Genomic DNA, 56,356 nt, shown 5'->3' on the forward strand with positions numbered 1-56,356 from the left:
AACTGCGGGCCATGCGCAATCGCATCGTCGAATTCCACAGCGCGTTGTGCCTGTTCGACAGTGCGCGCGGCATCGCACAAACAGAGGATGTCGTGACGCGCGTGCGCTTCCGCGATCTGCCCGATGCCGAGCTTGACGCCTACCTGCGCGCCGAGACCCCTTACGACGTAGCCGGCAGCGCCAAGTCCGAGGGCCTTGGCATCGCGCTATTGGAGTCGATCGAATCGGACGATCCAACCGCTCTCGTCGGACTGCCGCTGATCGCGCTCACGAAGATGCTGCGCGCGGCCGGCTACCCGCTGTTCGCAGGTGCGCAATGAGCGGCGTTCTCTATTTGATCCCGAACGCGCTGGGCGAAGGCGACGCGGCCGCGCTCGCGACCGTCCTGCCGGCCAGCGTCGTCGCGCGCGCCGCCTCATTGGGTTATTTCGTCGGCGAGAACGCGAAGAGCACGCGTGCTTTTCTCAAGCAGGTCGGCGTCGCCCGGCCGATTCAGGAAATCGAAATTCGCGAACTGAACGTCAACACGCCGGCCAGCGAGATCGATGGACTGCTGGCCCCGATATTGGCCGGGACGGATGGCGGACTCGTCTCGGAAGCGGGCTGCCCGGCTGTAGCCGACCCCGGTGCGCTGCTCGTGCGACGCGCACACCAACGCGGCGTCAAAGTCGTGCCGCTCGTCGGCCCGAGCTCGATCTTGCTCGCGCTCATGGCCTCGGGCCTCGACGGCCAGCGATTCGCATTCCACGGTTACCTTCCGGTCGACCCCGCCGAGCGGACGAAGACGCTACGCGATCTCGAACAGCGCTCGCGCAAAGGCCGTGAAACACAGATTTTCATCGAGACGCCCTATCGCAACCGTGCTTTGCTCGATGCGCTCATCGCGACTTGCGCACCCTCGACGCTCGTTACGGTGGCGGTCGACCTGACGCTCGATTCAGAGCGGATTGCCACGCGCGCGGCGAGCGATTGGAAAAAACATGCCGGGACATTCGACATGCATAAGCGGCCAGCCATCTTCTTGATGTTGGCGAATTGAAGAAGACGACGAAGGCATAGCGATAGCGAGCCAGGGGCGGCGCATGCCCGGGACGCCCCTGGCCCGCAGCGTCCCGGCGTCCCGGGCGCTGCTGCGCGCGGCGCCCGCTTGCAGCTTCAGCGCAGTTTCACGCCACCCAGAGCCAATGCATGGACGGCGCCCGCACCGACCGCCGCACCAAACTTGCGCGCGATGCGGTTGGAAATGCTTTCCTTTTCCGTGTAGTCGACGATGTCAGGCGCCTTGATCACCTCGCGCGCGACGTAGCCCGTATCGCCGTAGCCGTCGGCGAGCCCCAGCTCCACGCTCTTCTGGCCGGTCCAAAACAGACCGGAAAAGAGGTCCGGTGTCTCATGCAGACGCTTGCCACGCCCCTGCCGTACGGCATCGATGAACTGCTGGTGGATCTGGTCGAGCATGGCCTGCGCATGCGCATCCATGGCCGGCGTCTCGGGCGAGAACGGATCGAAAAAACCCTTGTTCGCGCCCGAGGTATGCAACCGCCGCTGCACGCCGAGCTTTTCCATCAACCCGGTAAAGCCGAAACCGTCCATCAGCACGCCGATCGACCCGACGATACTGGCGCGATCGACGTAGATCTTGTCGGCCGCGGCAGCAACGTAGTAACCACCGGACGCGCACATATCGCCAACCACGACGTACAGTGGCTTGGCCGGGTACTTCGCACGCAGCCGGCGAATTTCGGCGTTAATGATGCCGGCCTGGACGGGCGAACCGCCGGGACTATTGATGTAAAGGATGACTCCGGCCGAATCGCTGTCGGAGAATGCGCGCCGAAGCGATCGATCGATATCCTTGGCGTTCGCGTTCGTATCGGCGCCGATTTCGCCTTCGAGCGAGACGAGCGCGGTATGCCGGCCCGTGGCCGCCACGTTCTGATGGGAGGCGTTGAACAGGCTGAACACGAGCAACAACAGCACGGCAAGAAACGCGAACCGGAAGAAGATCTTCCAGCGGCGGGCGGACCTCTGCTCGTTGATCGCCGCGAGCGCGATGCGCTCGAGCGCCGCGCGTTCCCAGTTCGGTTCGCGCTGGCTGGCGCCGGGGCCCGGCGGTAGTTCGGGCGGCAGGGAATATGGCGATTCTGAAGGTTGCTGCGGGTCGGGCGTGTGTTGATCGGCCATGTGCTCTCGGTCGCTCGTTGTGTTCGTTGTTATCGAAAAAATAAAAAAAAGCGGATAAATGCCACTAAATTCCGGCAAATAACCCGCAATCCGGCGAAATTACCCGCCCTCGACCGGCGCCGGCTGCAAATCGCCATCGGGCAGCCAAAACACCGCGCGCCCTTCCGGTGTCTCGCGCTCTTCGACTTCGACCGCCCGCAACCGCGCGCCGCGACAAGGGCCGCCAACGCAACGACCGCTGTCCGGCGCATAAATCGCGCCATGGGTCGCGCACATCAAGTATAAGCCGGACGATTCGAAGAACTGGCCCTCGACCCAGTCGAGCTCCATCGGCACGTGCGCGCACCGATTCAGATAGCCGTAGGGGCGCCCGTCGTAGCGAACGAAGAAGACGACGGCGTCGCCATCGAGATACCGGGCCGCCCGCCGTACGCCCATTCCGCCGTCGACGAGTTCTTCGGCGGCACAGACACGCACGGCCTCGCGCTCGCCGCCGCTCATGCGTGCTCCCGCAGCCAGTCGGCCAGCGCGCCGACGTTCTCGGCGACAAAACGCGGCTCCAGTTTCGTGAGCGCATCGACCGGATGCGCGCCGTAAGTGACGGCAACCCCCGCGGCACCGGCATTGGTCGCCATTTGAAGATCGTGCGTCGTGTCCCCGATCATGACCGTGCGTTCGAGATCCTGCCCAAGCTCGCGCGAGAGCTCTTGGAGCATCGCCGGATGCGGCTTGGAGAATGTCTCGTCGGCGCAGCGTGTGCCGTCGAACACGCTCGTGAGCCGGACTTCGTCGAGCGCGCGATTCAAACCCACGCGGCTCTTGCCCGTCGCCACGGCCAGCAAATAGCCGAGCGAACGCAATTCCGCCAGCAGTTCGCGCACGCCGGCGAACAGTTCCGTGCGCGCATCCTTGACGAGATAGTGGTAGCGATACCGCTCGGCCAAGCGCGGGTATTCGGCCGGATCGAGCGAGGGCGCGGCGATCTGGAGCGCATCGCGCAGCCCGAGACCGATGACATAGCGCGCGGCTTCGTCGGCGGGCACCGGCAGCCCGAGATCGCGGCACGCGGCCTGGATGCTGCGCGCGATGTGCGCCGTCGAATCCATCAGCGTGCCGTCCCAGTCGAAGACGATCAGGTCAAATTGCTGTCGGGGCATCAGGTTGCGCCTCACTGCGCAAGTCGGTCAGTTGGTCGAGGAAACGCCGGCATTCTTCCGGCACCGGCGCGCTCAGTTCGAGCGGCTCGCCCGTGATCGGATGCGTCAGACGCAACCGGTACGCGTGCAGGAACATTCGCTTGAGCGAAGGCCGGGCATTGGCGCGGGCCAGCGCCTTGTTCAAGGCGAAATCGCCGTATTTGGCATCGCCGACGATCGGCAACCCGAGATGCGCCAGGTGGACACGGATCTGATGCGTGCGCCCTGTCTTCAGTTCCGCCTCGATCAGCGCGTAACCGGGCCAACGCTCGACGAGATTGAACACGGTATGCGACGGCTGGCCATCGGGCTGCACGCGCACGCGCCGCTCGCCCTCGGGCGTCAGATATTTGTGAAGCGGCTCCTTAACTGCGCGCCGCCGTCCCCAATCGCTTGCCCACTCGCCGTGTACACACGCGTAATAGCGCTTATCCATCCGATTTTCGCGGATCTGCTCGTGCAGCCCCACGAGCGCCGCGCGCTTTTTGGCGAGCAGCAGGATGCCCGACGTTTCGCGATCGAGCCGATGCACGAGCTCGAGAAATTTGCCGAGCGGCCGCGCCTCGCGCATCTGCTCGATCACGCCGAAAGCGATGCCGCTGCCGCCGTGAACGGCCACGCCGGCCGGCTTGTTGATCGCAAGCATGTGCTCGTCTTCGAAAATCACCGCGAACTGCGCAGGCGGCGCGGGGATGGCCATACCGGCCTCGAACGCGTCCGATTGGGCAACGCGCATGGGCGGCACGCGCACGAGATCGCCTGTCACGAGCCGGTACTTCGCGTCGACGCGGCGCTTGTTGACCCGCACCTCCCCGCTGCGCAGGATCCGGTAGATGTGACTTTTCGGCACGCCCTTGCAGACGCGCAGCAGGAAATTGTCGATGCGCTGGCCGGCGGCCCCGTCGTCCACCTGTATCATCGACACTTGGTCGGCTGCGACCAATTTCTGGGATATTTTGCCTAACTCATTCATTCTGAATATAATTTGCCCAGCCGTTCGGGCGCGCCGTGCTTTTTTTCGCGGCCGATCGTCCGAATTGCCCAGGGTGAAGCAAGAACCTGTTATTTTACTTGTTTGGTGTACCCAAGGGCTGGTTGCTTGCCCTGAATTAAGAAGCAACGAGTTGCACGCACGGCATTCATCGCGGCAGGGACGTCGCCCACAGGCGCGTTCGGTCGGGTCGATGCCGACGGTAACGGAATTTTGGTAAAAAAGAATTCATCAGGTGAGCCTCGGTGGCATCGCGCGTTTGTCGGGCGAGACCGGGCTCCCGATTGCGAAACCTACGGCGAGCGCCCCAAGCGTTCCGTGTGAAGCGGAACTGTCGGCGACGTCAAAAATTGGCGAGACACGCCGCGCGGCGGTCGAGCATGCATCGGGCTTCGCGCCGCCACACGCGGCGCGGCTTTCCCGGCCTCGCACCGGCATCGAACGATGCCACGGATGCGGCGCGGGCCACCCGAGCGCTCGGGTAGCGCGCCCCGTGCAACGCCGTTATTTGAAGCCGTGTTCGCATGCGCCCATGCGGCTCGCGGCTTTGTTCGGCCATCCCGAGTCCTCTCAGGCAATTCTCCCCGCCATCGTTCCCGCTCCAGCGTGCTTGTGAAAACACAATAAGGACGCGGCGCGCTCCGATTGCGTCGCCCGGTCGGGTCATTTTCCGCCGGGCGCGCGGCGACGCCGCTCTGGAGCCGTTCAATGAAACGAATGCTGTTCAACGCGACGCAGCAGGAAGAACTGCGCGTCGCCATCGTCGATGGGCAAAAACTCATCGACATCGACATCGAAACCGCCGGGCGCGAACAACGCAAAGGCAATATCTACAAGGGGATCGTGACGCGCATCGAGCCGTCGCTCGAAGCGTGCTTCGTCAATTACGGCGAAGATCGCCACGGCTTCCTGCCCTTCAAGGAAGTCGCCCGCCAGTACTTCAAGGAAGGCGTCGACATGCGCTCGGCGCGCATTCAGGACGCGCTGCGCGAAGGCCAGGAACTGATCGTTCAGGTCGAAAAGGAAGAGCGCGGCAACAAGGGCGCGGCACTCACGACGTTCATCTCGCTCGCCGGCCGCTATCTCGTTCTGATGCCGAACAACCCGCGCGGCGGCGGCGTCTCGCGGCGCATCGAAGGCGACGATCGCCAGGAACTGCGCGAAACGATGGCGCAGCTGCAATTGCCTGACGGCATGAGCATCATCGCGCGCACGGCCGGCATCGGCCGCAGCGCGGAAGAGCTGCAGTGGGACCTGAACTACCTGATGCAGCTGTGGCGCGCAATCGAAGCCGCCTCGCAAAGCGGCCAGACCGGTCAGCCGATGCTGATCTATCTGGAATCGAGCCTCGTGATTCGCGCCATTCGCGACTACTTCCAGCCCGACATCGGCGAAATTCTCATCGACACCACGGAAATCCACGACCAGGCGCGCGCCTTCATGGATATCGTGATGCCCGACAACGTCGGCAAGGTGAAGCGGTATCACGACGACGTGCCGCTATTCTCGCGCTTCCAGATCGAACACCAGATCGAAACGGCGTATTCGCGTACGGTGCCGCTGCCCTCCGGCGGTGCGATCGTGATCGATCATACGGAAGCGCTCGTGGCGATCGACGTCAACTCGGCACGCGCCACCAAAGGCGCCGATATCGAAGAGACAGCCACGCGCACGAACCTCGAAGCGGCCGACGAAGTGGCGCGCCAGCTGCGTCTGCGCGACCTCGGCGGCCTGATCGTGATCGATTTCATCGACATGGAATCGGCCAAGAGCCAGCGTGAAGTCGAGCAGCGCCTCAAAGATGCGCTCAAGCACGATCGCGCGCGCGTCCAAATGGGCAAGATTTCGCGCTTCGGCCTGATGGAACTGTCGCGTCAGCGCCTGCGCCCCGCCCTGTCCGAAGGCAGCCATGTCACGTGCCCGCGCTGCAACGGCACCGGCCATATCCGCGATACCGAATCGTCCGCGCTGCAAGTGCTGCGGATCATTCAGGAAGAAGCGATGAAGGAAAACACCGCGGCGATCCACTGCCAGGTGCCGGTCGAAGTCACCGCCTTCCTGCTCAACGAAAAGCGCCAGGAAATCAATAAGATCGAATCGCGCTTCAAGGTGGGCGTCGTCCTGATCCCGAACAAGCATCTCGACACGCCGCATTACAAGCTCGAGCGTCTGCGTCACGACGATTCGCGCCTGGACGAGCCGCGCGCGTCGTGGAAGATGGCCGAGGAAGCTGCGCGCGAACTGGAATCGGAGACGGCTTACAGCAAGCGTGCCGAAGACGTGAAGCCGAAGCAGGAAGCGGCCGTGAAGGGCATCACGCCCGAGCGGCCCGCGCCCAGCGCGCCGGTACGTCCGCAAGCCGCGGCCGCACCGGCTGCGGCTGCCGCGGCGCCGCGCACCGGTGGATTCTTCGGCTGGCTCAAGAGCCTGTTCGGCGGCGAGAGCGCAGTACCCGCGCCCGCGCCGGAACCGGTGCAGCCGGCTCGCACGGCTCGCGCCGAGCGTGGCGGCGAGCGCGGCGAACGGACGGAGCGCGGCGGTGAACGCAACCGTAACCGCCGCGGCGGCGGTGGCGGCCGCGATGCGGCTGCCCGTCCCGAAGCGGCAGTCGGTGGTCGTGCCGGTCAGCAGCCGTCGCAGCGCCCCCCGCGCGAACAGCGCGAAGGTCGCGAGGGCCGTGGCGAACGCACACAAGAACGTGCCGAGACGGTGGAGGCCTCGCCGCGCGGCGAGCGCCAGGAACGCCGCGAGCGCGGTGAACGCGCGGAACGCGGCGAGCGGCCGGAGCGCGTCGAACGCGGTGAACGTGCCGAGCGCGGTGAACGCACTGATCGTGGCGAGCGCCAGGAGCGCACGGAACGTCCCGAGCGCGCAGAGCGACGCAAGCCGCAACCCGAGGTGGTAGCCGAAACCGCGGATCGCCCGGACGCGCAGGCTGCGGAACTTGCCGTTGCGGCCGGTGTGAACGCTCCTGAGCAAGACACGCTCGCACGGGACGGCGAAGAGCGTCGCCGTCGCCGCCGCGGCCGCCGCGGTGGACGCCGTGAGCGCGAGGAAGAAGGCGTGAACGCGACGCTGGCTGCCGATGTCGCCGAAGCCGAAGGCACCGCCGCGGCCGTACCGCCGCAGGCCGCCCCTGCTCCGGAAGTAGAGCGCGAGCCGCTTGCACCCGCCGTTCAATCGGCACTAGAGCAGACGCGTGCGGAAGCACGCGCCGAGGACGTCGTCGCGACGCCGGTGCCGATGCATTCGCCCGTGCCGACGCCACTGCCCGGGGCGCCCGTGATCGCGGCCGCTGAGCCGGCCGCGCCGGCGCCTGCCGAAGCCGTCGCCACGCCCGTCGAGCAGCCGTCAGCCGTCGCTGCAGTACAGGCAGTGCCGGCTGCGCCGGCCGCACCGGCTCCGCTTGCCGCGGAACCCGAGTCGGCGCTGACGCATCTCATCGAAACGGCCCCGGTCCCGGTCCCGGCCCCGGCGCTCGCACCCGAAGCGACGCCGGCCGCCGAACCCGCCCCGGCAGCTCGGAGCGAAACGGTATCGGGCGCGGCGGCAGCGCCGATCGAAGCAGCCAGCGCTGCGACCGAAGTCGCCCAGCGCCCGGCCGCGTTCGAGGCTGCGACCACGCCTAAGAGCGTCCGGGCGAATGGATTGTCGATCAGCGACCTGCAACCGATGCTCGAATCGGCTGGGTTGGTGTGGGTCAACACCGATGCGGACAAGCTGCGCGCCGCACGGGAAGCTGCGGCCCAGGCCCCGGCCCCAGCGCACGCACACCGCGAGCGCAAACCGCTGCCGCCTCTCGATCAATCGCCGATGCAGCAGATCGAAACGCGCAAGGACGCCTGAGTCCGGATTCGCATGCGTAATGAGCCCGCCCTTCGTGGCGGGCTTTTTTTCGCCCTTTCTTCGTACCTCTTCGTCCCCCTTCGTACGTACCCTTTCCGCCGCCTCGGGCGGTTGGATTCTCCCGACGTTCTTGACCTGCGTCACGATTTGCGCGTTATCCGCGCCATCAGGCGGGCCTTCCCCGCCGCTGGCGCGGCATTCCGTTAGAATGGGTTTCTGCCTGTTTCTGGCTTCATCATGTCCCGACGCATTATTCCCGTCGCCGAGTTCAGTGCGGCGCCCGACGTCACCGGCGCGCCTTTCGCTCCGCGCGGGACGCTTGTCGACACGCTCACCAGACCGCTGCGCGATCTGCGCATCTCCGTCACCGATCGCTGCAACTTCCGTTGCGTCTATTGCATGCCGCGCGCCGTCTTCGACAAGGACTATCCGTTCTTGCCGCACAGCGCCCTGCTTACGTTCGAGGAAATCGAGCGGCTGGCGCGGTTGTTCGTCGCTCACGGCGTAGACAAGGTTCGGTTGACAGGAGGCGAACCGCTGCTTCGCAAGGACATCGAGCGGCTTATCGAACGGCTCGCCGCTCTGACCACACCTGACGGCAGGCCGCTCGACCTCACCCTGACCACCAACGGCTCACTGCTTGCGCGCAAGGCCCGCAGCCTGAAAGACGCCGGCTTGAGCCGCGTCACGGTGAGCCTCGACGCGCTCGACGACACGCTCTTCAAGCGCATGAACGACGCGCAATACACGGCCGGTGCCGTGCTCGATGGCATCGAAGCGGCCCAGGCGGCAGGACTCGCGCCGATCAAGGTCAACATGGTCGTCAAGCGCGGCACCAACGATGGCGAGATTGTGCCGATGGCCCGGCGCTTCAAAGGGTCGGGCATCGTTCTGCGATTCATCGAATACATGGACGTGGGCACCTCGAACGGCTGGAACATGGCCGAAGTGCTGCCTTCCGCCGAAGTGATCGCGCGCATCGCCGAGCACTTCCCGCTTGTACCGCTCGAAGCGCATACACCCTCGGAAACCGCTCAGCGCTGGGGCTATGCAGATGGCGGCGGAGAAATCGGCGTCATCTCGAGCGTGACGCGCGCGTTCTGCGGCACCTGCACGCGCGCGCGGCTTTCGACGGAAGGCAAGCTGTACTTGTGTCTGTTCGCTTCGGCGGGACATGATTTGCGTGCGCTCGTGCGCGGCGGCGCAACCGATGCCGAAATCGCAACGGCCATCGCGCGCATCTGGCATGCGCGCGACGATCGCTACTCGCAGTTGCGCGGCAGCGCCGATGCCGCGTCGACCGGCAAGGGGCGCATCGAGATGTCGTACATCGGCGGCTAAGGCCGAACGCGCCGCCATGACCCACGACTTACGCTCGCGTCTGACGGGCCTCGTGCTGGCCGGCGGCCGCGGCACCCGCATGGGCGGACTCGACAAGGGACTGCAACTGCTCGCCGGCGAGCCGCTCGCGCTGCGCGCAGCGAAACGCATTGCCGGACAAGTCGGCTGCGTGCTGATCAGCGCCAATCGCCACATCGACGAATACAAGCGGCTGGCGGCGCCGTTCCACGCACGCATCGTCGAAGACGCATCGTGCGACTTTCCGGGCCCGCTGGCAGGAATCCTGGCCGGCTTACGGGCGACATCCAAAGAACTGCTGCTGTGCGTCCCCTGCGACACGCCCGCTCTGCCTGACGATCTCGCCGCGCGACTCGTCGACGCACTCGATGCCGCGCAGGCCGACGTGGCCTTCGCCTCTACCACGAACGCCGAAGGACACAGGTGCCCGCACCCGGTCGTTGCCGTGATGCGCACCTGCCTTGCCGACGACCTGGCCGCCTGGCTCGATGCCGGCGAACGCAAGGTCCGCACGTGGTACGAACGCCACAAGAGCGTCCAAGTGCACTTTCAAGACGAGCGCGCGTTTTACAATGCCAATTCCTTGCACGAGCTCGCGGAGCTCGAACGAGCGTTCGGCGTCGAGCCAAAGCGCAGCTGATCAGCCGGCCCAGAGGCGAAACACCCACGCCACGCTCGCGCTGCTATGCTCACGCGGTTCCCGGCTCGCTGCGCCGCGCCCCATTCTTCGATGACGATTTCCAACGAAATTTCCGGCGCCGCCGCCCCTTCGGCCCCGAACCCGCTTCCCGTCGATACCGCCCGCGCACTGATTCGGCGCGCGGTCACGCCCGTGGCGATGGTCGAGCGAGTGGCGTTGCGGTCGGCGCTCGGCCGTGTGCTCGCACAGGACATCGTCTCGCCGATCGACGTGCCGGCCCATGACAACGCCGCGATGGACGGCTACGCGTTCGACGGCGCCGCACTGGCACGTTGCGTCGATTCCAATTCCACGCCGGCGTCGGCGGTTCATGCGCCGTTGACGCTCGCCGTAGCGGGCGAAGCGCGTGCGGGCCATCCGTTCGAGCGGGTGTGCCGCGCCGGCGAATGCGTCAGGATCATGACGGGCGCGCCGATGCCGTCGGGCTGCGATACGGTCGTCGCCCAGGAATTCGTGACGCGCAACGGATCGAGCATCAGCTTCGACGATCAGCACATCGCGCGCGGCGCGAACTGCCGGCGCACCGGCGAAGACCTGGCGCGCGGCCATCCCGCCCTTGCGGCCGGCCGGGTCCTGCGTCCGGCCGATCTCGGCTTGCTGGCATCGCTCGGAGTCGCCGAAGTACCGGTGCGCCGGCGCTTGCGCGTCGCATTCTTTTCGACAGGCGACGAACTGCGCTCGATCGGTGAGCCGCTCGAGACAGGATGCGTCTACGATAGCAACCGCTACACGTTGTACGCGATGCTGACGCGGATGAACGTCGAAGTACTTGATCTCGGCGTGGTGCGCGACGAGCCCGCAGCGCTCGAGGCTGCATTGCGAGCCGCCTGCGAGAGCGCCGACGTCGTATTGACGTCGGGCGGCGTATCGGTCGGTGATGCCGATTTCACAGCGCGCATGACCGAAACGTTCGGCGATGTGGCCTTCTGGCAACTCGCGATGCGCCCGGGCCGCCCGCTGGCGTTCGGCCGCCTGTGGCCGAACGGACGCGATGAGTCTGCTGGCAGCGCGCTGTTCTTCGGGCTACCTGGCAACCCCGTCGCCGTCATGGTGACGTTCTATCAGCTCGTTCGCGAAGCGCTGGTGACAATGTCAGGCGCAAACGCGGACACACCGCTACAATTTGCCGCCGAAAGCAGCGTGGCGATCAAGAAGCGTCCCGGACGCACTGAATTTCTACGCGGCATCGCCACGCGCGACGCCGCCGGCAAGTGGAGCGTCGCGGCCACGCGTTCGCAAGGATCGGGCGTGTTGAGTTCGATGAGCGAAGCGAACTGTTTCATCATCCTCGCCCACGATCAAGCCGATGTCGCCGCGGGAGCACCCGTCGACATCATGCCCTTCGACGGGCTCGTCTGAGCGGCGTTCGACGCCCGCTACGGTTTCCAAAAAGCACACTGTCTCTCAACGAGGCTCTCAATGAAAAAACAAATCTTGTCGATTGCGCCGGGGCAGACTGCAAAAGCGCTCATCCTCGTATATTTGACCTTCAGTATGCCGATCGTCCTGCTCGGCATCCTCGTCGCGTTTATCCGCCACGGGTCAGTCGAACTGAGCACCATCTTCAGCGCGCTGCTGCTCAATGCGATCCTCGGGTTTGTATTGCTGTGGATCGCTTGCCACCTCTACAACTGGGTAGCCGGGCGCTTCGGTGGCATCGAAATCGTTCTGTCCGACGTGCCCGAGGAAGCTTGATGAACAACGACACCATTCGCAACACCACGCCGCTCGACGTAGCGCCGATGATCGGCCTGATGCGCGAGTTGGCCGAGTACGAGAAGCTCACACATCTGTTCGTCGCGACCGAAGACTCGCTGCACGAGGCCCTGTTCTCGGCACGGCCGGCGGCTGAAGCGCTTGTGGCCGAGCGCGACGGCCGCGTTGTCGGATATGCGCTTTACTTTCACAATTTTTCGACGTTCTTGAGCCGGCGCGGCCTTTATCTCGAAGACCTCTACGTGCAGCCCACCCTGCGCGGCAGCGGGCTCGGCACTGCGCTCCTGCGCCGCGTCGCGGCAATCGCGGTCGAGCGCCAATGCGGACGCTTCGAATGGTCAGTGCTCGACTGGAACCAAAGCGCGATCGATTTCTATACGAAGATGGGCGCCACGGTGTTGCCCGATTGGCGCATCGTTCGCGTGACCGACGACGCATTGACGCAACTCGCCAACGCAGCCTGACCTGACTGCATGGCTGCCGGCGCAAGGCTCGGGGGCCGTAGCGGGTCCAGCGCCGCACCGCCCTTCTCCGACTCGATAGGAAGGCCTCAAACGTCGGGTTCTTGCAAACCCGCGTAAGCGTCGCCGAGCAAGCCTTCCGTTTGCTCGCCCGGCAGCGCCTCGACTTCCTTCAGCTTCGTGCTCATGACGCGCGTGCGGCGCTCGGCCGCTTCGATCGAGCGCGTGACTGTTTCGAGTTGCGATTTGGTCTTCGCCAGGACATCGCCGAACTTGCCGAACTCGGTCTTGACCGCGCCCAGCACCTGCCAGACCTCGCTCGAACGCTTCTCGATCGCGAGCGTGCGAAAGCCCATCTGCAAGCTGTTGAGCAACGCCGTCAGCGTCGTGGGCCCGGCGATCGTCACGCGATAGTCGCGCTGCAACTGATCGGTCAGCCCGGGACGACGCAGGACTTCCGCATACAACCCTTCGGTCGGCAGGAAGAGCAACGCGAAATCGGTTGTGTGGGGCGGCGCCAGGTACTTTTCCGCGATCGTGCGCGCCTCGCCGCGCACACGCGCCTCGAGCGCTCGCGACGCTTCGTCGACGGCAACCGGGTCTGCGCGCTCCTGCGCATCGATCAGGCGCTCGTAGTCTTCGCGCGGAAACTTGGCATCGATCGGCAGCCAGACGGGAGTGGCCGCGCCCTGGCCGTTTCCGCCCTCCGACCGCCCCGGTAATTTGATGGCGAATTCGACGCGCTCTCCGCTCTTGGGCACGGTCGCGACATTCTTCGCGTATTGATCGGGCGTCAGTATCTGTTCGAGCAGCGCCTCGAGTTGGACTTCGCCCCAGGTGCCGCGCGTCTTCACGTTCGTCAGCACCTTTTTCAGGTCGCCTACGCCGGCCGCGAGCGTCTGCATCTCGCCAAGGCCGCGGTGAACCTGCTCCAGACGATCCGACACGAGCTTGAACGACTCGCCGAGCCGCTGCTCGAGCGTCGCATGCAGCTTTTCGTCGACTGTGCGGCGCATTTCCTCGAGCTTCGTCGCATTGTTCGATTCGATATCCTTGAGCCGCGCTTCGAGTGTCGCCCGCACTTCGGCGAAGCGCCGATCGTTCGCCTCGATGAGCTGGGCGAGTTGTTGCGCGAGCGTATCGCCGAACCGCTTGAGGGCCGAGGACTGCTCGTCGCGCGACACATGCGCGTGCCGCTGCAGGCTCTCGCGCATCGCATCGAGCTGCGCGGCGTTCGTTTCGGTGAGTTGCGCAAGACGCGTCGCAAAGCCGTCGATTTGCTGGTTTTGCACCGTGGCGACGCTCGTCAATTGGGCGGCAAGCGTCTGTTGGAACTGTGCGAAGCCACCGCCCAGTTCGGCGCGCGAGAGGCGCGACGTTTCGGCGATTTCCCCACGGAGCTCGCGCTCGAGCCGTTCGTAGGCACGAGCCTGCGCCTCGCCCGACGTTTGAATGCATTCGCTAAGATCGGCAAGCGCCGCGCGATCGTTCGCGCGTGTCGCACTTCTGACTGCCAGCGCCAGCGCAATCGCCAATACGACAACGGCCAGAGCAAGCGCCGCAATAAGGATCATCGTCATGAACGCATGCGTCCCAGGACTTCAGGGTTGATCGGATTGGCCGGCCGGCCCGCATTGGGGCCCTCGCCAAGCGCGGCAATGAGGTTGTCGGCGGCAAGGTTCGCCATCGCCCGACGCGTGGAATCGGTGGCGCTCGCGATATGCGGCGTCAGGACGACACTGGGCGCCGACAGCAGCCGCGGATGCACGTTCGGTTCGCCCTCGAATACGTCGAGGCCCGCCGCCGCAATACGCCCCTCGTGCAGCGCCTCGGCCAGTGCCCCATCGTCTACGATGCCGCCGCGTGCAATGTTCGTCAGCGTGGCGGTTCGCTTCATCAACGCGAGTTCTGCAGCGCCGATCGTGTGATGGCTCTGCGCGCTGTACGGCACGACAAGCACGACGTGGTCGGCCTGCTGCAGCAAGTCCGCTTTCGACAGGTACTGCGCGCCGAGTTCGGCTTCGATCTCAGGCGCTACGCGCGAGCGATTGTGATAAACGACGCGCATCGAGAAGCCGCTCGCGCGGCGCGCCAGCGCCTGTCCGATGCGGCCCATCCCGATGATGCCCAACGTGGCCCCGTGGACGTCCGCACCAAGAAAACCGTCATAGCGCCAAGCGCCCCACTTGCCCGCGCGCAGCCAGTGCTCGCTCTCGGTCACGCGTCGCGCCGCCGCCATCATCAATGCCCAGCCGAAATCGGCCGTCGCTTCGTTGAGCACGTCGGGGGTGTTCGTGGCAATGACATTGGCGGCGTTGAACGCGTCGATGTCGAAATTGTTGAAGCCGACGGCCATGTTCGCGACCGCGCGCAAGCGCGGGGCCGCCGCGAAGATCGCCGCGCCGATTGGATCGCCAGCCGTCAACGCGCCGTCTTTATCGGCAAGCCTGCGCGCAAGCTCGTCGGGCGGCAGCGCCGGCCCGTCGTTCCAATCGACGTCGAAGTGCCGCTTGAGACGCTCGACGACATCAGGAAAGATCGGACGCGCGACGAGAATCTTCTGCATGAAATGTCTCCGCAATCAAAAAAACAGCCACGTCGTGAGCAGGAACACCGGGATCAACACCGCGCCGGCCCACGCGAGGTAACCGAAAAAGCCTGGCATGCGTACCCCGCGCGATTCCACGATCGCCTTCACCATGAAGTTCGGTGCGTTGCCGATGTAACTGTTCGCGCCCATGAACACGGCACCGGCCGAGATGGCCGCGAGCGTCGTGGCGCCGGTGTCCATCAGCGTGTGCGCATCGCCGCCCGAGAGATTGAAAAACACGAGGTACGTCGGCGCGTTATCGAGAAACGACGACAGGATACCTGTTGCCCAGAAATACATGGCGTCGATGGGGCGTCCCTGCGCGTCGGTCACGAGGTGAAGGACGGGCGCGAACGCGCCGCCTTCGCCCGCGCGCAACATCATCACGACCGGTGCGATGGTGATGAAGATCGCTGCGAACAGCTTCGCGACCTCCTCGATCGGCGCCCAGTTGAACGCGTTGCCCGTGCGTGCGGTGCGCGGGGTAATCGCGAGCGAGACGACCGTCAGCCCGAGCAGCGCTGCGTCGCGCACGAGGTTCTGCAGTTCCAAGTGCGCCCCGAGGACGTCGAATACGATGCCGGGCTTCCATAACCCGCTCATCAAAACGAGTGCGATCACGCACGCGAGCAGGATGAAGTTGCGCTTGCCTTCGATCACGACGCCGATCGAATCCGGCGACGGATCGAAGGCGGCGCGCTCCTCGCCGCCGCGCCGGTAGTAATAGACGTCGAGCAGATAAAACAGCGTCAGCAACAACGCGCAGATGAACAGCATCGGCAAAGCAAGGTGACGCGTCGTCCAAAAGAAACTGACGCCATTCAAGAAGCCGAGGAACAGCGGCGGGTCGCCGAGCGGCGAGAGCGAACCGCCGGCATTGGCCACGAGGAAAATGAAAAAGACGAACACGTGGACGACGTGCCGGCGGTTGTCGTTCGCGCGCAGCAGGGGCCGGATCAGTAGCATCGCAGCACCGGTGGTGCCCATGATGCTCGCCAGCGCCGTGCCGAGCGCGAGCAGCGCCGTGTTGACGCGCGGCGAGCCGTGCAGGTTGCCTCGCACGCAAATGCCGCCGGCAATCGTGTAGAGCGCCGTCAGCAGCACGATGAACGGCACGTATTCGGTGACAATGGCGTGCGAGAACGCGAGCCCCGCGGCGCGTGGCCCGAACGCATAGGCAAACGGCGCGAGGAAGGCGACCGCCCAGGCGCACGCGATCTTGCCGAAATGGCGATGCCAGAACGCAGGCGAGACAAGCGGCAGCACCGCGATCGAGAACAAGATGCCCGCGAACGGTAACGTCCAGCGAAATCCGAGCGCCGCGCCGTCGGGCATCGCCGCCGTCGAGGCCGAAGCGGAGGACGCCCAACTTGCTATCGTCAATGCAAAAGCAATCACCGCCGCCTTGCGCGAGCACGCGGCCCATCGTTGAATCATGAACTTCCTTTTGAATTGGGAACGCGCGCAGCGCAACTGCGCGCGCCTGGGTTCAAGCGCCGCGCACGACAATCGCATGGACCCGGTACGGGCCGTGCGCGCCGAGCACGATCGTCTGCTCGATGTCGCCGGTGCGCGAGGGCCCGGACACGAAGTTGACGGCGCGCGGCAGCTCGCCGCGCTCGCTGCGCATCAGGGCGAATGCCTCTTCGTGGCCCGCCACGATGCGCGAAGCGGGCACGACCGCGATATGGGTCTCGGGCAGCAACGCCATCGACGACTCGGTTTCGGGCCCCGACAGCAGCACGAGCGAGCCCGTCTCGGCTGTCGCGCAAAAGCACCCGGTCAAGCCGACGAGATCGCTGTTTTGAGGCTTGCGAAACTCGACGGCCACGCCCGCCTGCTCCCACGGCAGCGCCGCCAGCGTGGCCCAGGCCACCGCCTTCGCAGGTAGCCCCAACTGCGCCAGATAGCGTGCGGCCGCGGCCGGCACTTCCTCAATCGTTTCGACCTGATCGACCGTGCTCGCCATGAGCCGCGCTTCATCGATGAAACGCGCCGTGAGACTTTCGGGATCGGTAGGCAGCTCAGGACGTGGCCCCACCGGGTGATGCTTCAGGTAATCGGCCACCGCTTCATGCTCGGCGGCCCCGGGCTCGGCCGGCCGCCCGGACGCCGCACGAATGCGCGCCAGGATATTGCGCCGCGCCGCCGATGTGTCCATTGCGTTCCCCTGAAACCGAATGAACTGCCGATTATACGGACGTTCTTTTTTGGGATACATCGGCCGTTCGGCCAAAGAAAGATCGCAAAGCCACGGCCCGATCCGACTTGCTCAATCAGGCGTGTCCTCGAGGGGCGTCTCGATCCCGAAAACCTGCCGCAGATAGGCGAGATAGGCTTTGTCGTCGCACATGTTCTTACCCGGCGAATCGGACAGCTTGGCAACGGGTTGGCCATTGCACCGGACCATCTTGATCACGATCTGCAGCGGGCTGTAGCCGAGATCGTTGGTCAGGTTCGTGCCGACGCCGAATGCGAGCCGACAGCGCCCGCGAAAACGCTCGTAGAGCTGAAGCACTTTTGGGATGTCGAGCGCGTCGGAGAAGACGAGCACCTTCGTGCGCGGGTCGCAGCGGTTCTTTTCGTAATGGCTCAGCAACTGCTCGCCCCATTCGAACGGGTCGCCCGAATCGTGGCGCGCGCCGTCGAACAGTTTGCAGAAGTACATGTCGAAGTCGTTCAGGAACGCCTTCATGCCGTAGACGTCCGACAGGGCGATGCCGAGATCGCCGCGATACTCTTTCGCCCAGACTTCGAAGCCGTATGTTTGCGAATCGCGCAGGCGCGGCCCCAGCGCCTGGCACGCCTGCAGGTACTCGTGCGCCATCGTGCCGAGCGGCGTCAGGTCGTGCTTCTTCGCATAAAACACGTTGCTCGTGCCCGCGAACTGTTCGCCGATGCCCGTCATCAGCGTGAGAATCACTTCTTCATGCCAGCGCTTCGAGAAGCGCCGGCGCGTGCCGTAATCGGCAATCTTGCAATCGGCGAACTCGGGGCGAGCGCCCAGCAGCGCGATCTTTTCGGCGAGCCGCTCGCGCCCGCCCGCGTAGTCGGGCTCACGCTGCGTATTGCGGAAGTAGACCTCGTTGACGATCGCGAGCACGGGGATTTCGAACAGGATCGTGTGCAGCCACGGCCCTTTGATCGAGATCTCGATTTCGCCGTTGCCCTTGGGCGATTCTTCGATCGAGATGTACTTCTCGCTCAAATGAAACAGCGCGAGGAAATCGACGAAATCGCTCTTGATGAAGCGCATTCGCCGCAGGTAATCGAGTTCGTCGTCGGTGAAGCGCAGTTCGCAAAGCTGGCGCACTTCGTTGCGGATCTCCGCGACGTACGGCGCCAACTGAACGTTCGGCGTGCGGCAGCGAAAGCGGTATTCGACAGCCGCCGCGGGAAACTGATGCAGCACGACCTGCATCATCGTGAACTTGTAGAGATCAGTATCGAGCAGCGAAGTGATGATCATGGTTTCGATCGGAGCGCGCGACGAGACGGCGCCCACTGAGCGCCGCCATCTATGACGGATCGCCGCATGTTACCGCAATGGCGGCGGCGGGCGTGTCGCTCAGAGCCGCAACAGGCCGGCCTGCCCATAAACTAATCACGAATCGATCTAAACACGGCCGCAAGGGTCGGCACGTCCTCGCCGAGCCGTTCAGTTACAATAGACGTCTTGCTAATTCGGCATCTTTCCCTGATACCCTGCAGGAGCTTGAATGACTCACGTTGTGACCGAAAGCTGCATCAAATGCCGCTATACCGACTGCGTCGACGTCTGCCCGGTGGACTGCTTTCGCGAAGGTCCCAACTTCCTCGCGATCGACCCCGATGAGTGCATCGATTGCGCCGTGTGCGTTGCCGAATGTCCGGTGAACGCCATCTACGCCGAGGAAGACGTACCGGGCGACCAGCAACAATTCACGGCGTTGAACGCCGAATTGGCGAAGGCGTGGCCCAGCATTACGAAAACGAAGGCGCCGCTGCCCGAAGCCGACGCGTTCAAAGATATCCAGGACAAGTTGCAATACCTCGAGCGGTAAGCCCGTTCGCAACAGCGTGCGGCGGCTCTCCGCCGGCCCGGCCGGCCGCCTTGGCAGCGCCGTAGGCGCCGATCGCCATCGCAAAGGGTATTGACAGGGCGCGAGGCGGTACATAAAATCTCGCTTCTCTGCTGTTGTTGTTCCCCGATAGCTCAGTCGGTAGAGCGCCGGACTGTTAATCCGTAGGTCCCTGGTTCGAGCCCAGGTCGGGGAGCCAAAGAATGAATGGAAAAGCCCGTTCGTCATAACGGGCTTTTTTGCGCGATAGCGGCGCAGTGGTCGCTCAGTAGCCGCGCAGTAGTCGTTTTCACCGTAGCACGTTGTTCCCCGATAGCTCAGTCGGTAGAGCGCCGGACTGTTAATCCGTAGGTCCCTGGTTCGAGCCCAGGTCGGGGAGCCAAGAGCTTCATGCAAAAGGGCCCGTCGAGTTGTCGACGGGCCCTTTTGCTTTTGTCCGCGAGCGATTGTCGCCGATTCGGCGTCGGCAACCATCGGCCGTCCGGCCAGGGCGCCCGCGTTGGAACGTTGTGATACCGTGTCGTTATACGCCTCACCGGGCCAAACGCCGGAATATCGCCATTTCGTCATGAGCCGCTTCGCCCCCTCGCCGCTTCGGGTTACCGCCCTTGCCTGCGCCACATTTGCGTCCGTCACTTGCGCGTTGCCGGTCCACGCGCAAGAAATCGGCAGCGTCAACACGAACTTTCGCATTACGGGCTCCGACCGCGTAGTCGTCGAGGCTTACGACGATCCGGCCGTGTCCGGCGTCACCTGCTATGTCTCTCGCGCTCGCACGGGCGGGATCAAGGGCACGCTGGGTATCGCCGAAGACCCGACCGAAGCATCGATCGCGTGCCGCCAGGTCGGCCCTGTAAAAATCGCCGAGCCGCTCAAACGTCAGGCCGACGTCTTCAGCGAGCGCATGTCGTTCATCTTCAAGACGCTCCATGTCGTGCGGATCGTCGATGAGAAGCGCAACGCGCTGGTCTATCTGACCTATAGCGACCGTGTCGTCTCGGGGAGCGCCAAAAATAGCGTCAGCGCCGTTGCGCTCCCAGCCGGCACGACGATCCCGCTGCGCTGACCAGCCCAAGCGCCGCGACGCACTCACGCCCCGATGACGGCCATGGACCAACCCCGCTTCAGCGATCGCGCCCGTTATTGGCGTTCGGCCCTGCTGCCGGGCATGGACATGGTCACGGCCGAGTATTACGAGCACGAGTTCTCGCCCCATTGGCATGAGGCCTATGCCGTGCCTGTCATCGAAGCCGGCGCCGAAATGTACGCTTACCAGGGCCGGCGGCATGTCGCCGAAGCCGGAACCGTCCCCGTCATCAATCCCGGCGAAGTCCACACAGGCTCGCGCGCGATGGAGGTCGGTTGGCGCTATCGCGTGTTCTATATTCCCGTCGGGTTCATGCACCATCTCGCCGGCGAGATCGCGGCGGCAGCGCAGCCGATGCCGTGGTTTCCGGTCGATGTGATCCGGGACCCCGATCTCGCAAAGCGCGTCGCCCATGCCCATCGTCTGCTCGAAGGGCTCGCCGACTCCTCGACCGACAAGGCATCGGCGGGCGATTTCCCACCACGTGCTCTGTCGAGCAACGATCCGCCGGGCGGCGATCCGCTCGCCGCTGAAATGGCGCTGATCGACGCCGTCTCGACGCTGCTCGTGCGCTACGCACTCCGTCACCCGGACGCCGACCGGCCCAAGGCCGATCCGCCGCGCGTCGCATTGATGAAAGAACGGCTCGCAGCCGATCTGACCGAGCCGCTGTCGTTGACCGATCTCGCCGCGCAGGTCGGGTTGTCGGCTTTTCATGCCGCGCGGCTGTTCACCCAGGCGACGCGCATGCCGCCGCACGCGTGGCGCAATCAGCTACGGCTGCAGCGCGCGCTCGCGTCGCTGCGCCAGGGCGCGCCTGTCGCTGAGGTCGCCGCCGCGTGCGGCTTTACCGATCAAAGCCATTTCACACGTCATTTCCGGCGCATGTTCGGCGTGCCGCCCGGGCGCTGGCAGGCGGGCAACGCGGCCCCCCGCTGAGCCGCATAAGCCAGCCGCGTCTTGGCGTCAGCGCAAGAACGTACAAGCGATCGGCACGGCATCGTCGCTATCCTTCGGGCATTAGGAGGATTTGCCCTTGAAACCGCGCACCCCGCTCAACGAATTCATCGACGGCGCCCGCGATACGATCCCGATGATGGTCGGCGCCGCGCCCTTCGGCGTCATTTTCGGCACGCTCGTCACCGCCGGCCCGCTGCACCCGTGGCACGGCCAACTCATGTCGCTCGTTGTCTTCGCCGGCTCATCGCAATTCATCGCGCTCGGCCTCATCGCCTCGCATGCCGGTTTCGCCGTCATCTGGGCGACGACGCTCATCGTCAACGTGCGGCACGTGCTTTACAGCGCGACGTTGGCGCCCTATGTCGCCCGCCTGCCCGCACGGTGGCGCCTCGCGCTCGGCGGTGTATTGACCGACGAGGTGTTCGCCGTCGCCTATGCCCACTACCGCCATGCGCCGCCGGGAAAAATCGGTCCGCATTACTTTCTCGGCTCGGGGCTGGCGATGTACGTGAACTGGCAGATCTGGACCCTGGCCGGCTTGCTGTTTGGCGCGGCCTTCCCGCGACTGCAGTCGCTCGGGCTCGATTTCGCCATGGTGGCGACGTTCATTGCGATCGTCGTGCCGCAACTCGTCTCGCTGCGCTACATCGCATCTGCCGCGACAGCCGGTGTCGTTGCGCTCGCATGTGCGGGCCTGCCTTACAAACTCGGCTTGCTGGCGGCCGTGGCGGCCGGCGTCGCCGTCGGCGTCATCCTGTCCCGCCCCGGGGCGACGGATATCGGCAGCGGCGGCCGCGCGCCGAAACACGCGGACGACGACGCGCGCATCGACAGCAAAACGCATGCGCAGGCGCCGCACCCCGGCCGCCAGGCGGAGGTCGCATCGTGAACTACGTTTTCCTGATCCTCGGCATGGCCGTCATTACGTTCTTCATCCGCTCGGCCGTCTTCATGCTTGGCGAGCGCGTCGTCTTTCCGCCGCTAGTACGCACGGCGCTCGGTTTCGTCCCGGTCACGGTCCTGACGGCCATCATCGTGCCAATGGCCGTCACGCCCCACGGTGGTGCGCCGGAACTGACCTGGCGCAACCCGCAACTCGTCGGCGCGCTCACGGCCTGCGGCGTCTCAGCCGCGACGCGCCGGCCGCTGCTGACAATCGCAGTCGGGCTGGCGGTCTTCTTTCTTTGGCAAGGCCTCGTGGTCCCCGTGGTCCGTTAGGCCATCACGCGCGAATCTTCAGAGGCTTTCCTCAAATTGGCCTCAAGTTCCAGCCTCGCTCGCCGTTAATCAGACGAAGCGCGTTTTCTGGTCGCGCGCCACTGGCAGACAAACGCCTGTCGACGCGAAGGTCCGGAAAGCGCAAGCGAAAACCGTAACGCGCGCCGAATTCGCGCTGGCCCGCCGCCCGTCCGCCGTGACGTCGGGGGGCCGGGGACTGCCCAGGCGAGGGCCACGGCGACATGCCGCCGGCACAGCGAGCGATAAGGACAAGCCATGGGCCAAATCACCCTTTCACTACGAGAAGAGACCATCTCTTCGCTGCACAAGGACTTCGAGGCCTTCGTGCGGGTATCGCTCAAGCTCGATCCGCAGTTCGCAACGCCTTCGTTCGAAGATTTCCTGCGCGCCAAGTTGCTCGACAACATGGTCCCGCTGACCGAGCACGCCGTGCAGCGAATGCTGCAAGGTGGCCAGTACGCCTGGGCCAAACGTACGTTGGAGAAGGAATTCCCCGACGTCGTTGCGATTCTGATGCGCCAAGCCGAGGAATTCGGTTTCAGCTTCGCCGTGCGCTCGGAGTGGACGCCCGAGGAACTCGCCAAGGCCGCACGCGACTGGGCCTCGGCCATCGTCAAGGAAGCAGGCGGCGACGTGGCACTCGTGGACCCGCTCGCCGCGCAGATCAAATCGGCAGCGCGCGACATCCAGTCGCTCGAAGAAAAGATGCAGACGCCGGCGTGGCGGCTGGCCGAATCGCTGCGTCAACGCGTGTATGAGGCGAAGATCGCTTGCGAGACGAGCGTCGGCAGCACAGCGCGGGAAAAGCTCGGCGAACTGCGTGGCCTACTCAAGCTCGGTCTTGCGCACGGTTCATTCCAAAAGCAGGAAGCGCAGCAGATCATGGAATATCTGCGCTTGCTCAAGCCTGAAATCTTCGTCGAAGAGCCGTACGACATCTTCACGCGCATGGCGACCTGGATGCGAAATTTCTTTATGCCGCCGGCCCCGCGGGCCGTGCAACCGAGCGTCGAACCGCGCCGCCCTCGCTGAGCAGGTAAGCGGCGGCGCCAATCCGCTGCCCCCTGTGGGCTCTCATCATCTGCGTTTGCCGCTTGTCATGCGCCGGCCCTGCCGGCCGGGGATCGACGCCCCCGAATCCAGCGCTTGCGTCGCCTCCTCTTCTCGGCGGGTTCAGCGCAACCGGTCAGTCCCACATCGTCTTGAGCTGCGCGGCGATATCGACGCGCGCCTTCGCCGCGGCGGCGAGGCCCGTCGCCGTTGGCGGCATTGCCGGCTCGATGCGCGGCCATGCCTGGATGTCGAACAGCGGCAGCAACGATGCCGGAATGAACCGGGTGCGCGACGCCCAAACATGACGATCGCCAAGCGCGCTTTGGTTGTGAACATAGAAACGCTGCGGCACGACGATGTGCAAGTCTTCTTTTGCCCGCGTCATCGCGACGTACAAGAGGCGACGCTCCTCGTCGATCTCCTCCTGGCTGCCCGTGCCAAGGTCCGACGGGATACAACCGTCAACGCCGTTCAGCACGAATACGTTGCGCCACTCCTGTCCTTTCGCCGAATGGATCGTCGATAGGATCAGGTAGTCCTCGTCGACCAACGGCACACCGGCCTCGCCGCTCGTCGCATCGGGTGGATCGAGCGTGAGTTCGGTCAGAAAACGCTCGCGCGAAGGGAACGTCGCAGCGAGGCTCTCCATCTGCACGATGTCGGCGTGGCGCGCGGCCGCGTCTTCGTGATTGCGCTCGAGGTGGGGCTCGTACCAACGCCGCACTTGCTCGAACTCGGCGGGCCATGGCGAGCGCAACGCACCCACATCGTCCATCAACGTCGCAAACGCGGGCCAGTCGGCACTCGCACGCGCCGGCGCGGCATACGAGCGCAAGGCCGCAGGCAGTTCGCCGGCGGCGGCGACTGCATCGAGCACCTGCCCGGCCGTCGCAGGCCCGATTCCCGGCATCAACTGCAACACGCGAAACCCGGCCACGCGATCGCGCGGATTTTGCGCCCAACGCAGCACCGCGAGCACATCTTTCACATGCACCGAATCAAGAAAACGCAGGCCGCCGAATTTGACGAACGGGATGTTGCGCCGCGCGAGCTCGACCTCGAGCGCCGCGCTGTGGTGCGCGGCCCGAAACAGCACCGCCTGCGCCTTCAGTTTCATGCCCGATTCGCGCGCCTCGAGCACAGCTTCGACGACATAGCGGGCCTGCTCAAGCTCGCCGGCCACCGACACGAGTCGCGGCCGCTGAGCGCCGGCCTTATCGGTCCAGAGATCCTTGGTGTAGCGCTCGGCCGCCAGACCGATCACGGCGTTCGATGCCGCGAGGATCGGTGCCGTCGAGCGATAGTTCCGTTCCAACGTGACACGCGCTGCAGCCGGCTCGAAATGACCGGGAAAATCGAGAATGTTGCGGACCGTCGCGCCGCGAAACGAGTAAATCGATTGGGCATCGTCGCCGACGACCGTCAGCCCGCGCCCGTCCGGTTTCATGGCGAGCAGGATCGTGGCCTGCAAGCGGTTCGTGTCCTGGTATTCGTCGACGAGCACATGGTCGAAGCGTTTGCCGAGGTCGGACGCGATCGCCGGTTCGGCCGCCATCCTCGACCAGTACAGCAGCAGATCGTCGTAGTCGAGAACGTTTTGCGCCTGCTTCGCCGCCACGTACGCGGCAAACAGGGCCCGCAGGTCACGCTCCCATTCGCGGCACCATGGAAACGCCTCGTCGAGCACGTGCGAAAGCGTGGCGCCCGTGTTCACGACCCGGGAATAGATCGCGAGACACGTGCCCTTTACCGGAAAGCGCCGCTCTTTCGCGGACAGCCCAAGTTCGTGCCGGACGACGTTCATCAGGTCGGCGCAGTCTTCGCGGTCGTTGATCGTGAACATCGGCGAGAGGCCGATCGATTCGGCGTATTCGCGCAGCAGACGAGCGCCGACGCTATGGAACGTGCCGCTCCAGCACAGCGCTTGTGCCAGATCGGCCCGCGTACCCAACGCCTGCGCGGCGATCCGCGTGGCGCGCCGCGTCATGTCCTGCGCCGCGCGGCGCGAAAAGGTCAGCAGCAGCACGCGCCTCGGATCGGCACCCTTCACGAGCAAATGCGCTACGCGGTGCGCCAACGTATTCGTTTTGCCGGAACCCGCGCCCGCAATCACGAGCAGCGGGCCGCCGGGCGAGGCCTGTGCGCCAACGCCGTAGTCGACCGCGGCGCGCTGCGCGTCGTTGAGCTTTTCGAGATAAGGCGCGCCCGCGGGGAGCGAATCGGCAAGGACGGGGGTAGAAATGAGGGACACGGCGCGATCGTCGATCGTTCAATATCAGCGGGCAGAGCGGGCAGGTAGGGCGCGATCCGCGTCATCCTGCTTGCAAGCCGCGGCCACGGCATACTGTATAGGCATACATGCCCGCCTCGCAAGTACGCCGAATAAGGGCCAGCTCACGAAATTGCGGGCTTTGCGCCCCTCGGGGCGCCGGGGTGGCTTATGATGCCTGCCCTAGTCGCTTCAGTGCCGGACTCCGGCTAATCGCCATGGCTAATCTCAACTTCACGCTCACGGGCGATCACGTCGAACTTCACAATCTGCTCAAGCTCATGGGCTTGGCCGACAGCGGCGGCTCGGCGAAGATGCTCGTCGCTGCCGGCGAAGTCACCGTCGACGGCCGCGTCGAATTGCGCAAGACGTGCAAGATCCGCGCGGGACAGATCGTCATGCTCGGCGATACGCGCATTGCCGTTCACGAGCCGCAATGAGCCCTCATTGAGCGCTCATTGAACCGAATCGCGCACGCCCGCGCCGGTATGCGTCCGGCCGCCCGTCGTTGCGCGCCGGTCGTTTGTGCGCGGCCGTGCGCCATCGACAGCCCGACGCGAAAGCAATAAGCTCCTTCTTTCCGACGAAAACAAACCACATGGGCAGGGCGCCGCACGCGCCGATATGCCCTTTGCGCCTCGATCGCTTCGCCATGTCAGAGTCAGCCTTCACAGGGGCCGCCGCCAAGCCGGCCCCGCCCCCACTGTCGCGGCACGCCGCCGACACCGCACGTCTGGCCGCGCCGCTGGCCATCGCGCAGTTGTCGCAGATGGCGATGGGCGTGACCGACACGATCCTGCTCGGCTCGCTGAGCGCCGACGCGCTCGCCGCCGGCGGTCTCGGCGCCGGGATCTTCTTCGTCATCGTCACGCTGCTGCAAGGCGTGCTCAGTTCGGTAAGCGTAACCGTCGCCAATGCGCGCGGGGCGCAGGCCGAGCACCGCGTACCGCACATCTACTGGACGGGGCTCGCACTATCGGCCCTGCTCGCCGTGCCGGCGTTCGTGCTGCTTTCGTACAGTCAGCCGATCCTGCTCGCGTTCGGCGAGCCGCCTTCGCTCGCGCGCAACGTCGGCGCTTATACGGGCGTGCTGCGCTACGCGTCGCTCGCCAGCCTCATCGGCGTCGGCATGATGCGCGCCTTCCTGCCCGCTATCGGCGCAGCCAAGCGCCTGCTCTGGGTCGCGCTGGTCGGCGTGGTTTTCAACGGCGTGCTGAACTACGGTCTGATCCACGGCGCCTACGGTCTGCCCCGGCTCGGCATGCTCGGCTCGGCCGCGGCCACGACGATCACGATCTGGCTCAGCGCCATCGCGCTCATGGCGCTGCTGCACGGGCGGCAGCGGTTCAAGCATTTCGTGGCCGCCAAACGGCCGACGATGCCGCTCATGGGAGAGCTTTTCGCGATCGGTTGGCCCGTGGCGATCACCTACGGGGTCGAGTCGATGCTTTTCCTCTGCACCGGGCTCTTCATCGGTTTGATGGGAGAAAAACCGCTGGCCGCACACCAGATCGCCATGAGCGTGAGTTCCGTCACGTTCATGGTGCCGCTCGCGATCGGCCAGGCGGCCAACGTGCGCGTCGGCTACTGGATGGGGGCAGGCGATCGCGTCGCCGCGCGCCACGCGGGCTTCGTCGCGCTGGCGCTCGGCGTCGCCTATATGTCGATGACAGGCCTGCTGTTTATCGTGGCGCCGCGCGCCATCGTCGGCCTTTATCTGCGTCTCGATGATCCCGCCAATGCGCAGACCGCCGCCATCGCCGCTTCGCTGCTCGGCGTCGCGGCCATTTTTCAGATCGTCGACGGCATGCAGACGATCGGCTCCGGCTGTTTGCGCGGGCTCAAAGACACGCGCGTGCCGATGCTCGCAGCCGCGTTCGGTTACTGGGGCGTCGGCTTCCCGACCGGCTATGTGCTCGCGTTCCATGCCGGCCTCGGCCCGCGCGGGCTCTGGTGGGGGTTGGCCGCGGGCCTCGCAAGCGTCGCCGTGCTGATGACGCTGCGCTTCGAGCGCCGCACGCGGCAACGACCCGGCGTGTAGATAAGCAAGCATCCTTGATTGGTTGGGCGGCCGCTTGAATCGGCCTACGATGGGCACCGACTCTTCCGACAGGGTGTTCGGCCCGTGCATCCGGCGGGCCATTTTTTCTTCCTTTCTCTGTCCTCTCCGCTCCCTGGTTGCGCGAGCGGCTGCACGTCGGCTTGTGCATACGCAGCGGGTAATACACGTCGGCATCCAATAGAATGAAACAATTGGCGCCGGCGCACGCGTGCGCCGCCTCCGGTCCGATCCGTCAGCGAAGGAAGAGTCCGACGTGTTCCACGAGCAATGGTTGCGGCCAGGTGCTGCAAGGCGTCATCGAGCTTGTCTGCCGGCAGGGGCCGTCGGCCGGGGGCCTTTACTGTCGTCCGACGCTCGCACCGTAGCACGCGAGTGTGTGCGCACGCTCGCGTTCGTTTTCGTCGCGTGTTGCGTCGCGGGTCTGGCCGCCTGCTCCACGTTGCCGCCCGCCACTTCGCTCGACCGCCCCGCTACGTATGCGCTCGCGCAGCCGGAGACCACGCCGCTCGGTCGGGCTTTGGCGCCGCTCGTCGCCGCGCACGGGGGCCAGTCGGGCTTCCGGCTGCTCACGGACGGCACCGACGCGCTGCAGATGCGCATCGCATTGGCGCGTTCGGCCACCAAAACGCTCGATCTGCAGTACTACATCGCCGCCGAAGACACGACCGGCCGTTTGCTGCTCGCCGCCGCCCTTTACGCCGCCGATCGCGGCGTGCGCGTGCGGATGCTCGTCGACGATCTGAATTTCAAAGACGCCGACCGCCTGATGGCCGCTTTATCGACGCATCCGGACATCGAGGTTCGCATTTTCAATCCGTTCGGCAGCGCACGCCCCAGCGTGTTCGCCCGTACCGAGAACTTCTTCACGCGCATCGATCGCTTTACGCACCGTATGCACAACAAAGCCATGATCGCCGACGGCGAAGTGGCGATCGTCGGCGGCCGCAACCTCGGCGACGAATACTTCAGCGCGAGCCCCAAACTGCAGTTCCGCGATTTGGACGTGATCGCTGCGGGACCGATCGTCAAGGACGTTTCCAAGAGCTTCGACGCGTTTTGGAATAGTCCCGGGGCGTACCCGCTCAGCGCGGTCGAAAAGCAGCACTTCGCCGAAGCCGACCTCGACACGGCTCGCGAAGCGCTGAGAGCCCATTGGCGTGCGCAAGCCCAAGCCGTCGGGGCCAAGCCGCTGCGTAGCGCGCGGCTGTGGGAGCAGATCGCGCACGAGCAGATGGGCCTCGTCTGGGCAAATGCCATGTTCAGCGTCGATTCGCCGAGCAAGGTCACCGCGCCGAACGATGGCTATCGCAGCCCGCCGATGCATCGGCTCGCCGAGCTGCTGCGCGGCGCGCAAAAGGAGGTGCTGCTGCTTTCCCCGTATTTCGTCCCGCACGATGCAGGCGTCAGGCTGCTGGCCGACCTGACGCATCGCGGCGTCCGTGTGGCCGTTTTGACGAACTCGATGGCATCGACCGATGCCGTCGCCGTCCAGGCCGGTTACAGCCCCTATCGGATCCCGCTATTGAAAAACGGCGTCGAGTTGTATGAATATCAGCCGCTGCAGCGACAGACTTCGCGCTTTTTCGCGGGCTCCCAGTCGCGTGCAAGCTTGCACGCGAAGGCGTACGTCATCGATCGCCGCACGCTGGTGATCGGATCGCTGAATCTCGATCCGCGCTCGGCTCATCTGAACAGCGAAATGGCGCTGTTCATCGACAGCCCCGTACTGGCAGACGCCGTCGCGAAACTGATCAATCAATCGCTGTCGCCGAAGGTCAGTTATCGTGTCACGCTTTCGACGCCCGCCGAGGACGCGCAATTGCGCGCGCTCGGTGCGCCCGTGTCGGGCCTCGTCTGGACCGGCGAGGCAGACGGTGAGCGAGGCCCCTATTTGCGCACGTGGGCGCTCGACCCCGATGCAGGTTTCGTACGCAATTTACTCACAGGTCTATTCTTGCTGTTGCCCGTCGACTCGCAGTTGTAGCTCGCGGCGATCGCCACGAACGAACGCGGCTGCTTCGCAAGCCTGGTTGCCGCGCGCGCGAGTCGAGCCCACCAACCGACGTATTCCAGCATCGGAGCCCAAGCACCATGACTGAAAACCATCGCATGGAGCGTGACACGTTCGGCGAAATTGCCGTCCCGGCCGCGCGCCTGTGGGGCGCTCAAACGCAGCGCTCGCTGCAGAACTTCAAAATTTCCACCGAGAAGCAATCGCCCGAACTCGTGACCGCACTCGCACTGATCAAGCGTGCAGCGGCCGAAGTCAATCTCGAACTGGGCGTATTGCCCATGGACAAGGCGCGCGCGATCATGCAGGCGGCCGACGAAGTCATCGACGGCCGTCACGCGGACGAATTCCCGCTGGCGGTTTGGCAGACGGGCTCGGGCACGCAGACGAACATGAACCTGAACGAAGTCATTGCAAACCGCGCGAGCGAATTGCTCGGCGGAGAGCGCGGCGAAGCGCGCAAGGTTCATCCCAACGATGACGTCAATCGCGGCCAGTCGTCGAACGATGTGTTTCCGACGGCGATGCACGTCGCCGCGGCCAACGGCATCGTCAAGCACCTGCTGCCCGCGCTCGCGACGTTGCGCGCCACGCTGGAGCAGAAGTCGCGCGCATTCGCCGACATCGTCAAGATCGGCCGCACGCACTTGCAGGACGCGACGCCGCTCACGCTCGGGCAGGAGTTTTCGGGCTACGCGGCGCAACTGGCGCATGGCATGGCGCACGTCGAATCGGCGCTGCCCCACCTTTACGAGCTCGCACAGGGCGGCACGGCAGTGGGCACAGGGTTGAACGCCCATCCTCAATTCGCCGACCGCGTTGCGCAAGCGATCGGCCGCCTGACGGGCCTGCCGTTCGTTAGTGCTCCTAACAAATTTGAAGTGATGGCGGCCGCCGATGCGCTCGTGTTCGCCCATGGTGCGCTCAAGACGCTTGCGGCAAGCCTCATGAAGATCGCCAACGACGTGCGCTGGCTCGCAAGCGGTCCGCGCTGCGGTTTGGGCGAGATCACCATTCCCGAAAACGAGCCGGGCAGTTCGATCATGCCTGGCAAGGTCAACCCGACGCAATCGGAAGCCGTCACGATGCTGTGCTGCCAGGTGTTCGGCAATGATGTGGCGATCAACGTGGGCGGTGCGAGCGGCAACTTCGAACTCAACGTGTTCCGGCCGATGATCGCGCACAACGTGCTGCAATCGATTCGGCTGCTGGCGGACGGCGCGCAAAGCTTCAACGACAATTGCGCGGTAGGCATCGAGCCGAACCGCACCCGCATCGATACACTGTTGAACGAATCGTTGATGCTCGTGACGGCGCTCAATCCCCATATCGGCTACGACAAGGCTGCGCAAATCGCGAAGAAGGCGCACAAGGAAGGCACGACGCTGAAAGCGGCCGCGCTGACGCTCGGTTACCTGACCGAAGCGCAGTTCGATGAATGGGTGCGGCCGGAGGATATGACGGGGCGCAGCAGTTGATGCGTTGACATGATCGGCGGCGGGCGAGCGACGGCAGGCGTCCTTTGCGTGCGCTGCGCCCGTCCGGCGCTCGGCCGTCCTCTTATCCGCGCCGGGCGGTTACGTTAGTCCGATGCGGCCGGGTCATCGTCTCACGATGCAGCAGTCTGATTGAAGCCCGACGGCGTCACAACCGGGCACGAACCTCAAACGGTCCCCCGCACCATCTCCTCCGGCTTGAGCTCGACGATCGCATCGAGTGCCGCCTTCACATCCATCGCGTACTTCGCCACACGTTTTTGCTCTTCAGTCTGCGGCTCGAAGGAAGGAACGGGAATGGGCGTGCCGTTCTCGTCGACCGCAACGAACACGACGAGGCAGTCGGTCGTCAATCGCAGTTGACCGCTCTTCGGGTCACCGGCATGAACCGTCACGTGGATGTGCATGCTCGTGCGCCCCGTGGCGACGACGCGCGCCCGCAACTCGACGAGATTGCCGACGAGAATCGGCCGGCGAAAGCGAATGTTGCCGACGCTGACCGTGACGCAGTAGCGGCCCGACCAAACCGCCGCGCAGGCGTAGGCCGTTTCGTCGATCCACTTCATCAGCGCGCCGCCATGCACCTTGCCGCCGAAGTTGACCGAAGTGGGTTCGGCAAGAAGGCGGAAGGTGGTTTCCGAACGGTCCAAGGGGTGCGAGGGCGTGCTCATCGATGCTCCAGTAGCGCGCATGCGCGCGGCGAGGAAGATAAAGGAGCCGATTATACGGGCGTCAAATTGACGCGGCGCGCTCTGGTATCAGCGTTCGCATTACCCCGCACTCAACGACGCAAACCGCTCCCGATAGTTGAACGGCGGCACGCCGAACCGTCTGACGAATGCGCGGCGCAGATTCTGCTCGGTGCCGAACCCGCAATCGAGCGCGATCCGTTTCATCGGCCGACGCGATTGCGCAAGCGAGCGCGCGGCAGCCTCCAGCCGCAACGCCTCGACCGTCTTTGCAGGAGTGCGGCCCACCGCTTCGACATAGCGCCGCGCGAACGTGCGCGGCGACATGCGGGCGCGCTCGGCAAGCCGCTCGACCGTCAGATCGGCGTGCAGATTGGCCGCCATCCACGCATGCAGCGCGTCGAACTCGCCGCCGGCGACGTGCTGCGCATCGAGCGTGGCGCTGAACTGCGACTGCCCCCCGGGGCGCTTCATGAATACCACCAGCCGCCGCGCCGCCTGCATCGCCACCGTATGGCCGAAGTCCTCTTCGATCAACGCAAGGGCGAGGTCGATGCCGGCCGTCACACCGGCGGAAGTCCAGACGGCGCGACCATCGCGCACGTCGCGAATGAAGATCGGATCGGCATCGACCTGCACGGACGGAAAGCACCGTGCGAACTCTTCGGCGCTGCGCCAATGCGTCGTCGCGCGACGGCCTTTGAGCAAACCCGCAGCGCCAAGGTAGAAGGCGCCCACGCAAACAGAACAGACGCGCCGGATGCGGGGCGCCGAACGCGCCAGCCACGCGACGAGCTTTTCGTCGAGCACCATCTGGTCGGCCACGAACGTGCCGGCAACGATGACCGTATCGATCGGCTCGTCGTCCAATGCATCGAGTCGCTCGACGACGACGGGTAGCCCCACGTGCGTCGGGAGCGTGCCGCCTTCGATGGAAGCAACCCGCGTTCGATAGGCAACCGGGTCGTCGCCCGTGCTGCCGCGCGCGCTGCGCAGTTCGAGTTCCGCTCGCCAAAACGCCTCGAGCGGACCGCACGCGTCGAGCAGTACGAGGTGCGGCGCCACGGCAAATACGATCTGACGAACGGCAGAGGGTGGAGACACGGGCGCAACCAATGGGCTCTCCTTGATGAACGGGATGGAATGGGATCACGCGCTGGCCGCGGCCGGCTCACGCGTGCGCGCACGCGACCAGGCATAGGCGAGCGTTGCGCAAGCTGCGAGCGCCAGCGCCGGAAAAATCGAAGCATTGACGACGCTCCAGCCGAAACGCGCCAGCAATTGGCCTGCGCTCAGCGAGGCCAGCGCCGTACAGGCGAACGTCGTGAATTCGCTCGTCGCCTGCGTCTTTGCGCGCTCGCTGGGACGATAGGACTGCGCGAGCAACGTCGTCCCGCCGACGAACATGAAGTTCCAACCGACGCCCAGGCAGGCGAGCGCCGCATAGAAGTGCGGCAGATCGGTCGCCGACAGCGCAATCGCACCGCAGGCAGCGGACAGCGCGATACCTGCGCCGATGAGGCGCAGCACGCCGAAGCGGGCAATCAGGCGCGCGGCGAAGAGCGAGGGCGCATACATGCCGACAAGATGCCATTCGATGATGCCCGCACCCTCCCCGATCGTGTGGCCGCACGCCACCGCAGCGATCGGCGCAGCCGTCATCACGAACATCATGACCATGTAGCCGATCGCGTTATTGGCCAACGCGGCGAGGAAGATCGGCTGAGTCACGATTCGGACGAGCGGGCGCGGATGCGAATCGTCCGCCTTGGTCGGCGCGTTCGCGGCGGGAATCGGCGGCGCATCGCGATAGGCGAACAGCAAAAGCGCGCACGAGCCGAGCCCGAGCACTGTGACGAGCGCGTACGAGCCGGCGAACGTGACAGGCGCGAGCCAATCGCGGCTCCAGGACGCCAGTGCAGGTCCAAGCACGGCGGCGATGACGCCGCCGGTCAGCACGGTCGAAATCGCCCGGCCTTTCGACGGGGCGTCGACGGCATCGGCCGCCGCAAGGCGGTAGTACTGAGCGAATGCTTGAAAGACGCCGACCGTCGCCGTCCCGCAGCAGAAGATCCAAAAACTATGAGCGAAGATCGCGTGAACGGAAATCGCCCCACCGGCCGCGCCGATCGCGGCCCCCAGCGCGAAACCGACGCGACGGCCGATGCGCGCCATCAGGAACGACGCGAAAATCGTCGTCAACGCCGCAGCCACGGTGATGAGCGAGAACGGCAGCGTCGCGAACGCCTTGTCGTCGGCCAGCATATAGCCGACGAGGCCGGTCAGCGTAAGGTCGATCGAGACGGAAGACGTGTAAAGCGCCTGGCACAGCGCCAGTACTCGGGCGTTGCGGCGGCCGGCGCGTTCGCTGGCAGGCTCGGCGGACAGGAAAGCAGGCATCGATGACCCTTGCGTGAGTGAAGAAGACAGTCGCTATCCTCACCCGGGCAGAGATGGCAGAAACGACAATGACGCATCAATTTCTGCCATTCATCCCCGGCGCCTTTCAGCGGAGCCGGAGCCGGAGCCGGAGCCGGAGCCGGAGCCGCTGGACCGTTCGCCTTCGTTACTTGCGGAAGGTGATGCCCTCGTCGAGGGTGCCGTACATCGTGATGCCGTTGCCGTCGGTGCGCGGCGTCGGCGTGCCACGCTGCGCGCAACCCACGCATAACCATGCGACCAGGGCGGCCGCTATCCATGCTTTCATTCGAACCCTCGCTGCCGAATCGCGTACTTCGACAGTGTAGCGCGCAGCCCGCGCAGCATCGTTGACTCCGAGCGGCTCGTTGCCGCCCGTGCGTCGCCCGAATTCGACATTTTGCATAACGCTGAAACGTCGAATGCAACGAGCGATTACAGTAGGCGCATTACCGCTTTCGACGCTGAGGAACCCATGGCCGCCTTCCCTTCCGACGCTCAACGCGAGGTCGCGCACTTTCCCGGGCTATCGCGCATCGGCGCGCTGCTCGCCGACCCTGGTCGCGCGGCCATGCTCTGGTCGCTGATGGACGGCAGCGCCCGACCCGCCGGCGAACTGACGATGATCGCGGGGCTCTCGCCGTCGGCGGCGAGCGGGCATCTCTCCAAACTCGCCGAAGGCGGCCTGCTGACGCTCGAAGTTCGCGGCCGCCACCGCTATTACCGAATCGCCTCCTCGGAGATCGCCGCCGCGATTGAAGCGCTCGCCCATCTCGCGCAAGCCAGCGCCCCCGCGCGCGCGGCGCCCATGGCCGCGCGCACCGTTCCGGTCGAGATGCGCTATGCGCGCACCTGCTATGACCATATGGCCGGCGAACTTGCCGTCCGCGTATTCGATCATCTCGTTTCCCGTGGGTGGCTCGTCGAAAAAGGCGGCGACGTCGAGGCGACCGAGACCGGTGCCGCCATGTTGGCGCAATGGGGTATCGATGTCCGCGCCCAGCGGGCACGCAAGCGTCGATTCGCTTGTACGTGCCTCGACTGGAGCGAGCGGCGCGCTCACCTCGCCGGCGCGCTCGGCGCGGCGCTGTTGGACAACTGGCGGCAGCACCGTTGGGTCGAAGCGGCCGAACGGCCCCGGGTGCTGCGGATCACGCCGGTTGGCCGAGAGCGCTTCGAGGCGCTGCTTTCCGCGTAACGCCAAGGCCCGGAACGGTCATTTTTGGTTACAGGGCGGAACGCAACGCTACAAAACGGAGCGCATTGATACATGCGCTCGCGCTACAGTGCTGTCACGGACCGTTCAGGATCCGGCACCAAAACGAGATGCCCTATGTCCACCGCCGTTCTCATTACCCGCGCGACATCCCGGCGCGTGGCCGGCCTCGCCGCGCTCGCGCTGGCTCCGCTGGTCTTCGCGGCGCACGCCGCCTTCGCGCAATCGGCCCCTTATCCGGCCCCCTCGCCGGCTGCGCAATCGGCCGACCCGCCAGGACGCGTCGCGCGCCTGAACTATATGGCGGGCGCGGTGACGATGGAGCCGGCTGGCGCGAGCGATTGGTCGTATGCGTCGGTCAACCGTCCGTTGACGACCGGCGACCAGCTTTGGAACGATGCGAACGCGCGCTCGGAACTGCACATCGGATCGACGGCTGTTCGGCTGGGTTCTTCGACCAGCCTCGATGTCATGAACCTCGACGACACGAACGCCCAGTTGAAGGTGGCACAAGGCACGCTGTCGACGCGCGTGCGCTCGATGCCGGGCGGCTCGTCGTATGAGATCGATACGCCCAACGTTGCACTCGCCGTGACCCGCCCCGGAGATTATCGTGTCGATGTCGCGCCGGACGGCAGCACGACCACGGTCACGGTGCGCAGCGGCGCCCTCACCGCCTACGGCGATAACGGCCAAGTGCCCGTCGAAGCCGGTCAGCAGATCACGTTTGCGGGCACCGACCTGCAGGAAGCCTCCGTCGCGCAAGCGCCAGCGCCCGATCCGTTCGACGCGTGGGCTGCCAATCGAGACGCCGCCGAGGATCGATCCGTCTCGGCGCGCTATGTCTCGCGCGACATCCCGGGCTACGAAGACCTCGATGCGAACGGCCGTTGGAGCGACGATCCGCAGTACGGCGCCGTCTGGATTCCGAACCAGGAGCCGGTCGGTTGGGCGCCCTACCACGATGGACATTGGGCGTGGGTCGCGCCTTGGGGCTGGACCTGGGTCGACGATGCGCCATGGGGCTTCGCCCCGTACCACTACGGACGCTGGGCTTACGTGCGCTCGTCGTGGTGCTGGGTGCCGGGACCGCTCGTCGAGAGCGCACCGCCCGTGTATGCGCCGGCGCTCGTCGCTTTCGTCGGCGGCGGAGGCGGTGGGGGTGGCTGGAGCGTCAGCCTGGCGATCGGCGGCGCAGCCACGCCGGGGCTCGCCTGGTTCCCGCTCGGCCCCGGCGAGGCCTGGCATCCGGGATGGGGCGGTTGGAGCCCGCGCTACTACGAGCGCGTGAATCAGACGGTGATCGTGAACAATAACGTCAACATCACCAACATCCATAACACCTACATCAACTATCACGCACCCGGCGCAGTCACGGCCGTGCCCGCCACGGCATTCGTGCAAGGCAAGCCGGTCGCCCACTTCGCGCAACACGTCGATCCGCGGCAGTGGGGCAACGTCCGGATCAATCCGGGCGCGGCAGGTGTCGCGCCCGTGCGCCAAAGCTTCGCATCGGGCTTGCGGCAGGCAAACTACCGTCCGCCGCGGACGGTGGTCGCGCGCCCGGTCGTCGCCACGCGTGCGCCGGCCATGCCGGCCGCCTATCACGACGGCTTGGCCGCGCACCTGGCACAGGCGGGCGGTCGCGTACCGGGGGCCGGTGCGCCGGTGACTCGGCCCGCTGCGCCGTTCGCGGGCCGGGACCAGCTCGCGCACGGCGCCACCGTGGCGCCGGTCGCCGCAGCCCATAACGTGCGCGTCGTCGATACCCATTCACCCGTCGTCACACCAATGCACGGCCCCGCTGCTCCGGCAAACGGCGGCCAGCATCTCGCCGCACCGGCCCAAGCCTCGGCTCAGCCCCGCGCGGAAGCGGGACGAGGACCGGGCGCCGGACAGCCGATACAACATGGCCCCGGTGTCGACCAGCCGCAACGTGCGCCGCACGTGCAGGCCGCAATGGAGCGTGCGCAGCCGAATCACGGCGTGCCCCGTCCGCCAGCGGCAGCGGCAGCGGCCGGCGCTGCACCGGAGCACGGCGGGCAGACCGGCACGAGACCGGCGCCGGCTTGGACCCAGCCTCACGCGCCGGTTACCCAGCAACATATGCAGCCGAACGAGCCGCGAGCGGTCGCGGGCCAGGTCAGCCCGGGAGCGGAACGCGGTCAGGCGATCCAACATGGCGAGCCGCAGACCATGCCGCAGTCTCAATTGCAGCGATCGCAGCAGCGGGAGCCGAGACCACAGATGCACGAACCATCCGCGCCCCGCCCGGAGCCGCGTCCACAGCCGCAACCGCAGCCTCGCTTCGAGCAGCCGCGTGCGCAACCGCAGCCGCAGTCTCACTTCGAACAACCGCGTCCGCAACCGCAACCGCAACCACAGCCGCAGCCTCACTTCGAACAACCGCGCCCGCAACCGCAGCCGCAGCCTCACTTCGAACAACCGCGCCCGCAACCACAGCCGCAGCCCCACTTCGAACAGCCGCGTCCGCAGCCGCAACCGCAGCCTCACTTCGAACAACCGCGCCCGCAGCCGCAACCGCAACCGCGGCCCGAGCCGGCCCCTCAGCAGCGCCCTCAGCACGAGCAGCAGCACGCTGCCGCGCCAGCGCTGCCTGGCAAGCAGCACCATCGAGGGTGATTGCGTAAGGTTAAAAATAACGAAGCCCGCGGTCCGCAACGCCGCGACGCGCAGGGGCAGGACGCTGGTCCAACCCGGCGCGCCGCGTGCGCGGCACGCGGGCTTTGCTGCAACTGTGGGCTAAGGCGCTCGCCGATAGAAGCGGCCGACTAAACGAGACTAACCGGGACTAAACGGCCATGGGCGCTGTCAACGGCTCATGATGCCGGTACCCGATCAGCGAAAAATCGGCCGGCTCCACAAGTTCGAGCCACTGGGGCGCGTACACGCCCGTGTCCGCATAGGCCGGCACGCGATCGGCGATCGCCAGCCGCGGGCTTTCGTACGGTTCGCGTTCGAGCTGCCGCTGGAGCATGTCCAGTTGATTTTCGTAGATGTGCGCATCGCCGATGAAGTAGGTGAACCAACGCGGCGTGTAACCAGTCAGCCGGCCGACGAGCGACAGCAACGCGGCGCCTTCGACGAGATTGAAGGGCGTGCCGAGTCCCACGTCATTGCTGCGAATGTAAAGACACAGCGAGATCTCGCGCCGCGCAGCGTTCGGCAAGAACTGATAGAGCAGATGGCAGGCTGGCAGCGCAATCTGATCGAGCAGCGCGGGATTCCAGCCGTGGAACAAAATGCGGCGGTCGCCCGGGTTGCTCATGATGGTGTCGAGGCACTGGCGCAATTGATCGATCGCCTTGTACAACAGCACCTTTTGAACGCCCTCTTCCTCGAACTGCGTGACGATCCGGTAGCCCCGTTCTGCAGCGTCCGCCAGGCGTGCACCGGCCGACGCCTCGATGACTTTGTAGCCCGGCCACTTGCGCCACTGCACGCCGTAGACGTCGCCGAGATCGTCCGTACCTTCGCGGTAGGGATTGGCGAGCCACGCGCTGTTCTCGTTTGCGTTCGCGTCCCACACCTTGCATCCGAGCGCGCGAAAGTCAGCCGCGCTGCGCGACGCGCGCAGGAAGCCGATCATCTCGCCGATCGCGGACTTGAACGCGAGCTTTTTCGTGGTGACGGCGGGGAAACCTTCTTGCAAGTCGAAGCGCATCATCGCGCCCGGCATGGAGATCGTGCGGATGCCAGTGCGGTTTTCCTGCCAGCTTCCCGTGTCGAGAATAGTGCGGACGAGGTCGAGATATTGTTTCATGCGCGGGGATGTCCTTCGGCTCGATGCGCGCGGGCCGTCGCTCGATGACCGCGCAAACCTCGATTTTATCAAGCGCGGGGATTTTCGTTCGAACGGCACTTCGGCGGCGCTGTCGGCCTGCGGCGCAATCGCCCGCCTCAACCCGCCATGTGGCGGGCGCCGACGCCTGCTTCGGCTTCGTGATGGCGCATGCCATGCGCGCAGAGCAGGCGATAGAGGGTCACCCGCGAAACGCCGAGTTCCTGCGCCGCGTCGCCCAGGCGCCCCCGGTGGCGCAACAACGCCAATTCGATCGCGTGGCGCTCAGCCGCCTCCCGCGCCTGCGCGAGCGAGACGGGTGCGATCTCGACGTACTCGGCCAGTTCCAGATCGTGCGCAGTGATGAACCGCCCTTCCGACATCACGATTGCGCGACGGATCCGGTTGATCAGTTCTCGCACGTTGCCGGGCCATGCGTAGTTGTAGAGCGCTGCGACGGCGTCGGCCGAAAAACCGCGCCGCCGCCGTGCGCCGTCCTTGCGAAAACGCTCGACCATGTGACGCGCCAGCAGTTCGATGTCCTTGCCACGTGCGCGCAATGGCGGCTCGTCGATCTGCAGCACGCAGAGCCGATGGTAAAGGTCCGCCCGAAAACTACCTTCCTGCATCGCGCGCTGCATATCGACGTGAGTCGCCGAAATCACGCGGACGTCGACGTCGATCGACTCCTGACCGCCGAGCCGCTCGATTTGCCCCTCCTGCAAAAACCGCAACAGACTCGCCTGGCTTTCGAGCGGCAGGTCGCCGATTTCATCGAGAAACAGTGTCCCGCCGTGAGCGGCCTCGATACGGCCGATCTTGCGGTGGCTCGCTCCCGTGAACGCACCCCGCTCGTAGCCGAACAACTCCGACTGCAGCAGGTGCGGCGGAATCGCACCGCAATTGATCGCGACGAACGGTTGCGCGCGGCGTGCCGAGCGTTCGTGAATGGCGACGGCGGTCAGCTCTTTTCCCGTTCCCGATTCGCCCGACACGAAAACGGGAGCATCGGTACACGCCACCTTGCGAATCGCACGAAACAACGCGCGCATGGCGTCGCACGAGCCCACCATTTCACCCTCGCCCGGATCGCTTTCATCGGACGCGGCGAGCACGACCATCCCGTAGGCGTGCCCGACCGAATCGACGATGCGAGGCGCCTCATACGGCATCGTGACGTAGTCGTAGCAGTAGTCGCGCACGAGCCTGCGCAAGGCGCTCTCTTGCAACTGACCTGGCGACGTGGCCGCGACCCAACCGACGTTTCCCAGCGTGAGGCACGGCTCGAGGGCCGCGATTTCTTGAGAATCGAATCGACTCGACAAGTCGAGCAAACCGCCGATGGCCGCATCGCTGCGCAACGCCCGGCGCGCATCGCGCGCACTCGCCGCTACCTCGACTTCCCAGCCGCGCGCGTTGAATTGCGCGCTCAATTGCGAATTTACGTCGCGGGTGACGTAAATCAATTGCCGACTTGCGGGTTCCATTGTTCAGACCTCTTATTCATGAACATGAAGCAAGACGTCATACGCGGCATTGCGCCCACGCATGCTAATCCGGTTCTCCCAATGGCGCGAGAGCCCCGCCGCAGTCCATTGCCCAACCCCAAAGTCAACGCAACCGCAAATGCATTATTAATAACAATTGCCGTCTGTTCGGCCATTTTATCAACGTGAAACTGTTCTACAGCTTACTATACGACCCGTTCAGCGGGCAGTCTGATTCGCCGGAAAAATTGAAACAAGGCGAGGACAGCGAGATAACACGCGGGTCTTCATCCATTCCGCAGTCCTCACTGAATCACGCGCGCGTGGCGGTTTTGCGACATCGCATTTGTCGCAAAACATTCGCCGACGATCCGATTCCGGCGCCCCGTTTCAACGCTGAAACGGTTTTTGGCGTTCGAGCCATGATGGCCGACGTTCGTTCGACAAGAACCCAATCCCCACGCCATTTTCACGGCGATGGCATGGCTTTCGCGTTATGTGCCCGCACAACGGAGAGACGCCATGCCACTCGTTCAGCTCATTTCCTTCCGCCCCTGCGCCGTCATCGCCGCGATCGCCATCGCGTTTGCGGCAGCCGCAGCGTCAGGTGACGTGCGAGCCGAAGCGCTCGATGCGCAGGCGCAGGAACAAACGCAGACGTCGGACATCAGCGCCACCACGAATGACGAAGCGAGCGCGCACGACGCCGTGGCACTGAACGATCAGGTGTTGGCCAATCAGCGCGGCACAGGGCTCGGACTCATGACGGTGGCGGCGTCGGCTCAAACGCTTGCGGGCGCATCGTCGGTCACGCTGTGGGATGAAATCGCGCCGCCTGCGCCCATGCCCGTTCCCGTCGATGCGGCCCGCCTCGCCCAAAGCAACTCGGTCAGCTATTTCCGCAAATAACGCAACGCAGTTCAGGCCCTTCGCCGGAGAACGACTCATGTCCTTCAACGCTCTCGCCGCCATGCATCGCTTCGCGCTGTCGGCGCTCGTCCCGGGCCTCGCGACCACGTTCGCGGCGATCGCCGCACCGGGCGCGCTCGCACAGAGCAGCGGCAACCCGGGCGACATCATCGTGGAGCGTCAGGTCATGCCGCGAGATGCATTCCATGCCGTTCCGCGCGACGAGAACCCGGTGGCCGTGCGGGCGACGACGTTCCCCGCGCCTGCGTTCGACGCCACGGTAGGCACGCTCGTATCGGACGCGGACCTCACGCAGGCGCACGGCTCGCAAGGCGTCGAGCGTAACGGCGTGGGCGGTCTGGCAAGTCTGCAAGCGCTGACGAAAATTCTGGGCGGCTCCGCGACCGGCAGCAACGTCGCGATGGGCCCCGGGGGCATCGCACAGTCGACGACAGGGATCGGCGGCACGATCACGACCTCGGTTACCGGTGCGCTCGCTCCGCTGACCACCGGGATCGCCGGCCTGGGAGGACTCAAATGAACAGGATCCTGCAGCGGCATCGGACGACAGTGGCCGTGGCGATCGCGGCCTGTTGCACCGCGCTCGCCGCCCCGTCGATGGCTTCGGCCCAAACGGCGCCCGTGGTCACCGGCCAAACGACGATTGCGACCGACGCGCTCGCTGGCGCCAAGGGCGTCGTGACCGTCAACGAAGCGGCGGGTCTCAACAACGCCCAGAGCAATCAAGCGGCGATCCTGCTCGCGCCGAATGGCATTGCCGATACGGGCGTCGCGCAAAGTGCCCAGGCGAGCGCTCGCGTGCCGAGCGCGCAGGCGAGCATCGAGAGCGGGGCCTTATCGAACGTGTCCGGCGTAGTGATGCTGAATCAAGCGGCGGGCGCGGCCAATCTCCAACGCAACAGCGTCGTGCTCGGCGCTGCGGCGACAGGAGTGGAGAGCGTCGCGGACAGCGTTCTGTCCGCGGCGGCTCCCCAGCAGGGACGTGTGGATGTATCGGCGATGGCTCAGGGCGAGCGCGCGGTGCGCATCGGCAACGATGTGCTCAAGAACGCAAGCGGCATCGCGCAAATCAACCAGACGGCCGGCGCCGGTAATGCAACGGCGAACAGTTTCGTGCTCCGTCCCCCGGCGGGCACTTTTTTCTAACGCAGTACCTTTTCTCATCGGAGCGTCACCATGAAGCGCACCCTCATCGCCGCGGCAGTCCTGGCAGCCGCATCGGGCACCACATTCGCCCAGAGCAATAGCAAGGATCCGTACATCTTCAACGCGACGAGCGTCACGGAGAACCTCGGCATCAACGGCTTCGTGCGGCTGTTCGGCTGCGTGACCGTATCGAGCACGGTCGGCGCTGTCGTCAACAACAGCCAGGCCGTGAGGGCGAACGCTACGCTGGATCCGACAGCCCAAAGCTACAAGATGGGCGCAGTCACGACGACGTTCAACAACAACTACCGCTCAGTGATGGGCAGCGGCTATTCCAAGGGTTCCAGCACCAGCAGCGAATCGGCCTCGGCGGGGTTTGCGCAGGCGTTCCAGGAATCGTCGGCGTATGCGTACACGAATCAGAGCAGCGCCACCTCGGGCGGCGGCTATCAGTACAGCAACCAGCGCTCAAGCAGCTCGAGCAGCGAATCGCACAACTCGCAGGACGCCAGCGCCACGTTGACCGCCAACGGCTCCGCGAGCCTGAACTACAGCTACTCGCATCACCATCACCACGGCTCCGGTTCGGGTAGCGCAAGCGTGAGCGGCAATATCAGCGCCAATGGGTTCGAGGCGACCGCCGCCGACAAGTATTCGTCGCAAAGTCAGAAGAGCGCCAACCAGGGTTCGGGACAGGGCTCCGTATGGCAGTACCACGCGGATCAGGGCTCGGGCAGCCAGGCGTTCGCCGAACAATCTTCGGGCGGCGTGGCCTGGAGCAAGACGCATAGCAAGACCCATGATGCTTCCTGGTCGTTCGGCGAATCGGTCGATTCGACGAACGTGACGGTGACGGGTTCGGTGACCGACTACACCAACACGCAAAAGCCTGGCGATCTGACGGCCACGACGGGCGCGGGCGCCGGCAACGGCTCCGCGGGCAACATCGGCATCAACGTGGCGGAAGGCGTCGACAACGCCCAAAGCAACGATGCCTCGCTGGCCTCGGTCGATACGGGCAATGTGTTCGGCAACGCACAGATCTTCAGCTCGCAATCGTCGGGCGGCACGGCGACGGTCAACAACTTCATGCTCAACGCTTCGCTCGGCGATGGCTCGCTCAGCAACGTATCGGGCAATTTGGGCGTGAACATCGCTGCGGGTGTGGCCAACGTGCAGAACAACAGCCTCGCGGCGTCGACGACGAACCTGAAAGACGGTGCGGCGCCGCTCGCTGTCGCCATGGTCGCCACCGACGACAACAGTCAATCGGCGTCGCTCTCGTTCCAAGGCTCGATCAGCGGCACCGCGATGATCGGCGCCGGCGCGCTGCAAAACTCCACGGGCAACATCGGCGTGAACATCGCCGGTGGTGCGGGGAACCTGCAGCACAACGGCCTCGCCATCGCTGCGACGAATATCACGGGCCATTGAGCGTCGTCTTCGACGGCTGGCCGGTCGCTCACGGCCAGTTCGTCGTCGATAAGAGCGCTCGCGCATACCGGCCGGCCGCAAGCCTCAACCGGTATGCGCTCTACGAGGAGAAGCAGCATGTCACGACATGCCCGCTTCGCGGTATGGCGACCATTGGCCGCGCTCGTTTGCGCCGCGATATGTGCGCCAAGCAACGCGCAGTCGACCATCGATACGTCTAACCTTGCTGGCGTGCCATTGACCAAAACGGTGCGCTCGATGCGGGACATTCGATACAGCCATATCGTGGGCCAACGCTACGACTACAGTTGTGGCTCGGCCGCGCTTGCGACGCTGCTCAAGTACGGCTACGGCATCGACATCGCCGAGCCCGAATTGATTCGCCGCATGATGGCTTTCTCGACCCCGGAGGTTGTGGTCAAGAACGGCTTTTCGATGCTCGACATGAAGCACTTCGTCGAAACGATCGGCCTGCGCGGCCGGGGTTTTCGCGTCAGCCTCGACGCGCTCTATCACCTCAGAATTCCCGTGCTCGTGCTGATGAATATCGGCGGCTACGAGCACTTCGTCATCGTCAAGCATGCGCAGGACGGGCGGATCTTCATCGCCGATCCCGCGCTCGGCAATCGCATTGTGCTGGACCAAGACTTCGTCGCGAGCTGGAACGGGCTCGTGTTCGCGGTCCTCGGCAAGCCATTCAGGGAGGACTCCCCTCTATTGCAGGACAACGTGTCGCTCGCGTTGCAACTGCGCGAGCGAGCGCTCGCTGCAAGCACAAGCGCGACACCCTTCGTCGATTACGGATTGTCCAGGGCAGACTGGTTCTGAACCCCAATGAGACACCTACACCTAGCACCACTTCCCCTCGCACTTGCCCTTGCCTTCGGCGCGCTCGCGAGCAGCGCATACGCCGCCGGACGGCCCGCGGCTGCGCCCGAATTTCTGTCGGCTTCGAGCGGCCTGCAATGGCAGGCCGTCGACGACGACGTGCTGTCGCATCAAACCGGCAAAGGCGCGGGCGGCACGATGGTGTCCGGGCTCGTGCTCGAACTCCTTTCCCAATGGCAAATGCCGAACGGGGGCTCCGCACGCGCGCAAGGCACGCTCACCGTTTCAACCAATGCCAATAACGCCCTGTCAGCGCAAGTCTCGACGTCGGCACAAGCCAGTGACGGCGGCGGGCACGGTAACGGCAATACTGCGACCGCCAGCACTGCCCAGGTTGGAAACAACGTTGCCGCCGGCACCTCGACAGTTGCAGCCGGCACCGGTGCGAATCCGCAAGCAACGGCAAGCGGCGGGCAAAACGTCTCCGTCAATGGCGTTTCGCAAATCACGCAGGTCGCGGGCAACGGCAACATCGGCGCCAACTCGACGGTCATCGACTTCAACGGTTCGGGTACCGCGAATACGTCGAGCGCATCGAACGTGTCGAACGTGCCGAACACATCTGGCGCACCGACCGGATCAACGCTCGCGAGCACGGCGTCTCCAAGCGGGGCGCCCGCTTCCGGGGCCGCTTTGAACACCCACTCCAACGCGACCGCGGGCACGAGTGCGACCGTAACCGCCAGCACGAACAGCCCCACCGCCACGGCAACGAGCGCGTCGGGCAACGTCAGGGCCGGCATCAGCTTCGCGGGCGGCGGCGTGGCGGTCATGGTGCAAACGCCAGCCGGCGTCGCAACGCAAACGATCGTTCCGGCGGGCATACAAAACGGCGGCTCGATCTCGCAGTTGCTGCAAATCGCGGGCAACGGCCAGGCAGTCGTCAATCAGCTGAAGCTCAGCATCCAGACTCAGCCGATGTCGGCCGCGCTATTGCGACAGTTGGGGGTGCTGCAGGCATTGCAGAACTCGGCCGTGCTCAGACGCTGACGGGCACGACCGGAGGCCGGTGCCGTCGCACGGTATCGCCATACGAAGAGGGACCAAGAGGGACCACGACGCAAGCAGAAGATCGACTAATACGCAGGCGTGAAGCGCTTGAGAGACGAACCACGCATCACGCCGACGCAAGACCGGGGGGATCACAATGTCCAAGTTGTCAACGAGGCCTGCGCGTGGCGCGCAGTACGCCCGACGCATGAAACTTGCCGCGATACCGGCGGCGTTGCTCGCCATCGGGTTGCCGCAGTGCGCATCAGCGCAAGCGCTACCAGCGCAATCGGTCGAGGACCGGCTCACGACACTGATGCGCGTCGTCGATGAGCAGCAGCATCAGATTCAATCGCTCGAAGCACAAGTCACGCGCCTGGAAATGGCTCAGCGAGGCCGCGGGTTGGCAGGCGCAGCCTCTGGCGACGCGACCACCGTCGCACCGCCCGGTGCAGACGGCTTGCCGGTGCCACTGCCGCCATTGGCGCAAGTGAGCCCCGGTTCATCGGGCCCGACGAGCGGCGCCTCGACGGCCACCGGCGTTCCGACCACGTCCGCACTGCCCGAATCCGCCGGCGCGGCTCCCGGGACCGGAACGCAAGGCGGCCCGATCGGCACGACGCAAAAGGCTGCGCAACCCGTCCGCACGGAAGCGGAAAACGCGGTGGTGCAACGCGAGCACGCCCCGTTGTTCGATCGCAAGCTCACTCTGGATTGGGGCATCAGCGATACCTACTACGATCGTCGCCAGCTTCAACTGTCGGGATTCCTGGCGCTTGACGCGATCTTTCTCGGCAACATCAATCTGGGCCAGACGAAGTCGCATCAATTGATGGCCGATGTCGATGCACGCTATGGCCTGACCGATCGCATCAGCTTCGACGTGGACGTTCCCTACGTCTACCGCCACAGCAACTTCATCGTCGGCGGAGCAGGCGGCGCGGCGGGAGCGCTCTCGGACGCCTCGGGCAGCTCGAGCGCAATCGGCGACGTCAATTTCGGCCTCTACTACCAGCTCTTCAAGGAAAGCGGCGACTTGCCCGATGTCGTCGCCAGCCTGCGCGTGAAAGCGCCCACGGGCACCTCGCCGTTCGGCATCAAGCTCGTGCAGGTCGATCCGAACAATACGAGCCTCGTCGCCCCGACCAAGTTGCCGACCGGAACCGGATTCTGGAACGTCACGGCCGGTCTGTCCGTGCTGAAAACCTACGACCCGGTCGTGTTGTTCGGCAGCCTGTCGTACACCTACAACCTCGCCCGCTCGTTCGCGGATGTCTCTTCGGTCGAGGGCCAGACCTCGCCTGCGAAGGTCAAGCTCGGCGACGTCATCCAATGGGGGGCGGGCGTGGCCCTCGCCTTCTCCGAAAAAGATTCGGCCAGTGTCTCCTACACGATGGCGATCGAACCGGAGAGCGAGACGCAGGCGCCCGGCCAAGGATGGCAAAAGGTACCCGGCAGCGAGACGGTCGCCGCCGCTGTGAATTTCGGTTTGAACCATGTGGTGAACAAGCACCTGACGATCAACGGATCGGTGTCGATCGGGCTCACGCCCGACGCACCCAACTTCGTCGTTGGCGTGCGGTTCCCGTACACCTTCTGATGCTTGACCATACGGGGGCATCGTGCGTGATACATCTCATCTGACATCCGTCGGGCCGCTCTCGGCCCACGGACCCACCTTGTCGCTTGCAAGCGGCAAACGAAGTCGCGAACGCAGCGAGTGCGAGCCCGAGACCGACACGCGCATGCTCGTCTACTTGTCGCGCTCGCCCGACGACACGCTCGTCGAACATCTGACAGGATGCGGCTGGCACGTCTCGATCGCGCGCACGAGCGCCGAATGCGCGCGCGTCATTCGGCCAGACGTTCCCTATGCGGGTATCGTCGATTTGTCGCGCTATACCGCGCGAGAGCTCGGCATGCTCGAAACGGGCCTGCGACAACCGCTCGTCGGATGGGTTGCGCTGGCGAGCGCTGACCGGCTCGACGAACCCGATGTGCGCCGCCTGATACGCAGCTATTGTTTCGACTATGTGAAGCTGCCGGCCAGCCCGCCGAGTGTCGACTATCTTCTCGGCCATGCATTCGGCATGGTCTCGTTGACCGATCTCGATCTCGCCACGGGCGTAGCGAGTGCCGGCGACGACGAAATGGTCGGCACGTGCGAAGCCATGCAGCAGCTGTTTCGCACGATCCGCAAGATCGCGAACACCGACGCCGCCGTGTTCATCGCCGGCGAATCGGGCACGGGCAAGGAACTCACGGCCGTCGCCATTCACGAGCGCTCACCGCGCCGCAAGGAACCGTTCGTCGCGATCAACTGCGGCGCCATCCCGCATCACCTGCTGCAATCGGAGTTGTTCGGATACGAACGTGGCGCGTTCACGGGCGCCAATCAACGCAAAATCGGCCGCGTCGAAGCGGCCAACGGCGGGACCTTGTTCCTCGATGAAATCGGGGATCTGCCCTTGGAAAGCCAGGCGAGCCTGCTGCGCTTCCTGCAAGAGGGCAAAATCGAGCGGCTCGGTGGACGCGAATCGGTGTCGGTCAATGTCCGTGTGATCTCGGCCACGCACGTCGATCTCGAAGGCGCGATGCGTGACGGGCGCTTTCGGGCGGACCTGTTTCACCGCCTGTGCGTGCTGCGCATCGACGAGCCGCCGCTGCGCGCGCGCGGCAAGGACATCGAGATCCTGGCGCATCACGTCCTGCACAAGTTCAAGACGGACAGCGCGCGCAAGATTCGCGGCTTCGCGCCGTCGGCTATCGAGGCAATGCATAAGTACGGCTGGCCCGGCAACGTGCGCGAGCTGATCAACCGCGTACGACGTGCAATCGTGATGGCCGAGGGCAAGCTCATCAACGCCGAAGATCTCGATCTCGCGCAGTTCACCGACCAGGAGACGATGACACTCGCGCAAGCGCGCGAAGCGGCGGAAAAGCGTGCGATCGAAGCAGCGCTGTTGCGACATCGGCACCGGCTCAACGAAGCGGCGATCGACCTGGGGATTTCGCGCGTGACGCTTTATCGATTGATGGGCTCGCACGGGCTGAGAGACCCGGCGGCATCCGAGGAGAAGCTGAACGAAACCGACGATGCGGGCGCCGCCCCGGCATCTCGCGAGGGCAAGACGGCAACGGAGTGAGTCGTCGCGTAGAATCGCGGTTCCTAGCGGCCGCATGACCGCATCTGCGCACGCCACCTCTTCGGAACATGACGACACTGACGATCCTCGTCGCCCGCGCCCGCAACGGCGTGATCGGCCGCGACAATCAATTGCCCTGGCACCTGCCAGAAGACCTCGCTTTCTTCAAGCGGACCACGATGGGCGCGCCGATCGTCATGGGCCGCAAGACGCACGAATCGATCGGCCGTCCGCTGCCGGGGCGGCGCAACATCGTCGTCACGCGCGATGCCCAACGTCGCTTCGAAGGCTGCGAGATGGCGACGAGCATCGCCGACGCGCTGGCGCTGGCGGGCAAAGACGGGGCGCCCGAAGCGTTTCTGATCGGCGGCACGCAGCTTTACGCGGAAGGCATCGGCTTTGCCGATAAGCTCGTGATCACGGAAATCGATGCCGACGTGGAAGGCGACGCGACCTTTCCGGCCCCCGACCCGGCTCAATGGGAAGCCGTTTCGCGCGAGGCGCACCATGCGGAAGCTTTCGATTACGCGCGCGTCGTTTATCGGCGTATCGGCGGCTCGAAGCGCTGAAGTCACTCACCATGGCGGCAGGCGAGCCAACGCCGGTTCCTGGTGGCTATCAGGCACTGCCGGACGCGCTGGCGGCGCCCGTCATCCGATGGCGGAACGCCGGCTTCGCCGCCGCCCCGCCGGGCTTTCGCCTTACTGCCCTGCGATCGTCATCCGTTCGATCAGGACCGAACCCGTCTGTTTCGTCCCGCGCACGATCGAATCGGCGCCGATCGCGACGATATGCCGGAACATTTCCTGCAAGGTGCCGGCCACCGTGATCTCTTCGACGGGATACTGGATCTCGCCGTTTTCGACCCAAAAACCCGACGCCCCACGCGAATAATCGCCCGTCACGTAGTTGACACCCTGCCCCATCAGTTCGGTCAGGAGCAGCCCCGTGCCGAGCTTCTTGAGCATCGCCTTGAAGTCGTCTTCGGGCCGCGCTTCGCTGCTCGTGAGCGTAAGGTTGTGCGAGCCGCCCGCGTTGCCGGTGGTTTTCATGCCGAGCTTGCGCGCCGAATACGTCGACAGGAAGTAGCCCTCGACGACACCGTCCTTCACCACCGAGCGCTGCTTCGTGCGCACGCCTTCTTCGTCGAACGGCGCGCTCCCCATTGCCCGCGGCACGTGCGGATCTTCGACGATCTGCACGTGCGGTGCGAACACGCTCTTGCCGAGACTGTCGACCAGGAACGACGTCTTGCGATACAGCGCGCCGCCGCTCGTGGCTTGCACGAACGCGCCGAGCAATCCGGCCGCGAGCGGCGCTTCGAACAGCACCGGCACCTTGCGCGTATCGAGCCGGCGCGCGCCGAGCCGGGCGAGCGCCCGTTCGGCCGCGTACCGGCCGATCGACTCGGGCTGCGCGAGCGAAAGTGCATCGCGTTTGGACGAATACCAATCGTCGCGCTGCATGTTGCGGCCGCTGCCGGCGATCGGCGCGCAGGCGACGTAATGCCGCGAGTACGGGTAACCCGCCAGAAAGCCGCGCGTCGTGGCGAGCACGAACTGCGAGTGCTGAGCCGAGACGCTCGCGCCTTCGGAATTGCGGATTCGAGGATCCGTGGCGAATGCCGCGTCCTCGGCGCGCCGTGCGATTTCGACGGCCTCGTCGGCCGACAAGTGCCACGGGTGATAAAGATCGAGGTCCCGCGGGGCCGTCTCGAGCAGTTCGGCTTCGGCGAGTCCGGCGCAATCGTCTTCCGCCGTGAAGCGCGCAATGTTGTAAGCCGCGGCGACGGTATCGCGCAGGGCCTCCTTCGAAAAATCGGAAGTGCTCGCATTACCGCGCTTGGCGCCGATGAAGACGGTCACGCCGACCATCTTGTCTCGATTGTGCTCGATCGTCTCGACTTCGCCGCGCCGCACGGATACCGACAGACCGTCGCCCTCCGAGATTTCGGTGGCCGCGTCGGTGGCTCCCAGCGACTTCGCATGCTTAAGAATGTCGGACGCAATCTCCTTCAATTCGTCTTGCGTATGCGGGAAGAAGCGTTGTGTGGTTTCAGTGTCCGCTGCCATCGTCATTGCCGTCCGGTGTAGAACTATCAGTTGAGTACGGCTCGGGCCGCCGGCCGACGTGCCTCGCGGTGCATGCCCGATCGTTTGCATCCCGCGATCATAGCAAGGCTTGCGAAGATGGTCGCGCGCTACAATGCTGCCCATGACACGCAAAACCCGTATTCAACCGATCGAGCACGAAGATTCGGCCGATCAGGATCTGGGCGACGAACGCCCCAGCAAATCGCAATTGAAGCGCGAAATGCATGCGCTGCAAGCCTTGGGCGTCGATCTGGTCGAGCTGCCGAAGGATGCGCTCAAACGCATGCCGATGCCGGAAGACCTGGCGGACGCCGTGCGCGCGGCGCGCCGCATCACCGATCACGAAGGCAAACGCCGGCAAATCCAATATGTCGGGCGCGTCATGCGTTCGCTGACGGAACCGGAAGTCGCGGCGCTGAGGACGGCGCTCGACGCGTACCGCGGCGTGAACAAGGCCGAGACGGCCCGTCTCCACTGGGTCGAGCACACGCGCGAGCAATTGATCGCCCACGACGACGCGTTCACGGCATTCTTGCGTGCGCACCCGGGCGCCGACGCCCAGGAGGGCCGCACGCTGATCCGCAATGCACGCAAGGAAGCGCAGCAAGGCAAGCCGCCGCGCTATTTCCGCGAACTGTTCCAGTGGATCAAGAACGCCGGCGGCGGCGCAGCCGAAGGCGCCGACAGTGACGATTCGACGGAAGACGACGATGACTCGACCGAAGCGTAACCACCCCGACGAAATCGTCATCGGGCTCGTCTCGATCAGCGATCGCGCATCGAGCGGCGTCTATGAGGATAAGGGCCTGCCCGCACTGCAAGCGTGGCTGGGTTCGGCGTTGATTTCGCCGTGGCGCGTCGAAAAACGGCTCATCGCCGACAAACAGGCGCTGATTTCGGCCACGCTGATCGAACTCGTCGACACGATCGGATGCGATCTGGTTCTGACGACAGGTGGCACGGGGCCGTCGCGGCGCGACGTCACGCCCGAGGCGACGCTTGCGGTGGCAACCAGGGAAATGCCGGGTTTCGGCGAGCAAATGCGTCAAATCAGCCTGAATTTCGTGCCGACGGCGATTCTCTCCCGCCAGGTCGCCGTCATTCGCCAAACGGCCGATCATGCGGCGCTGATCATCAACCTGCCCGGCCAGCCGAAGTCGATTCAGGAGACGCTCGAAGGGCTGCGCGACGAAACGGGCGCGGTCAAGGCGCCGGGCATCTTCGCGGCGGTGCCGTATTGCATCGACCTGATCGGCGGGCCATACGTCACCACGAACGAGCAGGTGGTGCCGGCGTTCCGGCCGAAACAGGCACGGCGCGCGCCGTCGGCCTGATCCGCCGCTCGCCCCGGCTGGCCAACGCGAGCCGCGGGCGGCCATTGCCGGCGAACGCGGGGGGAATGCGCTTCAGTTGCCTTCGACCGGCGCCACGCTCGGCGCGACGAGGAAATGTTGGCGGTAGTACTTGAGTTCGTCGATCGACTCGTGGATATCGGCAAGCGCCGTATGCATGGCGCGCTTCTGGAAGCCCTTGTAGACGGCGGGCTGCCAGCGACGGCACAGTTCCTTGAGCGTGCTCACATCGAGGTTGCGGTAATGAAAGAAGCGCTCGAGGTCCGGCATCCAGCGCGCCATAAAGCGGCGGTCCTGGCAAATCGAGTTGCCGCACATCGGTGATTTTCCGGGTGGCACATAATTGCCGAGAAACGCGCGGATCTGCTCGGTGGCCTGCACTTCGTCGACGGTGGAGGCGCGCACGCGATCGATAAGTCCCGAGCGGCCGTGCGTGTTCTTGTTCCAATCGTCCATTTTGTCGAGCGTCTCGTCGCTCTGGTGGATGGCGAGCACGGGGCCCTCCACCAGTTTGTCGAGCGTCGAATTCGTCACCACGACGGCGATTTCGATGATGCGGTCGGTATCGGGCTCGAGTCCCGTCATCTCCATATCGAGCCAGATGAGGTTCATCTCGCTGCGCACGAGCGTCGGCTCGCCGACGGGTTCGAGTGGGTCAGTCATGAAGGCAATCCGTTGGTTGATGCAAAGAGAAACAAAATAGCGCTGCGCGGCCCGGGGCACGCTCGCCAGATCCCACGAAACTTTATAATTCTCGCATAGTTACCTTGGACTTCCCGATGCCCGCTCTCGACTTCACCGTTCTGTTCGCCGTCCTGGTAGTCGCGATGGTCGCCACGAAACTGTGGCTGGCCTCCCGACAAATCCGCTTCGTGGCGGCGCACCGGGACGCGGTGCCCAGACAGTTCGCCGAATCGATCCCGATTGCAGCACATCGGCGCGCGGCTGACTACACGGTCGTGCGCACGCGCCTGTCGATGCTCGAAATCATCGTCAGCGCGGCGCTGTTGATCGGCCTGACGCTGCTCGGCGGCGTCCAGATACTCGATCGCCTGGTTTCCGCCTGGCTCGGCGAGGGGTATGCGGGCCAGATCGCGCTGGTCGCCGCCGTGGTCGTCGTGACGAGCGTTGTCGATCTGCCGTTCGATTACTACCGCCAATTCGTCATCGAAGAGCGGTTCGGCTTCAACCGGATGACGCAGGCGATCTTCTTTGCGGATCTGGCAAAAGGCGCCGCGCTCGGCGCCGCATTCGGGCTGCCGCTGCTGTTTGTCGTGCTGTGGCTGATGGGCCGCGCCGGCACGCTCTGGTGGCTGTGGGCCTGGGCCGTCATCGTCGCATTCCAGGTGCTCGTGCTCGTGCTGTACCCGACCCTGATCGCCCCGCTCTTCAACAAGTTCGAGCCGCTGGCCGACGAGGCGCTCGCTCAACGCATCGATGCGTTGATGAAACGCTGCGGCTTCGCGGCGAAAGGCCTGTTCGTGATGGACGGCAGCCGCCGATCCGCGCATGGAAACGCCTACTTCACGGGCTTTGGCTCTGCCAAGCGCATCGTCTTTTTCGATACGCTGCTGGCGCGGCTCAGTGGCGGCGAGATCGAGGCCGTGCTCGCGCACGAACTGGGACACTTCAAGCGGCGCCACGTCCTGAAACGCATGCTGATGGTGTTTGCGATCAGCCTCGCGTTGTTCGCTCTGCTCGGGTGGCTGAGCCAGCGCACGTGGTTTTACGAGGGATTGGGCGTGCGGCCGTCAATGACAGGCAGCAACGACGCCCTCGCATTGGTCTTGTTCTTCCTTGCGCTTCCGGTGTTCATGTTCTTCGTCACCCCGTTGGGCAGCTTGAGCTCGCGCAAGCACGAATTCGAGGCGGACGCGTTCGCGGCGAGTCAAACCGATGCACAGGAACTCGTGAACGCGCTCGTGAAACTGTACGAAGACAACGCGGCGACGCTGACGCCCGACCCTGTCTACACCGCCTTCTACTACTCGCACCCGCCCGCGTCGCAGCGGATCGAACGGCTGCTGCGGCACGCATGAGCGCGCGTTCCGCCAATGTGGCCAAGCGCGTCGGCGCCGCGCGCCTGGCCGGCCTCGTGATCGCAGCGCATGGTCGCCATTACTTGGTCGCGCCGGAACACGAGCCGCATGCGTTGCTGCAGTGTTTCCCACGCGGCAAGAAAAGCGAGGTGGCGGTGGGTGATCGCGTCATCTTCGAGCAAAGCTCAGCCGATCAGGGCGTCATCGTCGAGATCGGCGAACGCCGTAATCTGCTTTACCGTTCCGACCAATACAAGTCAAAGCTGTTCGCGGCCAATCTCGATCAGTTGCTGATCGTGCTGGCCACCGAGCCCTACTTCAGCGAAGACCTGCTCGGCCGGGCCCTCGTGGCGGCCGAAGCCAACGATCTGAAGCCGCTGATCGTGCTGAACAAGACCGATGTCAGCGCGGCGCTACCCGTTGCCCGCGAACGCCTCGCACCCTATCGTGCGCTTGGCTATGAGGTGATCGAGCTATCGATCAAGACTCGCCCCGATGAAGCGCGCGGCGCGCTGAACGAGCGGCTGCACGGCCATGCGACGCTTCTGCTCGGCCAATCGGGAATGGGAAAATCGACGCTCGTCAATCTGATCGTGCCGAACGCCGACGCCGCCACGCGCGAAATTTCGACGGCGCTCAACAGCGGCCGCCACACGACGACGTTCACGCGCCTGTATCCGCTGCCCGACGGCGGGGCCTTGATCGATTCGCCGGGATTCCAGGAATTCGGTCTTTATCATTTGACCGAAGGCACGCTCGAGCGCGCGTTTCCCGAGTTCCGGCCGCTGCTCGCACATTGCCGCTTCTACAATTGCCATCACTTGCACGAACCGGGGTGCGCGATTCTCGAAGCGCTGGCCGAAGGACGGGTTGCACGAGCGCGCCACGCGCTCTACGCACAGCTCGTCCACGAAGCAAGTCAGGTGGTGAGATAGCACGAGCGCCTTGATCGCTCGACCGGGAATGCGCATGCTGAAGCTGACTCAGGCACCGAACGTCGTCATTGGCCAACATTGGGTCAACCTGCTCGAAGCAGCGGGGATCGGCTGCGAACTGCACAACCGTTATCTGAACGGAGCGCTGGGCGAAATCCCTGCCGATCAATGTGCGCCCGAGCTATGGCTCGACGACGAGCGCGATGAAATGCTGGCCAGACGTATTCTCGATGCCGCGCAAAACGGGCCACCGCCCGGGGCGCGCCCGTGGCGCTGCCGCGCCTGCGGCGAAACACTGGAAGCACAATTTACGGCCTGCTGGCGCTGTGGGGCGGCACGGGAGTTGAACGACGATGGCGACACCCGCTAGAACCGCAAGGCGCCGCTTCGCAAGCTCGATTCGTTCTTACCCCAGCCAGACGGCAATCGTCAGCATGAGCAGCAGAATCATCCATAGGATAACGGCGCGCCAGACAAGGCCTACCGCCGACTGCAGCGTGCGCGGTGTGC

53 protein-coding genes and 2 tRNA genes (2 of these 55 running past the window's edge) are annotated in these 56,356 nt (G+C 64.9%); 36 read left to right on the forward strand and 19 right to left on the reverse strand.

Annotated elements, in window-relative coordinates; translation table 11 throughout:
- Both C0Z19_RS12960 and C0Z19_RS12965 read left to right on the forward strand, forming a co-directional pair.
- Positions 1-320 carry the 3' portion of a Maf-like protein gene (locus C0Z19_RS12960; RefSeq protein WP_102610231.1) on the forward strand. Its footprint begins 301 nt before the window's first position, so 320 of the gene's 621 nt are visible here — the last part of the coding sequence; its start codon lies off the left edge, out of view; it ends in the stop codon at positions 318-320.
- Positions 317-1,039 (forward strand): SAM-dependent methyltransferase, encoded by a 723-nt coding sequence (locus C0Z19_RS12965; protein ID WP_102610232.1) that lies wholly within the window; start codon positions 317-319, stop codon positions 1,037-1,039. The genes C0Z19_RS12960 and C0Z19_RS12965 overlap by 4 nt, the downstream gene beginning before the upstream one ends.
- Positions 1,040-1,155: 116 nt before the next feature.
- Here the strand turns inward: C0Z19_RS12965 and C0Z19_RS12970 are convergent, their stop codons facing one another.
- The 4 genes from C0Z19_RS12970 to C0Z19_RS12985 form a co-directional block, all read right to left on the reverse strand.
- Entirely contained in the window at positions 1,156-2,184 is a 1,029-nt protein-coding gene (locus C0Z19_RS12970; RefSeq protein WP_102610233.1) for a S49 family peptidase, read from the reverse strand.
- A gap of 99 nt (positions 2,185-2,283) precedes the next feature.
- The gene (locus C0Z19_RS12975) at positions 2,284-2,685 is read right to left on the reverse strand and encodes a Rieske (2Fe-2S) protein (RefSeq protein ID WP_102610234.1); all 402 of its coding nucleotides are present in this window, start codon (positions 2,683-2,685) and stop codon (positions 2,284-2,286) included.
- The gene (locus C0Z19_RS12980; protein WP_102610235.1) at positions 2,682-3,341 is read right to left on the reverse strand and encodes an HAD family hydrolase; all 660 of its coding nucleotides are present in this window, start codon (positions 3,339-3,341) and stop codon (positions 2,682-2,684) included. The genes C0Z19_RS12975 and C0Z19_RS12980 overlap by 4 nt, the downstream gene beginning before the upstream one ends.
- Positions 3,322-4,353, reverse strand: a complete 1,032-nt coding sequence (locus tag C0Z19_RS12985) for an RluA family pseudouridine synthase (RefSeq protein WP_102610236.1) — start codon at positions 4,351-4,353, stop codon at positions 3,322-3,324. Before C0Z19_RS12985 ends, C0Z19_RS12980 begins: the two co-directional genes overlap by 20 nt.
- 726 nt (positions 4,354-5,079) lie before the next feature.
- Between C0Z19_RS12985 and C0Z19_RS12995 the strand changes: the two genes are divergently transcribed.
- The 6 genes from C0Z19_RS12995 to C0Z19_RS13025 all read left to right on the forward strand — a co-directional run bounded on the left by C0Z19_RS12995 (position 5,080) and on the right by C0Z19_RS13025 (position 12,456).
- Positions 5,080-8,217: an Rne/Rng family ribonuclease gene (locus C0Z19_RS12995; protein WP_102610238.1), complete on the forward strand. Its 3,138-nt coding sequence runs from the start codon at positions 5,080-5,082 to the stop codon at positions 8,215-8,217.
- Between the two features lie 237 nt (positions 8,218-8,454).
- On the forward strand, positions 8,455-9,558 hold the full coding sequence (gene moaA / locus C0Z19_RS13005; protein ID WP_102610240.1) for a GTP 3',8-cyclase MoaA: 1,104 nt from the start codon (positions 8,455-8,457) through the stop codon (positions 9,556-9,558).
- Between the two features lie 16 nt (positions 9,559-9,574).
- Positions 9,575-10,216, forward strand: coding sequence for a molybdenum cofactor guanylyltransferase MobA (mobA, locus tag C0Z19_RS13010; protein ID WP_102610241.1), 642 nt, complete (start codon positions 9,575-9,577; stop codon positions 10,214-10,216).
- 90 nt (positions 10,217-10,306) lie between these two features.
- Positions 10,307-11,635 carry a molybdopterin molybdotransferase MoeA gene (gene moeA / locus C0Z19_RS13015; protein ID WP_102610242.1) on the forward strand — a complete coding sequence of 443 codons (1,329 nt, stop codon included), beginning with the start codon at positions 10,307-10,309 and terminating at the stop codon, positions 11,633-11,635.
- Positions 11,636-11,695: 60 nt separating this feature from the next.
- Positions 11,696-11,971 (forward strand): hypothetical protein, encoded by a 276-nt coding sequence (locus C0Z19_RS13020; RefSeq protein ID WP_102610243.1) that lies wholly within the window; start codon positions 11,696-11,698, stop codon positions 11,969-11,971.
- Positions 11,971-12,456 carry a GNAT family N-acetyltransferase gene (locus tag C0Z19_RS13025; RefSeq protein ID WP_102610244.1) on the forward strand — a complete coding sequence of 162 codons (486 nt, stop codon included), beginning with the start codon at positions 11,971-11,973 and terminating at the stop codon, positions 12,454-12,456. The genes C0Z19_RS13020 and C0Z19_RS13025 overlap by 1 nt, the downstream gene beginning before the upstream one ends.
- An 86-nt stretch (positions 12,457-12,542) precedes the next feature.
- On the opposite strand, the gene C0Z19_RS13030 is transcribed toward C0Z19_RS13025, so the two are convergent.
- The 5 genes from C0Z19_RS13030 to pncB form a co-directional block, all read right to left on the reverse strand.
- Positions 12,543-14,033 carry a DNA recombination protein RmuC gene (locus C0Z19_RS13030; protein WP_102610245.1) on the reverse strand — a complete coding sequence of 497 codons (1,491 nt, stop codon included), beginning with the start codon at positions 14,031-14,033 and terminating at the stop codon, positions 12,543-12,545.
- Complete coding sequence (locus C0Z19_RS13035) at positions 14,030-15,019, reverse strand: 2-hydroxyacid dehydrogenase (RefSeq protein WP_102610246.1); 990 nt, start codon at positions 15,017-15,019, stop codon at positions 14,030-14,032. Before C0Z19_RS13035 ends, C0Z19_RS13030 begins: the two co-directional genes overlap by 4 nt.
- 15 nt (positions 15,020-15,034) lie before the next feature.
- Positions 15,035-16,378, reverse strand: coding sequence for a sodium:proton antiporter (locus tag C0Z19_RS13040; protein WP_233196123.1), 1,344 nt, complete (start codon positions 16,376-16,378; stop codon positions 15,035-15,037).
- A 154-nt stretch (positions 16,379-16,532) separates the two neighbouring features.
- Positions 16,533-17,204, reverse strand: a complete 672-nt coding sequence (locus tag C0Z19_RS13045; protein WP_102610303.1) for a LutC/YkgG family protein — start codon at positions 17,202-17,204, stop codon at positions 16,533-16,535.
- 111 nt (positions 17,205-17,315) lie between these two features.
- On the reverse strand, positions 17,316-18,512 hold the full coding sequence (gene pncB, locus C0Z19_RS13050) for a nicotinate phosphoribosyltransferase (protein WP_102610248.1): 1,197 nt from the start codon (positions 18,510-18,512) through the stop codon (positions 17,316-17,318).
- 250 nt (positions 18,513-18,762) lie between these two features.
- Here pncB and fdxA point away from each other — a divergent pair, with 250 nt between their 5' ends.
- The 8 genes from fdxA (at position 18,763) to C0Z19_RS13090 (ending at position 23,422) form a co-directional block, all read left to right on the forward strand.
- Complete coding sequence (fdxA, locus tag C0Z19_RS13055; RefSeq protein ID WP_102610249.1) at positions 18,763-19,086, forward strand: ferredoxin FdxA; 324 nt, start codon at positions 18,763-18,765, stop codon at positions 19,084-19,086.
- Positions 19,087-19,227: 141 nt separating this feature from the next.
- Positions 19,228-19,303: transfer RNA gene (locus C0Z19_RS13060), tRNA-Asn, on the forward strand.
- Between the two features lie 107 nt (positions 19,304-19,410).
- Positions 19,411-19,486, forward strand: a tRNA-Asn gene (locus C0Z19_RS13065).
- Between the two features lie 186 nt (positions 19,487-19,672).
- Positions 19,673-20,170, forward strand: coding sequence for a CreA family protein (locus C0Z19_RS13070; RefSeq protein WP_102610250.1), 498 nt, complete (start codon positions 19,673-19,675; stop codon positions 20,168-20,170).
- A gap of 42 nt (positions 20,171-20,212) precedes the next feature.
- The gene (locus tag C0Z19_RS13075; protein ID WP_102610304.1) at positions 20,213-21,130 is read left to right on the forward strand and encodes a helix-turn-helix transcriptional regulator; all 918 of its coding nucleotides are present in this window, start codon (positions 20,213-20,215) and stop codon (positions 21,128-21,130) included.
- A 154-nt stretch (positions 21,131-21,284) separates the two neighbouring features.
- Positions 21,285-22,040: an AzlC family ABC transporter permease gene (locus C0Z19_RS13080; RefSeq protein WP_102610305.1), complete on the forward strand. Its 756-nt coding sequence runs from the start codon at positions 21,285-21,287 to the stop codon at positions 22,038-22,040.
- Positions 22,037-22,369 carry an AzlD domain-containing protein gene (locus C0Z19_RS13085; protein WP_102610251.1) on the forward strand — a complete coding sequence of 111 codons (333 nt, stop codon included), beginning with the start codon at positions 22,037-22,039 and terminating at the stop codon, positions 22,367-22,369. Before C0Z19_RS13080 ends, C0Z19_RS13085 begins: the two co-directional genes overlap by 4 nt.
- Positions 22,370-22,645: 276 nt before the next feature.
- Positions 22,646-23,422, forward strand: a complete 777-nt coding sequence (locus C0Z19_RS13090; RefSeq protein WP_102610252.1) for a DUF4088 domain-containing protein — start codon at positions 22,646-22,648, stop codon at positions 23,420-23,422.
- Between the two features lie 154 nt (positions 23,423-23,576).
- Here C0Z19_RS13090 and C0Z19_RS13095 read toward each other — a convergent pair whose 3' ends face one another.
- Complete coding sequence (locus C0Z19_RS13095; RefSeq protein WP_175083958.1) at positions 23,577-25,694, reverse strand: ATP-dependent helicase; 2,118 nt, start codon at positions 25,692-25,694, stop codon at positions 23,577-23,579.
- Between the two features lie 236 nt (positions 25,695-25,930).
- Between C0Z19_RS13095 and C0Z19_RS13100 the strand changes: the two genes are divergently transcribed.
- From C0Z19_RS13100 to fumC, 4 genes are all read left to right on the forward strand, one after another.
- Positions 25,931-26,152, forward strand: coding sequence for an RNA-binding S4 domain-containing protein (locus tag C0Z19_RS13100; RefSeq protein ID WP_102610254.1), 222 nt, complete (start codon positions 25,931-25,933; stop codon positions 26,150-26,152).
- Between the two features lie 212 nt (positions 26,153-26,364).
- Complete coding sequence (locus C0Z19_RS13110) at positions 26,365-27,753, forward strand: MATE family efflux transporter (protein ID WP_102610256.1); 1,389 nt, start codon at positions 26,365-26,367, stop codon at positions 27,751-27,753.
- Between the two features lie 397 nt (positions 27,754-28,150).
- On the forward strand, positions 28,151-29,758 hold the full coding sequence (locus tag C0Z19_RS13115) for a phospholipase D family protein (protein ID WP_233196121.1): 1,608 nt from the start codon (positions 28,151-28,153) through the stop codon (positions 29,756-29,758).
- Positions 29,759-29,865: 107 nt separating this feature from the next.
- Positions 29,866-31,263 (forward strand): class II fumarate hydratase, encoded by a 1,398-nt coding sequence (gene fumC / locus C0Z19_RS13120; RefSeq protein WP_102610257.1) that lies wholly within the window; start codon positions 29,866-29,868, stop codon positions 31,261-31,263.
- 185 nt (positions 31,264-31,448) lie between these two features.
- On the opposite strand, the gene C0Z19_RS13125 is transcribed toward fumC, so the two are convergent.
- The 4 genes from C0Z19_RS13125 to C0Z19_RS28475 all read right to left on the reverse strand — a co-directional run bounded on the left by C0Z19_RS13125 (position 31,449) and on the right by C0Z19_RS28475 (position 34,677).
- Positions 31,449-31,952 (reverse strand): acyl-CoA thioesterase, encoded by a 504-nt coding sequence (locus C0Z19_RS13125; protein ID WP_102610258.1) that lies wholly within the window; start codon positions 31,950-31,952, stop codon positions 31,449-31,451.
- 99 nt (positions 31,953-32,051) lie between these two features.
- Positions 32,052-33,074 carry a GlxA family transcriptional regulator gene (locus tag C0Z19_RS13130; protein WP_175083959.1) on the reverse strand — a complete coding sequence of 341 codons (1,023 nt, stop codon included), beginning with the start codon at positions 33,072-33,074 and terminating at the stop codon, positions 32,052-32,054.
- Between the two features lie 45 nt (positions 33,075-33,119).
- The gene (locus C0Z19_RS13135) at positions 33,120-34,370 is read right to left on the reverse strand and encodes an MFS transporter (protein WP_102610260.1); all 1,251 of its coding nucleotides are present in this window, start codon (positions 34,368-34,370) and stop codon (positions 33,120-33,122) included.
- Positions 34,371-34,536: 166 nt separating this feature from the next.
- A complete protein-coding gene (locus C0Z19_RS28475; protein WP_175083960.1) occupies positions 34,537-34,677 on the reverse strand; it encodes a hypothetical protein in 141 nt (46 codons plus the stop codon).
- 186 nt (positions 34,678-34,863) lie between these two features.
- Between C0Z19_RS28475 and C0Z19_RS13145 the strand changes: the two genes are divergently transcribed.
- Positions 34,864-35,586 (forward strand): ArsR/SmtB family transcription factor, encoded by a 723-nt coding sequence (locus C0Z19_RS13145; RefSeq protein WP_102610262.1) that lies wholly within the window; start codon positions 34,864-34,866, stop codon positions 35,584-35,586.
- A 135-nt stretch (positions 35,587-35,721) separates the two neighbouring features.
- Positions 35,722-38,247, forward strand: a complete 2,526-nt coding sequence (locus tag C0Z19_RS13150) for a DUF6600 domain-containing protein (RefSeq protein ID WP_102610263.1) — start codon at positions 35,722-35,724, stop codon at positions 38,245-38,247.
- 169 nt (positions 38,248-38,416) lie between these two features.
- Here the strand turns inward: C0Z19_RS13150 and C0Z19_RS13155 are convergent, their stop codons facing one another.
- Together C0Z19_RS13155 and C0Z19_RS13160 are read right to left on the reverse strand one after the other, a co-directional pair.
- Positions 38,417-39,388, reverse strand: a complete 972-nt coding sequence (locus tag C0Z19_RS13155; protein WP_102610264.1) for a thymidylate synthase — start codon at positions 39,386-39,388, stop codon at positions 38,417-38,419.
- A gap of 137 nt (positions 39,389-39,525) precedes the next feature.
- Positions 39,526-40,893, reverse strand: coding sequence for a sigma-54 dependent transcriptional regulator (locus C0Z19_RS13160; protein WP_102610265.1), 1,368 nt, complete (start codon positions 40,891-40,893; stop codon positions 39,526-39,528).
- A gap of 522 nt (positions 40,894-41,415) precedes the next feature.
- Between C0Z19_RS13160 and C0Z19_RS13165 the strand changes: the two genes are divergently transcribed.
- From C0Z19_RS13165 to C0Z19_RS13205, 9 genes are all read left to right on the forward strand, one after another.
- Positions 41,416-41,802, forward strand: coding sequence for a hypothetical protein (locus C0Z19_RS13165; protein WP_146012051.1), 387 nt, complete (start codon positions 41,416-41,418; stop codon positions 41,800-41,802).
- Positions 41,803-41,839: 37 nt separating this feature from the next.
- Positions 41,840-42,343, forward strand: coding sequence for a FapA family amyloid fibril periplasmic chaperone (locus tag C0Z19_RS13170; protein ID WP_102610267.1), 504 nt, complete (start codon positions 41,840-41,842; stop codon positions 42,341-42,343).
- The gene (locus C0Z19_RS13175) at positions 42,340-42,969 is read left to right on the forward strand and encodes a FapB/FapC family functional amyloid domain-containing protein (RefSeq protein ID WP_102610268.1); all 630 of its coding nucleotides are present in this window, start codon (positions 42,340-42,342) and stop codon (positions 42,967-42,969) included. The genes C0Z19_RS13170 and C0Z19_RS13175 overlap by 4 nt, the downstream gene beginning before the upstream one ends.
- Before the next feature lie 30 nt (positions 42,970-42,999).
- Entirely contained in the window at positions 43,000-44,403 is a 1,404-nt protein-coding gene (locus C0Z19_RS13180) for a FapB/FapC family functional amyloid domain-containing protein (protein ID WP_102610269.1), read from the forward strand.
- A 117-nt stretch (positions 44,404-44,520) separates the two neighbouring features.
- A complete protein-coding gene (locus C0Z19_RS13185; protein ID WP_102610270.1) occupies positions 44,521-45,231 on the forward strand; it encodes a C39 family peptidase in 711 nt (236 codons plus the stop codon).
- Between the two features lie 6 nt (positions 45,232-45,237).
- Positions 45,238-46,281, forward strand: a complete 1,044-nt coding sequence (locus C0Z19_RS13190; RefSeq protein ID WP_102610271.1) for a peptidase C39 — start codon at positions 45,238-45,240, stop codon at positions 46,279-46,281.
- Between the two features lie 208 nt (positions 46,282-46,489).
- A complete protein-coding gene (locus C0Z19_RS13195; RefSeq protein ID WP_102610272.1) occupies positions 46,490-47,881 on the forward strand; it encodes a hypothetical protein in 1,392 nt (463 codons plus the stop codon).
- 22 nt (positions 47,882-47,903) lie between these two features.
- Entirely contained in the window at positions 47,904-49,427 is a 1,524-nt protein-coding gene (locus tag C0Z19_RS13200; protein ID WP_233196122.1) for a sigma-54 dependent transcriptional regulator, read from the forward strand.
- A 68-nt stretch (positions 49,428-49,495) separates the two neighbouring features.
- On the forward strand, positions 49,496-49,996 hold the full coding sequence (locus C0Z19_RS13205; RefSeq protein WP_102610273.1) for a dihydrofolate reductase: 501 nt from the start codon (positions 49,496-49,498) through the stop codon (positions 49,994-49,996).
- 132 nt (positions 49,997-50,128) lie between these two features.
- Here C0Z19_RS13205 and pmbA read toward each other — a convergent pair whose 3' ends face one another.
- Positions 50,129-51,499 carry a metalloprotease PmbA gene (pmbA, locus tag C0Z19_RS13210; protein WP_102610308.1) on the reverse strand — a complete coding sequence of 457 codons (1,371 nt, stop codon included), beginning with the start codon at positions 51,497-51,499 and terminating at the stop codon, positions 50,129-50,131.
- Between the two features lie 142 nt (positions 51,500-51,641).
- Here pmbA and yjgA point away from each other — a divergent pair, with 142 nt between their 5' ends.
- The gene (gene yjgA / locus C0Z19_RS13215; RefSeq protein WP_280528279.1) at positions 51,642-52,250 is read left to right on the forward strand and encodes a ribosome biogenesis factor YjgA; all 609 of its coding nucleotides are present in this window, start codon (positions 51,642-51,644) and stop codon (positions 52,248-52,250) included.
- Positions 52,231-52,854 (forward strand): molybdopterin adenylyltransferase, encoded by a 624-nt coding sequence (gene mog, locus C0Z19_RS13220; protein ID WP_102610275.1) that lies wholly within the window; start codon positions 52,231-52,233, stop codon positions 52,852-52,854. Before yjgA ends, mog begins: the two co-directional genes overlap by 20 nt.
- 72 nt (positions 52,855-52,926) lie before the next feature.
- Here mog and orn read toward each other — a convergent pair whose 3' ends face one another.
- Positions 52,927-53,535 carry an oligoribonuclease gene (gene orn, locus C0Z19_RS13225; RefSeq protein WP_102610276.1) on the reverse strand — a complete coding sequence of 203 codons (609 nt, stop codon included), beginning with the start codon at positions 53,533-53,535 and terminating at the stop codon, positions 52,927-52,929.
- A gap of 116 nt (positions 53,536-53,651) precedes the next feature.
- Between orn and C0Z19_RS13230 the strand changes: the two genes are divergently transcribed.
- From C0Z19_RS13230 to C0Z19_RS13240, 3 genes are read left to right on the forward strand one after another with little or no spacing between them, the layout of a single operon-like run.
- On the forward strand, positions 53,652-54,911 hold the full coding sequence (locus C0Z19_RS13230; protein ID WP_102610277.1) for a M48 family metallopeptidase: 1,260 nt from the start codon (positions 53,652-53,654) through the stop codon (positions 54,909-54,911).
- Positions 54,908-55,846 (forward strand): ribosome small subunit-dependent GTPase A, encoded by a 939-nt coding sequence (gene rsgA, locus C0Z19_RS13235; protein WP_102610278.1) that lies wholly within the window; start codon positions 54,908-54,910, stop codon positions 55,844-55,846. The genes C0Z19_RS13230 and rsgA overlap by 4 nt, the downstream gene beginning before the upstream one ends.
- A 34-nt stretch (positions 55,847-55,880) precedes the next feature.
- Entirely contained in the window at positions 55,881-56,216 is a 336-nt protein-coding gene (locus C0Z19_RS13240) for a putative signal transducing protein (RefSeq protein ID WP_102610309.1), read from the forward strand.
- Positions 56,217-56,252: 36 nt separating this feature from the next.
- Here C0Z19_RS13240 and C0Z19_RS13245 read toward each other — a convergent pair whose 3' ends face one another.
- On the reverse strand, positions 56,253-56,356 hold the 3' portion of the coding sequence (locus C0Z19_RS13245; protein ID WP_102610279.1) for a CobD/CbiB family protein. It continues 835 nt past the right edge of the window; 104 of the gene's 939 nt are visible here — the last part of the coding sequence; its start codon lies beyond the right edge, outside the window; its stop codon occupies positions 56,253-56,255.

The sequence above is a fragment of the Trinickia soli genome (assembly GCF_002879855.1).
Taxonomy (GTDB): domain Bacteria; phylum Pseudomonadota; class Gammaproteobacteria; order Burkholderiales; family Burkholderiaceae; genus Trinickia; species Trinickia soli.

What these genes read in the sequence shown, in the direction of transcription:
- C0Z19_RS13035 (WP_102610246.1), bottom strand. Translation starts at nt 15,019, where the DNA reads ATGCAGAAGATTCTCGTCGCGCGTCCGATCTTTCCTGATGTCGTCGAG.
- pncB (WP_102610248.1), bottom strand. Translation starts at nt 18,512, where the DNA reads ATGATCATCACTTCGCTGCTCGATACTGATCTCTACAAGTTCACGATG.
- mobA (WP_102610241.1), top strand. Translation starts at nt 9,575, where the DNA reads ATGACCCACGACTTACGCTCGCGTCTGACGGGCCTCGTGCTGGCCGGC.
- C0Z19_RS13185 (WP_102610270.1), top strand. Translation starts at nt 44,521, where the DNA reads ATGTCACGACATGCCCGCTTCGCGGTATGGCGACCATTGGCCGCGCTC.
- C0Z19_RS13165 (WP_146012051.1), top strand. Translation starts at nt 41,416, where the DNA reads ATGCCACTCGTTCAGCTCATTTCCTTCCGCCCCTGCGCCGTCATCGCC.
- C0Z19_RS13205 (WP_102610273.1), top strand. Translation starts at nt 49,496, where the DNA reads ATGACGACACTGACGATCCTCGTCGCCCGCGCCCGCAACGGCGTGATC.
- rsgA (WP_102610278.1), top strand. Translation starts at nt 54,908, where the DNA reads ATGAGCGCGCGTTCCGCCAATGTGGCCAAGCGCGTCGGCGCCGCGCGC.
- C0Z19_RS13090 (WP_102610252.1), top strand. Translation starts at nt 22,646, where the DNA reads ATGGGCCAAATCACCCTTTCACTACGAGAAGAGACCATCTCTTCGCTG.
- fumC (WP_102610257.1), top strand. Translation starts at nt 29,866, where the DNA reads ATGACTGAAAACCATCGCATGGAGCGTGACACGTTCGGCGAAATTGCC.
- C0Z19_RS13025 (WP_102610244.1), top strand. Translation starts at nt 11,971, where the DNA reads ATGAACAACGACACCATTCGCAACACCACGCCGCTCGACGTAGCGCCG.
- C0Z19_RS13180 (WP_102610269.1), top strand. Translation starts at nt 43,000, where the DNA reads ATGAAGCGCACCCTCATCGCCGCGGCAGTCCTGGCAGCCGCATCGGGC.
- fdxA (WP_102610249.1), top strand. Translation starts at nt 18,763, where the DNA reads ATGACTCACGTTGTGACCGAAAGCTGCATCAAATGCCGCTATACCGAC.
- C0Z19_RS13195 (WP_102610272.1), top strand. Translation starts at nt 46,490, where the DNA reads ATGAAACTTGCCGCGATACCGGCGGCGTTGCTCGCCATCGGGTTGCCG.
- C0Z19_RS13240 (WP_102610309.1), top strand. Translation starts at nt 55,881, where the DNA reads ATGCTGAAGCTGACTCAGGCACCGAACGTCGTCATTGGCCAACATTGG.
- C0Z19_RS12970 (WP_102610233.1), bottom strand. Translation starts at nt 2,184, where the DNA reads ATGGCCGATCAACACACGCCCGACCCGCAGCAACCTTCAGAATCGCCA.
- C0Z19_RS13020 (WP_102610243.1), top strand. Translation starts at nt 11,696, where the DNA reads ATGAAAAAACAAATCTTGTCGATTGCGCCGGGGCAGACTGCAAAAGCG.
- C0Z19_RS13170 (WP_102610267.1), top strand. Translation starts at nt 41,840, where the DNA reads ATGTCCTTCAACGCTCTCGCCGCCATGCATCGCTTCGCGCTGTCGGCG.
- C0Z19_RS12975 (WP_102610234.1), bottom strand. Translation starts at nt 2,685, where the DNA reads ATGAGCGGCGGCGAGCGCGAGGCCGTGCGTGTCTGTGCCGCCGAAGAA.
- pmbA (WP_102610308.1), bottom strand. Translation starts at nt 51,499, where the DNA reads ATGGCAGCGGACACTGAAACCACACAACGCTTCTTCCCGCATACGCAA.
- C0Z19_RS13150 (WP_102610263.1), top strand. Translation starts at nt 35,722, where the DNA reads ATGTCCACCGCCGTTCTCATTACCCGCGCGACATCCCGGCGCGTGGCC.
- C0Z19_RS13110 (WP_102610256.1), top strand. Translation starts at nt 26,365, where the DNA reads ATGTCAGAGTCAGCCTTCACAGGGGCCGCCGCCAAGCCGGCCCCGCCC.
- moaA (WP_102610240.1), top strand. Translation starts at nt 8,455, where the DNA reads ATGTCCCGACGCATTATTCCCGTCGCCGAGTTCAGTGCGGCGCCCGAC.
- C0Z19_RS13160 (WP_102610265.1), bottom strand. Translation starts at nt 40,893, where the DNA reads ATGGAACCCGCAAGTCGGCAATTGATTTACGTCACCCGCGACGTAAAT.
- C0Z19_RS12985 (WP_102610236.1), bottom strand. Translation starts at nt 4,353, where the DNA reads ATGAATGAGTTAGGCAAAATATCCCAGAAATTGGTCGCAGCCGACCAA.
- mog (WP_102610275.1), top strand. Translation starts at nt 52,231, where the DNA reads ATGACTCGACCGAAGCGTAACCACCCCGACGAAATCGTCATCGGGCTC.
- C0Z19_RS12980 (WP_102610235.1), bottom strand. Translation starts at nt 3,341, where the DNA reads ATGCCCCGACAGCAATTTGACCTGATCGTCTTCGACTGGGACGGCACG.
- orn (WP_102610276.1), bottom strand. Translation starts at nt 53,535, where the DNA reads ATGACTGACCCACTCGAACCCGTCGGCGAGCCGACGCTCGTGCGCAGC.
- C0Z19_RS28475 (WP_175083960.1), bottom strand. Translation starts at nt 34,677, where the DNA reads ATGAAAGCATGGATAGCGGCCGCCCTGGTCGCATGGTTATGCGTGGGT.
- C0Z19_RS13145 (WP_102610262.1), top strand. Translation starts at nt 34,864, where the DNA reads ATGGCCGCCTTCCCTTCCGACGCTCAACGCGAGGTCGCGCACTTTCCC.
- C0Z19_RS13175 (WP_102610268.1), top strand. Translation starts at nt 42,340, where the DNA reads ATGAACAGGATCCTGCAGCGGCATCGGACGACAGTGGCCGTGGCGATC.
- yjgA (WP_280528279.1), top strand. Translation starts at nt 51,642, where the DNA reads ATGACACGCAAAACCCGTATTCAACCGATCGAGCACGAAGATTCGGCC.
- C0Z19_RS13190 (WP_102610271.1), top strand. Translation starts at nt 45,238, where the DNA reads ATGAGACACCTACACCTAGCACCACTTCCCCTCGCACTTGCCCTTGCC.
- C0Z19_RS13040 (WP_233196123.1), bottom strand. Translation starts at nt 16,378, where the DNA reads ATGCCCGACGGCGCGGCGCTCGGATTTCGCTGGACGTTACCGTTCGCG.
- C0Z19_RS13155 (WP_102610264.1), bottom strand. Translation starts at nt 39,388, where the DNA reads ATGAAACAATATCTCGACCTCGTCCGCACTATTCTCGACACGGGAAGC.
- C0Z19_RS13045 (WP_102610303.1), bottom strand. Translation starts at nt 17,204, where the DNA reads ATGGACACATCGGCGGCGCGGCGCAATATCCTGGCGCGCATTCGTGCG.
- C0Z19_RS13125 (WP_102610258.1), bottom strand. Translation starts at nt 31,952, where the DNA reads ATGAGCACGCCCTCGCACCCCTTGGACCGTTCGGAAACCACCTTCCGC.
- C0Z19_RS13135 (WP_102610260.1), bottom strand. Translation starts at nt 34,370, where the DNA reads ATGCCTGCTTTCCTGTCCGCCGAGCCTGCCAGCGAACGCGCCGGCCGC.
- C0Z19_RS12965 (WP_102610232.1), top strand. Translation starts at nt 317, where the DNA reads ATGAGCGGCGTTCTCTATTTGATCCCGAACGCGCTGGGCGAAGGCGAC.
- moeA (WP_102610242.1), top strand. Translation starts at nt 10,307, where the DNA reads ATGACGATTTCCAACGAAATTTCCGGCGCCGCCGCCCCTTCGGCCCCG.
- C0Z19_RS13100 (WP_102610254.1), top strand. Translation starts at nt 25,931, where the DNA reads ATGGCTAATCTCAACTTCACGCTCACGGGCGATCACGTCGAACTTCAC.
- C0Z19_RS13030 (WP_102610245.1), bottom strand. Translation starts at nt 14,033, where the DNA reads ATGACGATGATCCTTATTGCGGCGCTTGCTCTGGCCGTTGTCGTATTG.
- C0Z19_RS12995 (WP_102610238.1), top strand. Translation starts at nt 5,080, where the DNA reads ATGAAACGAATGCTGTTCAACGCGACGCAGCAGGAAGAACTGCGCGTC.
- C0Z19_RS13075 (WP_102610304.1), top strand. Translation starts at nt 20,213, where the DNA reads ATGGACCAACCCCGCTTCAGCGATCGCGCCCGTTATTGGCGTTCGGCC.
- C0Z19_RS13230 (WP_102610277.1), top strand. Translation starts at nt 53,652, where the DNA reads ATGCCCGCTCTCGACTTCACCGTTCTGTTCGCCGTCCTGGTAGTCGCG.
- C0Z19_RS13070 (WP_102610250.1), top strand. Translation starts at nt 19,673, where the DNA reads ATGAGCCGCTTCGCCCCCTCGCCGCTTCGGGTTACCGCCCTTGCCTGC.
- C0Z19_RS13080 (WP_102610305.1), top strand. Translation starts at nt 21,285, where the DNA reads ATGATGGTCGGCGCCGCGCCCTTCGGCGTCATTTTCGGCACGCTCGTC.